We start from the raw sequence: 54559 nt of genomic DNA, 5'->3' as shown, positions 1-54559 counted from the left end.
GATCTTCAGCGGCCTGGGTGTGCTGGTCGAGCTGGTCGACAACCGTGGCCAGCTGCTGAGCTTCCTCGACTCGGAAATCTCCCAGGCGCTGAGCTACCACTTCAGCAACAACAACATCACCGTGCGCCACAACGAGGAATACGACCGCGTCGAAGGCCTGGACAACGGGGTGATCCTGCACCTGAAGTCGGGCAAGAAGATCAAGGCCGACGCTTTGCTGTGGTGCAACGGCCGTACCGGCAACACTGACAAGTTGGGCCTTGAGAACATCGGCATCAAGGTCAACAGCCGTGGCCAGATCGAGGTCGACGAGACCTACCGCACCAGCGTGCCGAACATCTACGGCGCCGGTGACGTGATCGGCTGGCCAAGCCTGGCCAGCGCCGCCCACGACCAGGGCCGCTCGGCCGCCGGCAGCATCGTCGACAACGGCAGCTGGCGCTTCGTCAACGACGTGCCGACCGGCATCTACACCATTCCCGAGATCAGCTCGATCGGCAAGAACGAGCAGGAACTGACCCAGGCCAAGGTGCCCTACGAAGTGGGCAAGGCCTTCTTCAAGAGCATGGCCCGCGCGCAGATCGCCGGCGAGCCGCAAGGCATGCTGAAGATCCTGTTCCACCGCGAGACCCTGGAAGTCCTCGGCGTGCACTGCTTCGGCTACCAGGCCTCGGAGATCGTCCACATCGGCCAGGCGGTGATGAACCAGCCGGGCGAGCAGAACAACCTGAAGTACTTCGTCAACACCACCTTCAACTACCCGACCATGGCCGAAGCCTACCGGGTAGCTGCCTATGATGGTCTGAACCGGCTTTTTTGAGCGGCTCCGACCGGTGGCCTGAGCCGGTCGGGGAGACCGATTTCAGCCCTACCCGAGGGTGGTCCTGGCCAAACCGGGAAAGTCTGTAATCAGGCTGTCCACGCCAAAGTCGGCGAGCCGGCGCATCAGCGCCGGTTCGTTGACCGTCCATACCGACACGTGCAAGCCCTGGCGCTGCGCCTTGATCAGGCGCTCGGGGGTGCACAGCGTCCAGTTCAACGCCAGCATCTCGCAGTCGTAGTTCTGCGCGACCTTCAGCGGGTCGAGCCAGGCGTACTCGGCAACCAGCCCGCGCTTGATGTCGGGCACCAGCTCCTGGGCCGCGCCCAGCACTTCCCGTGAACTCGAGGTGATGGTCACCTTGTCCAGCAGGCCATGCCGCTGGGCCAGTTCGCGGATCGCCAGCACGGTGCTGGCGGCGCGGGTGCGCGAGGCGCTCTTGACCTCCAGCTGCCAGTGCTCGAAGGCGCATTTCTCGAACAGCTCTTCAAGGCGCGGGATAGGGCAGGGCTGCACATGGCCCGGGCCGCCCTTGCGCGCGTCGTAGGTGACCAGCTCGGCTGCCGTGTGCTCGACCACCTTGCCGCGCCTGCCGGTGGTGCGCTTGAGGGTCGGGTCGTGGATCACCATCAGCTCGTTGTCGGCCGACAGGTGCAGGTCGAGTTCGCAGCGGTCCACGCCATGGGACAGGCACTGGCGGAAACTCTGCAGGGTGTTCTCGGGCGCTTCGCCCTTGGCGCCGCGGTGGCCATAGATCAAGGTCACGTTCGTTCCTTCAAATCAGAGAAAAGGGCTTCAGGAAGCGGGATCGTTCTGTTCCAGCGCCTGGCGTCGTTGCTGTTGCTGGCGCTGCAGGATGTAGCGGGCCAGTAGCTGGCGCTGGGCATCGGTCATGTCGATGAATTCGGTGCCGACCTCGAAGTCGCCGTCGGGGCGTGGGTCGCAGTGAGTGATCCGGCCACGCAGCAGCAGGCCATGGGCGCGGGGCATCAGCACCATCTTCACCTTGACCCGGGTCCCCGGGGCGATCTTCTGCGTCTGGGCGAACTCGATGCCGCCTTCGGAGATGATCACCGCTTGCGGCTGGCCGATTTCGCCAATCAGGGTCTGGGCGACCACGGCGCTGAGCAGGTCGAGGCGTTTGTTCTGGGCGCGCAGGAAGGCCGCCAGGGTACGGTCCTTCTCGCTCAACTGGCGCAGCAGGTGTTGCGACTCGAAGTCCGAAAGGTGCAGCTCGCTGAGCAGGTTGAACAGCTCTGAATCATCCTGCAACAGTTCTGTTTCAAGGGCTTCGGCCGCGCTGAGGGGGTTGATTTGAAGTGCGATCCGATCTTCGATGCGGTAGTATTCGCGGCGATCTTCTTCGTCTAATGTCGTCATGGCGAACCCAAGGTTACGGCGGTGGTCCGAGTGTAAAGCCGCCGTAGGCGCCTCGCCACAAGGACGTTCCCTTTCATCCGAACAAGCCCCGACATGTTCAGACCTCTATTCGTATTCATTGGTACGCGCTACACCCGTGCCAAGCGCCGCAATCACTTCGTCTCGTTCATTTCGCTCACCTCGATGATCGGCCTCGCCCTGGGCGTGGTGGTGATGATCGTGGTGCTCTCGGTGATGAACGGGTTCGACCACGAGATGCGTACCCGCGTGCTGGGGATGATCCCCCATGCAACACTGGAGACCGGCCAGCCGATCGACGACTGGCAGGCCCTCGCCTCTAAAGTAAAGCAGAATCCGCAGGTGCTGGCGGTTGCGCCGTTCACCCAGATGCAGGGCCTGCTGACCCATGAAGGCAAGGTGCAGAAGGTGCTGCTCAACGGCGTCGATCCGGCCCGCGAGCGCGAGGTGTCGATCATCGACAAGTTCGTCATCGACGGCAGCCTCGACAAGCTGGCCCCGGGCGAGTGGGGCATCATGATCGGCGACAAGGCCGCGCAGAAGCTGGGCGTGGGCATCGGCGACAAGCTGACTTTCGTCGCCCCCGAGGTCAGTGTCACCCCGGCGGGCATGTTCCCGCGCATGAAGCGCTTCACCGTGGTCGGTACCTTCCACGTCGGCGCCGGCGAGATCGACGGATACCTGGGCCTGACCAATATCGCCGACCTGTCGCGCCTGCACCGCTGGAAGGCCGACCAGGTCCAGGGCGTGCGCCTGAAGTTCGACGATCTGTTCCAGGCCCCGCGGGCCGCCTGGGCCATCGCCCAGCAGCTGGGCGAGCAGGAATTCTACCCGCGTGACTGGACCCGCACCCACGGCAACCTGTACCAGGCGATCCGCATGGAGAAATCCATGATCGGCCTGCTGTTGCTGCTGATCGTCGCGGTGGCGGCGTTCAACATCATTTCCACCCTGGTGATGGTGGTCAACGACAAGCGCGGCGACATCGCCATCCTGCGCACCCTGGGCGCCACGCCCGGGCAGATCATGGCCATCTTCATGGTCCAGGGCACGGTGATCGGCGTGGTCGGCACGCTGATCGGCGCGGTGCTGGGCATCCTCGGCGCGCTCAACGTGAGCGCGGCCATCGCCGGCATCGAGACCCTGATCGGGCACAAGTTCCTCAATGCCGACGTGTACTTCATCGATTACCTGCCGTCGCAGATCCAGGCCCAGGACGTGTACATGGTCTGTGGTGCGGCGCTGGTCCTGAGTTTCTTCGCCACCCTGTATCCGGCCTGGCGCGCCTCGCGTACCCAGCCGGCGGAGGCGCTACGTTATGAGTGAGTCGCGCATGAGTGATAAAGCCGTGTTGAGCTGCCGCAACCTGGGCAAGAGCTACGAGGAAGGCCCGGAGTCGGTCCAGGTCTTGTCGGGGTTGAACCTCGAGCTGCATCCGGGCGAGCGTGTTGCCATCGTCGGCAGCTCGGGCTCGGGCAAGAGTACCTTGCTCAACCTGCTCGGCGGCCTCGACACGCCGACCCAGGGCAGTGTGTGGCTGGCCGGCGAGGAGCTGTCGGCGCTGGGCGAGCGGGCCCGCGGCTTGCTGCGCAACCGCGCCCTGGGCTTCGTCTACCAGTTCCACCACCTGCTGGCGGAGTTCACCGCGCTGGAAAACGCCTGCATGCCGCTGCTGATCGGCAAGACGCCGATCGCCGAGGCCCGCGAGCGCGCCGAGGCGCTGCTCAAGCGCGTCGGCCTGGGCCACCGGTTGAATCACAAGCCGGCCGAGCTGTCCGGGGGGGAGCGCCAGCGCGTGGCGATCGCCCGCGCCCTGGTCAACCGTCCGGGCCTGGTGATGCTCGACGAGCCCACCGGCAACCTCGACCACCACACGGCCATGGGTATCCAGGAACTGATGCGAGAGCTGTCCACGCATTCGCAGACCGCCTTCCTGGTGGTGACCCACGACCTCAACCTGGCGCGCCAGATGGACCGCGTGCTGAGCCTGGAAGACGGGCGCCTGGTGGCGATCTGAATCGCCTGCGCGGGGCGCCCCGAGGCGTCCCGGTTCACACTTAGATTGGGTATCCCTGTTCATGTTCAGACCCTTGTCCTTGTTCATTGGTGCTCGCTACACCCGTGCCAAGCGTCGCAACCACTTCATCTCGTTCATCTCCATGACCTCGATGATCGGGCTGTCGCTTGGCGTGCTGGCGATGATCACGGTGCTGTCGGTGATGAACGGTTTCCAGCGCGAGATGAGTTCGCGCGTGCTCGGCCTGGTGCCCCATGCCGCGATCCTCGGCGCGCAGCCGCTGGACGACTGGCGCAAGGTCGCCAGCGCCGCCGAAGGCAACCCGGCGGTGATGGCCGCGGCGCCGATCACCGAGATGGAGGGCATGCTCTCGTACAAGGGTGCGATGCAGCCGATCCAGGTCGCCGGCATCGACCCGGCCGAGGAGGGCAAGGTCTCCATCGTCACCCAGCATATTGTCCAGGGCAGCCTGCAGGCGCTGGTGCCGGGTGAGTACGGCGTGGTGATCGGTGAATTGACCGCCCGGCGTTTTCGCCTGAACACCGGCGACAAGCTGACCCTGATCGTTCCGGAAATCAGCAAGGAGCCGGGCGGCATCACCCCGCGTATGCAGCGCCTGACCGTGGTCGGCATCTTCAAGGTCGGCGCCGAGCTGGATGGCTCCCAGGCCTATATCCATGTCGCCGACGCCGGCGAGATGCAGCGCTGGGCGCCGGGCCAGGTGCAGGGCGTGCGCCTGAAGCTGCACGACCTGTATGCCGCGCCGCAGGTGTCCAAGGCCATCGCTGCCGGCTTGGGCGATGGCTACCGCGCCGATGACTGGTCGCACACCCAGGGCAGCCTGTTCAGCGCCATGAAGATGGAGAAGACCATGATCGGCCTGCTGCTGATGATGATCATCGCCGTGGCCGCGTTCAATATCATCGCCACCCTGGTGATGGTGGTGAACGACAAGGGTGCGGACATCGCCATCCTGCGTACCATCGGCGCGACGCCGGCGCAGATCATGGGCACGTTCATGGTCCAGGGCAGCCTGATCGGTATCGTCGGCACCCTGATCGGCGGCGTGCTCGGGGTGATCCTGGCGCTGAATGTCAGCGCGGTGGTCGGCTGGGTGGAGCGGGTCAGCGGGCAGCACATCTTCACCTCCGACATCTACTTCATCAGCAGCCTGCCGTCGGAGCTGCAGTGGGGCGACGTGGCGATCATCTGCGTGGCCGGGCTGGTGATGAGCTTCCTGGCGACTATCTATCCTGCCTACCGCGCCTCGCAGATTGAGCCGGCGATGGCGTTGCGTTACGAGTAAGCGCTATCGCGGGGCCAGTCGCAGCGGTGGTTCGCCGCTCCCACGCATGCCTTCACATCGGAGTGTGGCGTGGGAGCGGGCTTGCCCCGCGATGAGGGTTACTCAGGCAACTCGATCACGAACCGCGTCCACCCATCTTCACACTCCGCCCGAATCTTCCCGCCGTGGGCCTGCACGATCGAGCGGGTGATGGCCAGCCCCAGCCCCGCATGCTCGCTGCTGCCTTCCTGGCGCGCCGGGTCCGCCCGATAGAAGCGGTCGAACAGCCGCTCGAGCAGTTGCGGAGCGATCTCCGGGCCACTGTTGGCCACCTCGATGCGCAACCCCTGCGCAAGGCTCACACGGATCTCGCCGCCCGCCGGGGTGAAGCGCAGGGCGTTGTCCAGCAGGTTCGACAAGGCCCGGCGCAGCATGTGCCGGTCGCCCTTGGCATGCGCCTGGCCTTCGCGCGACAGCTTCACCTCGGCCTCCTCGGCCAGTGGCGCGTAATACTCCAGCAGCGCATCGACCTCTGCCGCCAGCTCCAGCGCCTGACTATTGGGCATCAGCAGGCCGTGGTCGGCCTTGGCCAGGTAGAGCATGTCGTTGACCAACTGGGCCATCCACTGCAGTTCCTCGAGATTGCCATGCAGGGCCTCGCGGTACTCCTCGAGGCTGCGCGGGCGGGTGAGGGTGACCTGGGTATGGGTCAACAGGTTGGACAGCGGCGTGCGCAACTCGTGGGCGATATCGGCGCAGAACGCCGACAGGCGCTGGAAGGCGTCGTCCAGGCGCTGCAGCATGGCATTGACCGTGCTGGCCAGCTCGGCCAGCTCCTCGGGCATCTCGGCGGCCGGCAGGCGCGTGGTCAGCGAGCGGGCGTTGACGCTGGCGGCGACCTTGCCCATCTGGCGCAGCGGTTTCAGGCCGCGGCGCACGGCCCAGGCACCCAGCAGCGCGGTGGTCAGCGCGCTGAGGCCAACCGTGAGCCAGATCAGGCGCTGCATGCCTTGCAGGAAGTGCTGGTGATGGGTGATGTCGAGGAACAGGGTCAGTTGCGGTGAGGTGGGCCGGGTTTCGTCCAGCGGCAGGCTCAGCCCGCGGTAGTCGATGCCCTGGGTGTGCAGGGTGGCCAGGCCGGGCTGGTCCGGGGCGTCCGGCAGGTCGCTGCGGCTGGCGAACCAGATTGTGCCGTCGACCGCGCGCACGCGCAAGGCCAGGTCGGACTGATGGCTCAGCTCGTTGAGCAGCCCCGGCAGGCGCGTGGCCAGTTGCTCGGGGCTGGTGACACCATCGAGCAGGCTGCGCATCAGTGACAGGCGGCCGTTGAGCAGTTGCTGGTCGAGTTCGACGAAGTGCTGCTCGCTGGCGCGGCTGAACAGCAAACCGGCGCCCAGCGAAACGCTGGCGGTACAGGCGGCGAACAGCAGCGCCAGGCGGCTGCCGAGGGACAGGCGGCGCATCAGTCCTGGCGCTCCTCGAGCACGTAGCCCATGCCGCGCACGGTATGGATCAGCTTGGTGGTGTGAAGGTCGTCGATCTTCAGGCGCAGGCGGCGGATGGCCACCTCGATGACGTTGGTGTCGCTGTCGAAGTTCATGTCCCACACCTGCGAGGCAATCAGCGACTTGGGCAGCACCTCGCCCTGGCGGCGCAGCAGCAGTTCGAGCAGGGCGAATTCCTTGGCGGTCAGGTCGACGCGCTGGCCGGCCCGCTCGGCGCGCCGGCGGATCAGGTCCAGGCGCAGGTCGGCCAGGCTCAGGCAGGTGTCCTGGCTGGCGCTGGCGCCCCGGCGCAGCAGGCTGCGCACCCGGGCCAGCAGCTCGGAGAAGGCGAATGGCTTGACCAGATAGTCGTCGGCACCCAGTTCCAGGCCGTGGACACGGTCCTCGACGGCATCGCGGGCGGTGAGGAACAGTACCGGCGTGTCCAGCCCGGCCTGACGCACGGCCTGGAGGATCTGCCAGCCGTTACGCCCCGGTAGCATCACATCGAGGATCAGCAGGTCGTGGTCGCCGGTCAGGGCCAGGTGCTGGCCGGTGTTGCCGTCGTTGGCCAGTTCGGTGGCGAAGCCTGCTTCGCTCAGGCCCTGACTCAGGTACTGGCCGGTCTTGGCCTGGTCTTCGACGATCAGCAGTTTCATGTGTTTACCAATGTTCGGGTCAACGCGATGCCGAAATGATACGTGACGATCTCGCGGCCTGCCCAAGCTGACAAAGTTGTAATCTTCCCGTCAGCCAGCTGCCAGCCAGCCTTTTCGAGAATGGTCTCATTCTCCCAGAACGACCCGGAGTCACCCATGAAACACCTGTTCATCGCCGCCGCCCTCGCACTGGTCAGCCTGCCGAGCCTTGCCGACAGCGGCAAGCCCTTCGCCTTCGGCGAGCCGGCCGAGGCGGCCAAGGCCAATCGCACCGTCGAGGTGGTGCTCAAGGACATCGCCTTCGAACCCAAGAGCATCAAGGTCAAGGCCGGCGAGACCGTGCGCTTCGTGCTGGTCAACGAAGGCAAGCTGCCCCACGAGTTCAACCTGGGCGACAAGGCCATGCACGCCGAGCACCAGAAGGAAATGATCGCCATGCAGGGCAAGCTGTTCACCGCCGGCATGAACCACGAAGGCATGGACCATGGCCAGATGGATCACGGGCAGATGGGCGCTGGCCACGGCCATGCCGGCGGCAATACCGTGCTGGTGCAGCCCGGCCAGCGCGCCGAGTTGACCTGGACCTTCCGCAAGTCGGCGCCCATCGAGTTCGCCTGCAACGTACCGGGCCATTACCAGGCAGGCATGGTCGGGCCGCTGACCATCGAGTGACAACGGCTCCAAGGTGGGGTGCAAAACCGGTAGACTAGAGGCAATTTCGAACCTTCAGGTCAGTTTCCATGCATCCCGCCGCCGAACACTCCCCGCTGGGCAAGTCCAGCGAATACATCGCCACCTACACCCCCTCGCTGCTGTTCCCGATTCCCCGCCTGGCCAAATGGGCCGAGCTGGGCGTGAGCGGCGACGCACTGCCGTGGCAGGGCGTGGATTTCTGGAACTGCTTCGAGCTGTCCTGGCTGCTGCCCTCGGGCAAGCCGGTGGTGGCCATCGGTGAGTTCGCCATCCCGTGCGATTCGCCGAACATAATCGAGTCCAAGTCGTTCAAGCTGTACCTCAACTCGCTGAACCAGACGGTGTTCGAGTCGGTGGAGGCGTTGCAGGCGTGCCTGGTGCAGGACCTGTCCGCCGCAGCCGGCAAGCCTGTCGGGGTAAAGGTCAGCACCCTGACCGAGGTCGAGGGGCAAGGCGTGACCGCGCTGCCGGGCCAGTGCATCGATGCGCTGGATGTGAACATCAGCAACTACGAGCAGCCGCAACCGGAGCTGCTGCGTTGCGCGTCGGAGCGCATGGTGGAAGAGACCGTGCACAGCCACCTGCTCAAATCCAACTGCCCGGTCACCGGCCAACCGGACTGGGGGAGCGTGGTAGTGGAGTACAAGGGACAGGCGCTCGATCATGCCAGCCTGTTGACCTACCTGATCAGCTTCCGCCAGCATGCCGACTTCCACGAGCAGTGCGTGGAGCGGATCTACCTGGACCTGAAGAACCTGCTCAAGCCGGAGCACCTGACGGTGTATGCGCGGTATGTGCGCCGTGGCGGGCTGGATATCAACCCGTACCGCAGCACCGGGGCGATCAGCCCGCAGAATCTGCGGTTGGTGCGTCAGTAATGTAATGGGGCCGCTTTTGCGGCCCCATTCGGTTCAGATCCCCATGCTGTGCAGGTGATTGGCGATATTGCGCAGGATGGCGGTGAGGTCCGGGTGGTCTGCTTCGAAGCGTTCGACGGCGGTATTGACCCCGTCGACCAGGTTGTTGTCCTTGGTCGCTTCTTCGAGTTTGATCTGGGCTTCGATCTGCTGCATCAATTCATGCAGGTGGTCGCGCTCTTCCAGCGAGAGCGGTGGATTGCGGTCCAGTTGCTCGCGCAGGCTATCGAGTTGCTCTTGCAGTTCGCGGGCAGGCATTGTTCGTTCTCCATCAATGACTTGGCAAACCATGGACCTCGGCGAAGCGGCAAAGGTTCTGGCCTGCCTTCAAGCGTAATCCACCTGCCGCTGCTTTGCATGACCCGCATCAACGGGGATGTATCAGGGTTTCTCGCCCTTGTGCCGGCGCTGGGCAATGTCCGCCAGGCATGTGTCGAGGGATTCCAGGTGATCGATCACCGAGTGCACGCCCAGGCCGAACAGTGCCAGGGTGGCCTTGCCACGGGTGCGCTCCTGTTCCTGCCGGGTCATGGCCTGCCATTGGCTGGAACCGAGGTCGCAGGCCGCCAGGCCCACCGTCCACAGGCCGGCGTTGAGCCCGGCCTGCAGCAGCCGCGGCTCGCCGCTGACCAGCACGCAGCCTTCCAGGCGCTGGCTGTCGAGGCTCATCAGCGCCTGCCAGCAGGCATTGGGCGCCGGCCATTTGCAGCCGTTGACCAGATGGCCCGGCAACCAGTCGGGCAGTACGCTGCTCAGGCGCTTGCCCTGGGCTGCGGTGAGCTCATCGAGCCAGATGCATGGCACCGCCTGCGAGCGCAGGTGGTGAAGGGAGTCGAGGGCGCCGGGGGCCGGCAGGGGGCCGCCGTCGGTTGCCTGGACCAGGCAGCCGCGCAGGCCGAACAGCACGGCGGTGAAGGCGGGTGCGTCTTGCATGGCAACGTCCCTAAATACCCCGCAGGCTATCCGGCGATTGTTACCGGGGGATGACGGCTACAGTTGTTCACAAAATCTTGACAGAGATATGTAAAACTACCGCTCAGCCAGCAAGCCAGTATACTTGCGCCCTATCGAGCAGCGCGCCAAAGGCCGTTGCCGCCGTGAAATCCGATGGAGAAACATCTATGCGTAGGATCGGTGCCGGAGTGATCGAGCGAGTCACCCAGGCCTGTGTCTGCGCCAGCTTGCTGCTGGCGCCCGTGGCAGCCACCCAGGCGGCCACCGAGGAGGATCCGTGGGAGTCGGTCAACCGACCGATCTTCAAGTTCAACGATGTCCTCGACACCTATGCCCTCAAGCCGCTGGCCCAGGGTTACCAGTTCGTCACCCCGCAGTTCCTCGAAGATGGCATCCACAACGTCTTCCGCAACCTGGGCGACGTCACCAACCTTGCCAACAACGTGCTGCAGCTCAAGCCCCATGCTGCGGGCGTCGACACGGCGCGGCTGATCGTCAACACCACCTTTGGCCTGGGCGGTTTCTTCGACGTCGGCACCAAGATGGGCCTGCAGCGCAACGACGAGGACTTCGGTCAGACCCTCGGCTACTGGGGCGTGCCCAGCGGGCCTTACGTGGTCATTCCGTTCCTCGGCCCGAGCACCGTGCGTGACGGCCTGGCCAAGTACCCGGACACCTACACCGAACCCTACCGCTACATCGACCATGTACCGACCCGCAACTCGATCTTCGCGATGGACGTGATCGACACCCGCGCCAGCCTGCTGTCGGCGGAGAAGCTGATCCAGGGCGACAAGTACATCTTCCTGCGCAACGCCTATCTGCAGAACCGCGAGTTCAAGGTCAAGGACGGCCAGGTCGAAGACGACTTCTGATCGACTGTGCTTACGAAAAAGGCGACCTTCGGGTCGCCTTTTTCGTAACAGTTCAATGCATGGCCAGGATGCGCAGGCCGAACTTCTGCGCGCCGCCGGGTTGGTCGGCGATCCACACCACTTCGGTGCTGGCATGCAGGCCGGCGAGGGCGGCGTGGTCGGAGTCGATGCGCACCTCGAGCTGGTCGCCCACCTTGAACCGCTGCGGTGCCTGGACCTGCATGCCGCTGCTGGAGAGGTCGATGCACACGGCGCTGATCACCTGGCCGGCGTGCAGCAGGCTGACCTCGGTTTCAATGCGCATGCGTATGAAATCGCGTTTTTCGCTGTAATCCACGGGGGGCTGGGACATGCTTGCATCCTTTCGTCAGGTTGCGCCGATGTGCTTTCTTATAACGCCGGGTGATTTGCCCTGTAAAGTGCGCGGAAGTCTTCCTTGCCATGCTTGAAACGCCAGGCGGATGGGAGTACCGTCAGCGCCTTACAGGGCACCTCGCTATTTGCCGGACCAGTCTTCTTGTCCTACAACTCAAATAGAGAGTGGCTAGAGAGCATTCCAGTAGCCGTCTGTCGGTCCTCCACAGCCGCTACGCCAACCCAAATCTGGCGCCGTTCGCCCACATGCAGAAACCCAGTGCAACGCTGCTGATCATCGATGACGACGAGGTGGTCCGTGCCAGTCTCGCCGCCTATCTGGAAGACAGCGGCTTCAGCGTCCTCCAGGCCGGCAACGGCCAGCAGGGCCTCCAGGTCTTCGAAGCACACCAGCCCGACCTCGTGATCTGCGATCTGCGCATGCCGCAGATGGGCGGCCTCGAACTGATCCGCCGGATCAGCGAGCGCGCGCCGCAGTTGCCGGTGATCGTGGTGTCCGGTGCCGGCGTCATGAGCGACGCGGTCGAAGCCCTGCGCCTGGGCGCGGCGGACTACCTGATCAAGCCCCTGGAAGACCTGGCCGTGCTCGAGCACTCGGTGCGCCGCGCGCTTGACCGCTCGCGCCTGGTGCTGGAGAACCAGCGCTACCGGGAGAAGCTCGAAGCCGCCAACCGCGAGCTGGAGGCCAGCCTGCACCTGCTGCAGGAGGACCAGACCGCCGGTCGTCAGGTGCAGATGAACATGCTCCCGGAAAACCCCTGGGTGGCCGGCGAGTTCGCTTTCGAGCACCAGATCATCCCGTCGCTGTACCTGTCGGGCGATTTCGCCGACTATTTCCGCGTAGATGACCGGCGCATCGCCTTCTACCTGGCGGACGTCTCCGGCCACGGCGCCTCGTCGGCGTTCGTCACGGTGCTGCTCAAGTTCATGACCACGCGCCTGCTGTTCGAATTCAAGCGCGGCGGCAAGATGCGCGAGTTCAAGCCTTCGCAGGTGCTCAGCCACATCAACCGCGGGCTGATCAACTGCAAGCTGGGCAAGCATGTGACCATGGTCGGTGGCGTCATCGACGAGGACACCGGCCTGCTTACCTACAGCGTCGGCGGCCACTTGCCGCTGCCTGTGCTGTTCACCCCGGGCCAGGCCCGCTATCTGGAAGGCCGCGGCCTGCCGGTGGGATTGTTCGACGAGGCCAGCTACCAGGACCAGGTGCTGGAGCTGCCACCGCAGTTCAGCCTCACCCTGATGTCCGATGGCATTCTGGACCTTTTGCCCGGGGACACACTCAAAGATAAGGAAGCGGCCTTGCCGGAAATCGTCAAGGCGGCGGGTGGTAGCCTGGAGGGGCTGCGCCAACGATTCGAATTGGCTACGCTTGGGGAGATGCCGGATGATATCGCCCTATTGGTGTTGAGCAGGAACCTTGAATGAGTACTGGTAGAATCCAGTTCGCCGAGCAGAGTGGGACTTTCGTTCTGAAATTTGTCGGTGAAGTGCGCCTGACCCTGTGTTCGGCGCTGGATGCGACGATCGAGAAGATCTTCACCGCGCTGAACTTCTCGGCCATCGTCATCGACCTGACCGAAACCGAGAGCATCGACAGCACCACCCTCGGCCTGCTGGCCAAGCTGTCGATCCTGTCCCGGCAGAAGGTCGGCCTGCTGCCGACCGTGGTCACCACCAACCCGGACATTTCCCGCCTGCTGCAGTCCATGGGCTTCGACCAGGTGTTCAATATCGTCGACCGCCCGGTGCCGTGCCCGGAGTGCCTGACCGACCTGCCGTCCCAGGACCAGGACGAGAGCGTGGTGCGTTCCAAGGTGCTGGAGGCGCACAAGATCCTCATGGGCTTGAACGACTCCAACCGTGAAGCCTTCCATGACCTGGTGAGCGCGCTCGAGCGGTCCTGATTCAAGTGCTGCGCCGGCTTCTTCGCGGGTAAACCCGCTCCCACAGGCACCGTATGATCTGTGGGAGCGGGTTTACCCGCGAAGAAGCCGGCGCGGTATCAAGCGTCTATTCAATTCCGCCTGATGAATTCGGTTGCCGCCGTGCCGTCGGCATTGAGCTGCAACACCCGCTCCGGCCGCCCCTGGCCATCGAAGAACACCTGCCCCAACCCCGCGCTGTTCCACAACCGTTCCCCGGCCTTGCTGCGGCTGGGCGTACGCGGCACCACTTCCATTTCCCGGCGCTTGGTAAACCAGTTGAGCGGCGAGCGCGGCGAGTACAGCCAGCGGTTGAGCCGGTCGAGCATATCCAGCAGGCGCCGGGGAAACTCGTTCTTGATCCCGCTGCTGGTCACCTGCCACAGGTGCGGGCTGCGCTGGCGGTGGCGGATCAGCACTTCGTAGACGAACGAGTAGTGCACGTCGCCCGACAGCACCACGTAGTGCCCCGGTGTGCGCGAGTGGCGGAAGATGTTGAGGATCACCCGCGCCGCGCCGCGATGGGCCATCCAGTTTTCCGCATCCACCAGCAGCGGGTAGCCCAGGGCGCTGAACACCCGCTGCACGGTTTCGATCAGCTTGACCCCGAAGATCGGCGCCGGCGACACGATGATCGCCGAAGGATGGTCGAGCAGCGCCTGCTGCAATTCGCTCAGCGCCTCCCAATCGAGCAGGCCGGAGGGCTTGTCCAGGCTGCTTTCGCTGCGCCAGCGGCGGGTGCGGGTGTCCAGCACCAGCAGCGGTGGATCGCTGGGCAGCGCGTACTGCCAGCCCTGGAAGCGCAGCAGCTCGGCGATCAGCTCGTCCCGCGCCTCGTTCAGTTGCCGGCATTGCCCGACCAGCGCTGCGCAGCCGTCCGGATCGTTGCCCCAGCCCTGGCACAGCAGGTAGCCGAGCAGGGCGTTGCCGATGATGCGCCGCGAGAACGGGTGGCCGTAAGCGGTCTGTTCCCATTGCGCCGACAGGTTCCAGTCGTCGGTGATGTCGTGGTCGTCGAAGATCATCAGGCAGGGCAGGTGGGCCATCACCCGCGCCACCTGGCCGAGGCCGTCGCGGAAGGCCTCGATCAGCGGCAGTTCGCGACGGTAACGTTCTTGGCGCTGGTCGGTCAGGCCCTCTGGCATGTCCATCCGCACCAGCGTCCACGGCAGCGGCGACCAGACCAGCAGGTACATGGCCATGACCTCGGCGAAGGTCACCAGATGGTTGTCGGCGTTGCTGGACGAAAAGATCGGCTTGCGCTTGCCGCCGAAGAAGCGCTCGCGCAGGGTCTCGTTGCCTTCCTGGGCCGGCAGCAGGTCGGCGCGGTGGTAGTAGCAGGCCGGGTGGCGATAGAGCGCGGCGCCGCTGTCGACCAGGGCGCCATCGAGGGCCTCGTCGAACAGGCCCAGGCGCTCGATCAGCGCGTGGATGGCACGCAGCATGGGGCCGGCGACATCGTCGGCATACACCTGGTCGCCGCTCATCAGCAGCACGGCGGGGCGCTCTGCCGGTTGCGGGTTGGCGGCAAGCAGGCGGTCGGCGCAGAGCAGGCCATCGGCAGCCGGGTGGTGGGGCTTGCGGCAGGAGCCGTGGAGCAACTGGTCGAGGCGATCGCGCAGCACGAAGCTCGGGCGGCTGGCGCCGGGGTAGAGCAGGTGCGGGGCCCAGTCGGCGATGCCCTGGCCGTTGGCCAGGCGCAGGTCGTAGTCGAGCGCCACGTTGCTGGGCAGCGGGTGGTCGAAGTGGATGTCCAGCAGGTGAATGAAGGCGTGCGTACCGACCGCGATCACCTCGCAGCGCGTAGTGGCGCCGATGCCGGCCTGGTCGAGGAGGAATTCGGGGTGCAGCGGTTGCGAGCCGACCAGCCAGATGGCCAGACGTTGCGATTCCAGGCGGCGCAGGATGGGGCCGGCGAGGACGAGGGGGAGCGACGGGGTAGGTGTCATCTATCTTGAGCAAAACATGAGAGGTGGGTCTGGCTCAGGCCCTGTGGGAGCGGGTTTACCCGCGAAGAAGGCACTGCGGTGGCTGGCACCGGCTGCGCCGGTGTTCGCGGGTAAACCCGCTCCCACAGGGTGCGTGTTATGGTCTGGTACGAAAACGGGCGGGAAATGCTCTGCATTAACCGCCCGTCGATCAAGCCGAAGATGTATCAGGCTTTGTCAGCCAGCCATCAGCGCTTCCAGTTTTTCCTGGTCGCGGGCGAATTGGCGGATGCCTTCGGCCAGCTTCTCGGTGGTCATGGCGTCTTCGTTCATTGCCCAGCGGAACTGGCTCTCGTTCAACTGTTGCTTGGCCTCGCCGGCATTGCCCGGCTTGAGCAGGCGTGGCAGTTCGCCCTGGTCGTCCGACAGTTGCTGCAGCAGCTCGGGGCTGATGGTCAGGCGGTCGCAGCCGGCCAGCTGTTCGATCTGGCCGATGTTGCGGAAGCTCGCGCCCATGACCACGGTGTTGTAGCCGTTGGTCTTGTAGTAGTCGTAGATGCGGGTGACCGACTGCACGCCTGGATCCTCGGCGCCGACGTATTCCTTGCCGGTGCTCTTCTTGTACCAGTCGTAGATGCGCCCCACGAACGGCGAGATCAGGAACACCCCTGCATCGGCGCAGGCCTGGGCCTGGGCGAAGGAAAACAGCAGGGTGAGGTTGGTCTGGATGCCTTCCTTCTCCAGCTTCTCGGCGGCGCGGATGCCTTCCCAGGTGGAGGCCAGCTTGATCAGCACGCGGTCTTTCGGCACACCGGCTGCTTCGTACAGCTCGATCAGCTGACGGGCCTTTTTCAGCAGCGCCGGCTCGTCGAACGATAGCCGCGCGTCCACCTCGGTGGAGATGCGCCCCGGAATGACCTTGAGAATGCCCGAGCCCACCGACACGGCAAACTTGTCGCAGGCCAGGTCGACATTGCCCTTGGCATCGGCCTTGACCTGCTTGAGCAGGTCGGCGTAACCCGGGATGGCGGCGGCCTTGAGCAGCAGCGAAGGGTTGGTGGTGGCGTCGACCGGCTTGAGGCGGGTGATGGCGTCCAGGTCGCCGGTGTCGGCGACCACGGTGGTGAACTGCTTGAGTTGTTCCAGCTTGGAGGTCATGGGCGTGCTCTGTCCTGTGCAATGACTCGACATTACCCGAGCCCCGACAGCCACTCAAGGCCCGTCGCAGGCGTATCGGGAAACCCACGCAGGCAATCCGCTCCCGTGTAGGAGCGGGCTTGCCCCGCGAAGGGCTGCAAAGCAGCCCCGGCCAACGCCAGGGCCGCGGTAAAAGGCTAACCCTTCGAGTGCCAACCCCGCCCCAGGTTCCCTCAACGCCCCTGCAACAGCTCGGCAGCCTGGTCCAGCACCTTCAATGGCTCGCTGGTCTTGTGAATGTCCGCCGACAACAACTGCCGGAAGCGCCGCGCCCCAGGGAAGCCCTGGCCCAGCCCAAGGATATGCCGGGTGATGTGATGCATCGCGCCGCCGCTTTGCATGTGCGCGACGATGTACGGACGCAGTTTTTCCATCGCCTCGGCCCGGCTGACCACCGGCGCCGCGCTGCCAAACAGCTGCTGGTCGACCTCGGCCAGCAAGTACGGGTTGTGGTACGCCTCGCGCCCCAGCATCACGCCATCGAAGGTCTGCAGGTGGGTGCGGCACTCGTCGAGGGTCTTGATACCGCCGTTGAGCACCAGCTCCAGGTCGGGGAAGTCGGCCTTCAACTGCGCCGCCACGTCATAGCGCAGCGGTGGGATCTCGCGGTTCTCCTTGGGCGACAGGCCTTCGAGGATGGCGATGCGCGCATGCACGGTGAAGCTGCGGCACCCGGCGTCGCGCACCTGGCCGACGAAGTCGCACAGCTCGGCGTAGCTGTCGCGGCCGTTGATGCCGATGCGGTGCTTGACCGTGACCGGAATGTCGACCGCGTCCTGCATGGCCTTGACGCAATCGGCCACCAGCGCCGGATGGCCCATCAGGCAGGCGCCGATCATGTTGTTCTGCACCCGGTCGCTGGGGCAGCCGACGTTGAGGTTGACCTCGTCGTAGCCGGCGTCCTCGGCCAGGCGCGCACAGGCGGCCAGGTCTGCCGGCACGCTGCCGCCCAGTTGCAGGGCCAGTGGGTGCTCGGATTGGTCATGGCGCAGGAAACGCTGGGCGTCGTTGTGCAGTAGGGCGCCGGTGGTGACCATTTCGGTGTAGAGCAGGGCGTGCTGGGAGAGCAGGCGCAGGAAGAAGCGACAGTGGCGGTCGGTCCAATCCATCATCGGCGCCACGGAGAAACGGCGGGATGGCTCGGGGCGCAGGGATGTGGGTGTAGCGGCTTGAGAATGCATAAGTCTGGGACACGAACTCAGCGAAGCCAGGCGGCGGGGTGCGCTGGCTGGCGATGGAAAGAGTGAATGGCTGCCAGTTTACCAAGCATGGCGGGATTCGTCCGGTTTGATCGGCGATCAGCCTCTGCGGCTTTCCCACCTTCCGTGACACAAGGCCGCTCTTACAGGTGACGCGCTCCCTGTAGGAGCGGCCTTGTGCCGCGAAAGGGGCGCAAAGCGACCCCGGCAGGTCCAAGCCGAACGCCAATTCTCAACACCTTGAAAGGGCTGGCCTTCAGTGGCTCATCCCCAACTCCGCATCATCCATCAGCGCCTTGGCCAGCGCGCTCAGGTAATACGACGCCCAGAGCAGTTGGGGCTTCTCCTCCATGATCCCGGTGATGGTCAGGTCGCGCACGCAGCCCATCAGTTCCGAGGCCTGATCCCGCGCATGCTGGCAAGGGATCCCGGGTTCGATGCAGAACAGCGGGTCGGTCTGGCCTTCGCCCTGGTAGAACTTGGTCTTGCCCACGGTGGTGTGGGGCGTGGTGGTGTCTGTGGTCATCATTGAATCTCCCTGAAGTGTTCCGCCGCCTGGTCTGTCGCTATCGCGGGGCAAGCTCGCTCCCACGTCGGGACGCAATGGCGTGGGAGCGGGCTTGCCCTGCGATGACGTCAGCTCAGGCGCCACATGCCTTGTGGTCTAGTGCAATGGGCGCGGCTGCGCATTCGGCATTTGTACCTGGATCAATGCCGACTCCAGGAGTACGCGCAGTGCCTCCATCTTATGCATGGAGGCCAGCATCAGAATCGAGGCGTGTGACTTGGGCTGCAGCAGAACAGCCTGATGCGCCACACTCTGCGCGCACAGGGCGTACTCGGTGGCCTGGATGAGGGTGTCTTCGAGGGAGTGGTGGTTGTGGGGTGGGTCGGGGACGATCTTCAACATCACGATTTTTCTCAATGATGCGGTCACCTGCCTGCTGTCAAACAGAAGGGTGGCAGCTGTACGTGGGTTGACAGACCGGCGAAAATCGTAAAATTCCGGCGCACGCAAGCGTGCCCGCACATACAGCCGCCATAAACGGCAAGCCATACACGATTATTCGTCACAGCCTGTCAAAGCTGTATCGTTGATATGCAACGACAGGCCGAGACTAGAGCCCTGGCAGGGCGGTCGCAACGAAAAATGGTGGGCAGCAGTATGTTTGGGAAACGGACTACAAGAAAGCGGCTAAATCCGATGTTCGACGCAGGGATTGCACCAAACGCAGTTGGCGCCGCTGCTGCAGTGACTTGGTTGGTAATCCCACAGGCTAGCTGCAGCGGCGTGGTGTTGCGGGCGTAGCAGCTTGAGCGTGTACAAGTCTGGGACACGAACTCAGCGAAGCCAGGCGGCGGGGTGCGCATGGCTGGCTGACGCAACCACTGCTTTGCAAAGCCCTGTCTAAAACAAATCGGTCAGCGTTGATAGCCCGTGCGTTGCCCAAGGTCCTACATTGACGACCAGGCTCAACCACGGAGTTACCTATGTCAGTCAATGGTATTCAGCATTCCCAGCTCCTGCCCAGCCACATCAGCGAGCAGACCCTGTCAGAGACTGTGGTTGAGGGGCAAGTCCGATTGGTCAGTACCTCGCCAGAGGCCAATCGTCTGGCCAAACGAATTGAATACAGTTCGGGCAGGCATTTGCTCCAGCACCTGACGGTATCCAAAACTCAGCCGCTCAAGGACCTGCTCAACTGGTTACTCAGCTGTCTCGGTCGAGGGGGTGATGCCAAGGACCTGTCGGCAGATCTACGCCTGCAACACACCGAACCGACTGACCACGCGGTGCCTCCTGGTCGAGGTTTCGGCAATGGCTTCAAGAGCGTGCTCGACACAGTAAGCCTGCTCTCGACTTCGTCCAAGATTAATCAAGAACGCTTCGATGTAACGCTAAAGGCCGAGCAGATTGAAGCGTTGCAAGGCGCCATTATCGACGGGAGCGTGAACTTTAAAGACATTGAGCGGATGGTGAAGACCCGTGGAGACTTGCAACTGGTCCGCACCCTGGCGTTGAGTTTGACTCATGATGCCGTCTCGCATAAGCCTTCAATCAAGGCGGCACTGGCAAACTTGGCCACCGGCCGTCCAAACACAAGCGTATTTCTAGGGGGGCTGATAACTTTCCTGCAGGTTCAGGAAGCCCGGTGGCTCGAAAAGAACAGGAACAATTCTGAAATGCTATTAGATGCCCAAGCGCAGAATGATTTCATTAGCGAACAGCTCCAGGAACATGTCAACAATCTGGGCACTCAGGAGGCAAACAAGACGCTGGAGCAACTGGAAGGTTATTTCGGCCAGCGGGCACATGGGCTCATGGGGATTGCTAGTGAGCTATCGGGGTTGGCTGATGATAACGATCAGCTTCTGTCCCGTCTGGCCCGCGCAGAGGGTCTGACTGACAACCTGATCAGTCTGCTTCGCGCGAAGCTTGACCTGCCCGATATTCGTATACCGAGTTCACCCACTATCGATGGCCTGAACCAGTTGAACCCACTGGAGCTGGCCGCACTGTCGAGCATCGGTATCAAGTATCGGAACCATGATTGATCACTACCTGAAACGATGGGGGCTGACCCTCGACGGGGAGGCGTTCGTTTCGTTGAACGGCCATCTTCTCCCCGTTCGCCAGGGCGATACACCCGCCATGCTGAAAATCGCGCAGTCACCGCAGGAGCAGGCCGGCAACCAGCTCATGGCCTGGTGGGCCGGTGACGGTGCGGCGCCGGTGCTGGCTCACGATGGCGAGGCGTTGTTGATGACGCGGGCGCAAGGCTCGGCATCTTTGGCGCAGATGGTTGCCGATGGCCGGGATGACGAGGCTACGCGCATCCTCTGTGCGGTGGCAGCCCGACTTCATGCGCCACGCGCTAAGCCCATGCCTGCGCTGGTTCCGCTGGAACAATGGTTCGAAGCGCTGTGGGGCGCGGCAGCGACTCACGGCGGGGTGATGGAGCACAGCGCCAGGGCGGCGAGGGCGCTTTTGGCTGCGCCACAGGATGTGGTGGTACTGCACGGCGATATCCATCACGGCAATGTGCTGGATTTCGGGCCGGCTGGATGGCTCGCCATCGATCCCAAGGGTTTGTGCGGCGAGCGGGGCTTCGATTACGCCAATATTCTCTGCAACCCGGACGATGCAAGCGTGCTGGCGCCGGACGGCTTTGTGCACCGGATCGCGATCATCTCGGCTGCTGCCAGTATTGATAGGCCCAGGCTTTTGCAATGGGTGCTGGCATGGGCAGGGTTGTCAGCGACCTGGATGATCGAGGACGGCGTTCAGCCGGACAGCAGGCTTGAGATGGCGAGGCTGGCAGCTTCGGCACTCGATTGCGGCGTTCGGATTTCTGACTGAGCCGGTGCCTCACAAAACGAACGAGTTGCTATGCTGCTGGCGGTCCGGGCATACGGATTCGCCAGCGCCGGATGGTATGGCCAATACAAGGAGGTTCACATGCAAGTCACATTACCCTTGAGTGTCAGCGACTGGAAATACAAGACGGCCAGCGGTGGCGGGCTGACGGTGATGTTCGCCGCCGCCAGCGGCGGTCTGCTCACCCTGACCGATCCCGACAAGGCCGAACAGCAGTTTCGCTACGGCTCGCTCGGGGTCGGCGTGGGCGCAGGCGCGCGCCTGCCGCGAGTGGGCAAGATCAACTTGCTGGTACGCGGCAAGAGCGTCGGCGCGGTGGGCGCGAACGAAGACTTCCCGGCGATCGGCACGGTGCTGGTGGCAGACTCGGTCGCTGGCCGTGGCCTGGTCCGCGACGATTTCAAAGGGGGATGCGTGTTCCTCGAAGGCGGGCTGGGCCTGGTCGGTGGTGGCAGCGGGTCGGGCGTGTTGTTCGGCCTGGACCCCAAGTTGCTGATCCTGAGCACCGCCGCAGTGGGGGCGGGCGGTGCGCTCCTGCCACAGGACACCCTGCCGCGTCTTCTGCGCTCGGCCAAGGGTGTGATCTTCTCCGCTGGGTTCAACATCGGGGTGCAGGCTGGTGGCGGCTTGACGTTGACCCTGGGCGGGCTGTTCTGATCGAGGGCAACGTGAGCGAGCGACACGTTCCCCGCGCGTCCGATCGCGTCCCGTTGGCGCAGGTCCCATCAAGGAAGATAAAAACAATGAAAACAGTGCTCGGTTTCTTGCTCATCTGTTTGGGCCTACCCGCATTCGCGCAAGAAACACCTATCGGTTTCCGGACCTCGACCCTAACGGACAAACAACATGACCGCCCGCTGGAGCTGGCGGTCTGGTACCCGGCTGCAACGACTGCCGCACCACAATCGATCGGTGATACACCGGTGTTTGTCGGCGACCCCGCCGTGCGCGATGCGCCTCCGGCCGCAGGTGCGTACCCCTTGGTGGTGCTGTCCCACGGTTATCGCGGCAACTGGGGAAACCAGTCATGGCTGGCCAGCGCGTTGGTACAGCGAGGTTACATCGTGGCGGCGGTCAACCACCCAGGTACGACCACCCGCAATCGTGACCCGCAAGCGGCGGCACAGTTGTGGCAGCGTCCCATCGACCTGCAGCGGGCCATTGATGCGGTCATGGCTCAGCCGGCAAAGTTCGGCGCGGTGGCGGCGGGTAAGATTGCGGTGGCAGGGCATTCTCTGGGGGGTTGGACCGCTTTGGCAATCGCGGGTGCCCGGTTCGACGCCGAGCGTTTTGTCCAGGACTGCATCGCCCATCCGCAACTGGCCAGTTGTGGCGTCTACAAACAGATAAACCCCGACAGCAGCCCGGCGTCGAAAGCCCGATTGGCCGATGATCTGCGCGACAAGCGTGTCACGGCCATCGTGACCCTGGATCTGGGCCTGTCGCGTGGCATGACCAATGACAGCCTGGCGGCATTGCCAGTGCCGACCCTGGTGATCGCGGCAGGCGCGCCTTCTGAAGACCTTCCGGCACGATTGGAGTCCGCCGACCTGGCCAAGCGCTTGCCCCAGGCGACGAGTCGTTATGTCGAGATCGAGGACGCCAGCCACTTCAGCTTCTTGTCCATGTGCAAACCCGGCGCATTGGCGTTGCTCGAAGAGGAAGCCCACGGTGATGGCGTCATTTGCCGGGATGGCGATAACGCTCGGCCACGGGCGTTGATCCAGCAGCAGATTGCCCTGCAGATCACCGAGTTTCTGGCGCAGTCGTTTCATAACTGACGACGATCCATCATGGGCGGATCAATTGTTGCGCAGCTGAAGCAGGCAATCGATCCGTTCATGAAAGGCTATCTAGCAATGTGAGCGTACCTGCCACCATTCCCAATCCCGCCCTCACTCAGTACACTTGAGACAAATTCTTATTCGCACCTGGTAATCTTTTTGGGGGAGGGCGTGATGTCCACCGTTGTTCCCGCCGGCACTGTCCATTGCGGCCTGGAAACGCTCTACCGCGAGCACAGCACCTGGCTCCACGGCTGGCTGCGCCAACGCCTGAACAGCTCCGCCGATGCCGCCGACCTGGCCCAGGACACCTTCATCCGCGTGCTGCTGGCGCGCACCGCCGGCACCCTCAACCAGCCCCGTCACTACCTGGCCACCATCGCCCGTGGCCTGGTCATCGACCTCTATCGCCGCCGCAGCCTGGAAACCGCCTATCTCGAAGCCCTGGCGCTGCAGCCGGAGAACTACGCACCTTCCGCCGAAACCCACGCCGCGATCCTCGATACCTTGATGGCCATCGACCGCATGCTCGACGGCCTCGGCCCGCGCACGCGTGCGATCTTCCTCGCCGTGCAACTGGACGGATTGAGCTACGAAAAGGCCGCCGAACGCCTCGGTGTTTCGGTGAGCACCGTGCGCAAGCACCTGGCTCGCGGGTTGATGCACTGCCTGCTGGTCGAGGGGGCATGAAGGCCATTCTTGCCGAGGCCGTGGACTGGTACGTGCGCCTGCACGACAGCAACGTCGATGCCTCGACCCGCGCCGCGTGGCAAGCCTGGCGCGCCGCCGACCCTCGCCATGCCGCCGCCTGGGCGCGCCTGGAAGAGCTGCAGGGCCGCCTGGGCAACGCACCCGGCGGCGCCGCGCAGACCCTGGAAATTGCCCGGCGGGATCGGCGTCATGCAATGAAGGCACTGGCGCTGTTGCTCGGTGCCGGCGTGATTGGCTGGCAGGGCTACCGGATCTCGCCGTGGAGCGCCGACTACTCGACCCGGACCGGCGAGCGACGGCAAGTGACCCTGGCCGATGGCACGCGCCTGGACCTCAATACCAACAGCCGCGTCGATATCCGCTTCGACGCTGGCCGGAGGCTGATCCACCTGCGCCAGGGCGAGATCCTGGTGGAGACCGCCAAGGACCCGCGCCCGCTCAGTGTGCGCACCGCTGAAGGCGTGGTCCTTGCCCTTGGCACCCGATTCAGCGTGCGCCAGGACGCCGGGATGAGCCATGTGGCGGTGGCCGCCCATGCCGTGGAGGTGCGGCCAGGGCAAATCTCGCAAGTGGTGCGTATCGATGCCGGGCATGGGCTGAGCTTCGGCGCCGACAGCCTCGGGCCGCTGCGTCCCCTGGCTGCCGGCGCCCAAGCCTGGGCACAGGGCATGCTGGTCAGCGTCGATTGGTGCCTGGGCGATGTGGTGCGTGAGCTGGCGCGCTATCGGCCTGGTTATCTCGGGTGTGCGGGGGAGGTTGCCGGGTTGCGCCTGTCAGGGGCGTTCAACCTTGATGACACCGATGTTGCCCTGGCCAGTTTGGAGGATGCACTGCCGGTTCGTGCACGGCGCGTGACGCGCTATTGGGTGCGGCTGGAGCCGCTTGGGGTGGGGTAGGGCGATTTCAGGCCATTGCAACCTACCTTCCTGAAAACCTGTTCGTGGGAGCGGGCTTGCCCCGCGATGAGGGCGTCAAGGCTGCCATCGCATCGCGGGGCAAGCCCGCTCCCACGCCAGTAGTCCCCCCGCGTCTCGAATCTTGGGCGATGAAGCAGGTTGAAGGCTTGGGTGATTTTGTATCCTGTCTCAACATTCGAGAATTTTTCGCATTTGGGGTGGCAGATTTCTCGTGCTGCTTCGGCTCTTCAGGGCGCGCGCATCAAGCGTGCCCAAGCCAACCAGTACAGGAACCCCTTTTCATGTCCGCACGCCGTACCTCGCTAGCCTGCAGCATTCGCCAGGCGACCCTCGCATTGAGCCTTTGCGGTGCCGCATTGGCGACCTCGACCGCCTGGGCCGCCCCGCAGCGCTACGATATCCCGGCCGGCAGTCTGGCTGCTGCGATCAGTCAGTTCGCCGCCGCCAGCGGCGTGACCATCAGCTTCAGCAACGACGAAACCACCGGGCTGCACTCGTCGGGGCTGCAGGGCAGCTTCGAGCTGGACCAGGGGTTTGCCACATTGCTGCAGGGCTCCGGGTTGCGGGTGCAGCAGGTGGGCGAAAAGCGCTATGTGCTGAGCAAGGTGCAGAATGACGGCGCGGTCGAACTTGGCGCGACCAGCGTCGATGCCCTGGAGCTGGGCAGCACCACCGAGGGCACCGGCAGCTATACCACGGGCTCGGCCAACACCGCGACCGGCCTGCGCCTGTCGGCACGGGAGACGCCGCAGTCCGTCAGCGTGGTGACCCGTCAGCAGATAGAGGACCAGAACCTCACGGACGTGACCCAGGTCCTCGAGCAGACGCCGGGTGTGGTCGTCGACAGCATGGGGCCGGCCGGTAGCGACGCCAACCATATCTATGTGCGTGGCTTCCAGGTCGGCAGCATCCAGGTCGACGGCGTCAACCGCCCCGATACCTTCGGCTTTCGCGACGACCTGGCCGACATGGTGTCATACGACCGTGTGGAAGTGGTGCGAGGGGCCACCGGCCTGATGTCGGGCACCGGCGATCCCGGCGCCACCGTCAACCTGGTTCGCAAGAAGCCGACCGTCGAGACCCAGCGCAAGCTGACCCTCAAGGCCGGCTCGTGGGACAGCTACCGTACCGAGCTGGACCTGTCCGGCAAGCTGTCGGAAAGCGGCCATGTGCGTGGCCGTTTCGTGGCCTCGACCACCGACAGCCAGAGCAACGTCGACCGCCAGTCGCTGGAGCGGCAGGTGGCCTACGGCGTGGTGGAATGGGACGTCACCGACAGCACGATGCTGACCGTGGGCGCGGAATACCAGGAGATGGACAACGATGGCGCGGGCAACCACGGTTTCCCGATGTACAACGCCGATGGCAGCCATTTCAACCCGTCGCGTTCGTTCAACTCGGCTTCGGACTGGAGTTACCACAAGCGCCGCGCGAAAACCCTGTTCACCACCCTGGAGCATCAGCTGGACAACGGCTGGCAACTGAAGCTGAACGCCGAGCACAGCCGTCGCAGTTACGACGACACCTTCGCCACCGCCGCCAGCGGCACTGTCAAGCCCGATGGCAGCGGCATCAGCACCTGGACCGGTCGTTGGGCGGGCGAGCCGCGGCAGACGTCGTTCGACCTCTCGGCCACCGGCCCGTTCGAACTGCTGTCCCGCGAGCACCAGGCGTATCTTGGCGCCAGCCACTACCGGGCCTACTACCGTAACCCGGGCTACCAGCTGTGGACGATCCAGCCAATCGACAACATCCATACCTGGGACGGTTCGCTGGCGATCCCGGATGCCATCCACACCAAGTATTCACAAGACGCGCTGGACGAAACCCAGGATGGCCTGGTGGCGTCGGTGCGCTGGAGCCTGGCCGATGACTTGTCGCTGATTACCGGGGCGCGGGTGATCGACTGGAAGCGCGAAGAAACCGGGACGACCCTGTCGACCGGCGCGACCACGCGCACCTCGCGCAGCGAGACCGGGGTGGTTACGCCCTATGTTGGGCTGGTCTACGACTTTGCCGAGAACTGGTCGGCTTATGCCAGCTACACCGCCATCTTCAAACCGCAGAGCAAGCAGGATGCCAGTGGCGGCTACATCGAACCGCTGGAGGGCGTGAACTACGAGTTGGGTATCAAGAGCGAGTTCTGGGACAAGCGCCTGACCACCGCCTTCAGTGTCTTCGAAGTGCAGCAGGACAACCTGGCCGTGGCCGACGGCGACAAGCTGGCACCGGACGGCAACCAGGCCTACCGCGCCGAGTCCGGCACCAAGACCCGTGGTTTCGAGATGGAGGCGGCCGGGCAGATCCTGCCCGACTGGCAGGTTTCCGCCAGCTACACCTATGCCCAGGCCGAGGACTCCGAAGGCAAACGCCTGCTCACCGAAGTGCCGCGCGACACCTTCAAGCTCTTCACCAGCTATCAACTGCAGTCCCTGCCGCAGCTGAAAGTCGGCGGTGGCGTTCGCTGGCAGGGTATGGAGTACAAGAAGAACGCCGGGCCCCATGGCGAGACGTTCACCCAGGGCAGCTACAGCGTGGTCGACCTGATGGCGCAGTACGCGTTCACGCCGCAGACCAGCGTTTCATTGAACCTCAACAACGTGCTGGACGAGAAGTACTACTCGGCGATCGGCGCGCGTGGCTGGTATGGCACTCCGCGCAGTGCCACGGCTACTTTGGTCTACGCGTTCTAGCGTTGTTGCGTCTTGTGGTTCCCATGCGTGGGAACCATCCCTCCTGAAAGTACCTGCGATGGTAGCCACTACAGCAGCAGCCCGCACCATGCCGTGCCGGCCATCGAAGTCCATGTGCTCAAGCGCCGGGGCTGGTACATCAAGTTCTATTTCATCGAACCCCAGACGTGGTTCATCAGCGTTCATCAGTGAGTATTGCGACCATGAAGATCCTGTTCGAAGGCGATACCGGCCAGGCCCTGTGCGAGCACTGCCAGGCGCTGGTCGCAATGCATTACATCCGGCGCGACGTGCCCTTCAGCGATGGCCAGGGCATTGCGCGGGACATCCTGGTGGGCGTGTGCGATGGCTGCGACACGGTGGTGGCCATCCCGCCGCAGTCCACCCCGGCGATTCGCGAGGCGCGCAAGCAGCAGCTCAAGTCCATCGAGGCGCGGCTGCCGGCGGTCTATCTCGATGTGCTGGATGCTGCGATGCAGGCCGTGTGCAGCGAGGCGGGCGCACACCTGCGCAAGCTGTTCCTGGCCCATTACTTCCAGTGGCTGGTGCAGGCGCGCCAGGGCATGGGTTTGCAACCCGGCCATGAGGTCTTCGTGGCGGCCCTGGAGGCGCAGCGGCGTCAGCGTGGGTTGCAGGCGTCGGGTGCCACCCGGCGCTTGTCGATGAAGGTCAATCCGCATATGGCCGAGGATTTTCTGGCGTTGCTGCAGCAGACCCGGATGAGCCAGACCGAGCTGCTCAAGGCGGTGATTGCGCGGATCCAGATGGATGTGCTCGAGGTGCGCGATCCGCAGGTGATCGAGGTGTTGCAGCGTCTGGTGCGAGTGGCCGGGTAGTGGATCACATGTGAGACTTGCGAACGTCACAATCCAGGCGTAACGTACCTCACATGTGAGACAAGGACACCCCTCGATGGCAGGCAAGAAAAGCTCCACCGACTACATGCGCGACATGCGCGCCCGGCTCAAGGCCGCGGGCCTGGTCAAGCGTGAGTTGTGGATCCTGCCAGAGCATGCTGCCGCCTTGCGCGGTATCGAGAAGGCTTTACGTCAGCCCCTCGGGGGCAAACAGGTCAGAACGGAGGATTTCATGACCGAGCACAACCACTGGACGATCGAATCGCTGCACGGTGCCCTCCAGGGCCTGGAGGATGTGCGCGGCGGGGCGATCGGCCTGTCCCTGCAACAGGGCGCCGAACCCAGCCTGAAGCTGGTGATGCACGAGCTGGACGGCCTGCCTTTGTACATCGCCGTGGCCGGTGAGCAGATCCTGGTCGACACGCTGTTGGTCGAAGCCAGCCAGGTGAAGGACGCGGCGGCCTTCAACGATGCGGTGCTGCGCACCCGCGATGTGTTCCCGCTGTCGTCCATCGGCCTGCACACGCTGCCCTCGGGCGAGTCGGTGTACACCATGTTCGGCGCCCTGAGCGCGGCCTCGTCGCTGGACAACATCGTCCAGGAGATCCACACCCTGGCCGATAACGTCATCACCGCCGCCGAAGATTTCGAAGACTACTTCACCCACTGATTCCGGAGATTGCCCCATGAGCCTGTTGAAAAAGATCGTCACCGCCCTGCGTGGCGGCGCTTCGGAAGTCGGTGAGGCGATCGTCGACTCCCAGGCCCTGCGCATCCTCGACCAGGAGATCCGCGATGCGGACAACAACCTGATCGATGCGCGCAACCAGCTGGTCAAGATCATGGCCAAGCACAAGACCGCGCAGCAGCGCATCACCGAGTTCGACAAGACCATCGGCGACTGGGAGCAGAAAGCCATCGCTGCCCTGGACAAGGGCGAGGAAGGCCTGGCCCACGAGTGCGCGGCGCGCATCGCCGACCTGACCAACCAACGCGATTCCGAGCAGGCGCTGGCCGACCAGTTCGGCGCGTCGGTGGCGACCCTGACCGCCACCGTGAGCAAGACCGAGGCGCAGATCAAGGGCCTCAAGCAGCAGGTGGACCTGGTCAAGGCCCGCGAAAGCGTGCAACGTGCCCAGGTGAGCGCGGCGTCGGCCACCGGTGGCGCCAATGGCAGCCTGGAGACTGCGGTCGGTTCGCTGGACCGTATCAAGAAGCGTCAGACCGAGCGCGCGGCCGAGCTGGAAGCGGCGGCGGAGCTGGCGAGCAAGGCTGACGGTAGCGATCTGGAAGCGCGCCTGAAGTCGGCCGGAATCGGTGCCAGCAACAGCGGCGCCGATGATGTGCTGGCACGCTTGAAGGCCAAGGCGGCGAAGCCGGCGGAGTGATCCGCTGAGTGGGGCGGCCTCATCGCGGGGCAAGCCTGCTCCCACGAGTAAAATCTGCACCGGCTTTATGGGAGCGGGCTTGCCCCGCGATGAGGCCGGTCCGGCTGGCGTAAAACCTTGCCCCAGACCCGTTGGCGGGGCGCACGAAAAGCAGTATCGTGTCGCCCCCGCCAAAGGACTGCCGCGACCCAAGGGATCTTCAATGTCGCCTTCTCCCCACAGGCCCCGCCTGTTCGCTTCAGCACCTGCATTGGCTCCGGTTCCGTCACCCTCTCACCCAGGAGATGCCCCGTGGGTTGGTTGAAACGCTTCATGGGCTTCGAAGCCCCCAAACCTGCCGCCGGCAGCCCGGTCCAAGGCAACCTGCCGTTTGGCCTGGGCAGCGGGCGCATGCTCAAGCTCGACCCTTCGCTCAAGCTGCTGCTCGATGGCCATAGCGAGCTGGAAGTGCCCGGTCAGGAAGTGGTTTGGGCCGTCGGTGAAGTCGACCTCGGCCAGTCGGTGCGCCTGGCGCGCTTCTACATGGAAGACGAGGATTACTGGCTGCAGGTGGTGATGAACGGTGCGTCGGCCGACGATGTGCGCGATATCATCCTGTTCGGCTACTACAGCGTGGTGCCGGTCAGCAGCGACGCCGAACTCAAGCGCCTGGTCGGCCCTGAGTCGAACATCGGCCTGCCGTACTACGAGCATGAAGGCTACGAGTTCGTCCGCCAGTGGGGCAGCGAAGAAGGCCAGACCGAGCTGACGCCGATCAGCGAGTGGGTCACCAGCCCCGAAACCAGCTACCGCATCCAGCATCTGTCGATGCTGTATGCCCGCGAAACCGGCCTGACCGATCGCCGCGAATTCCTCCTGTTGTCGGTGGAGGAGGACGAGGACGGTAATGTCAGCCTGACCACTTCGGTGGGTGTCACCCTGCAATCAACGGACTTCAACGTCATCTGACAAGGATTCACCATGCTCGACGCTCTTCGCATGTCGCTCAACGCCCAGGCAGTGATCGGCTTCATCCTCTACATCAGCGTGGCGCTGGTGCTGTTCTGGGTATTCCAGTTCATCTACACGCACCTCACCCCGCACCGCGAGTTCGCCCTGATCCGCGACAATAACAGCGCCGCGGCCATTGCCCTGGGCGGCGCGCTGATCGGCTTCTCGCTGCCGGCCAGCAACATCATCGCCTACAGCGTCAGCCTGCTCGATTTCGTGGTCTGGGTGGTGATTGCCGCGGTAGTACAGCTGTTGGCCTTCGGCATCACCAGCCTGGTGCTCAAGGGCCTGGCCAGCCGCATCGCCAAGGGCGAAATGGCTGCCGCGATCTACGCCGCCGCCGTGGCGATCAGCGTGGGCTTCCTCAACTCGGCCTGCATGACCCCGTCGGTCTGAGCCGTTAGCGCGCAAGGAGCCCTACATGAGACGAAGTTCCGTCAAGCTGGTGCTGGCCAGCTCCCTGCCGCTGGCGCTTACCGCGTGCAGCGCGCCCGAGGAGACCTACACGGTCAGCAAGCGCAGCAATTACACCACCGTCCAGGCTTGCGTCGATGACAAGATGCCGGTGGATGTGTGTTCCGACGCCTACATGCAAGCGCTGGCCGACCACCGTCGTATCGCCCCGACCTACGGTGACAAGGCGGCCTGCGAGGCCGACTTCGTGCCGGACTATTGCCAGGTCACCAGTGACAATCGCTACATGCCGCGCCTCGGCGGCTTCGAACTGGCGGTGTCGGGCGAGGTGAGCCAGTCCCAGGTCGATGCGGCTCGCGCCCAGGTCGAGAACAGCGGCCAGGCCAGCAGCGGCGGCAGCAACTTCAACGGCCTGCTTACCGGCCTGCTGCTCGGCCAGGTGCTCAGTGGCGGCAACCGCCAGTACTACTCGCAGCCGGTCTATCAGTACCGTGACAGCAGCGGCGGATACCGCAGCACCACGCTCGGCCAGCAGATCGACCAGGGCAAGCGCTTCGAGCGTTCCGACCAGGCCCAGCAGAGCGGTGGCAGCTATTCCAGTTACTACTCCGGCAGTTCAAGCGGGCGCAGCTACAATTCCAGCAAATCGACCCGCTCCAGCGTGTCCTCGTCGATCTCCCGCGGCGGCTTCGGCAGCCAGGCCACTGCACGCAGCGGCTGGGGCGGCAAGAGCAGCGGCGGTTTCAGCTTCGGCGGTTGAGCATGCGCAAGATCAGCATCGACGAACGTCCGGACTGGCGCGCCACCGCCGAACGCGAAGGTTTCACCTTCCACACCATCGACGGCGAGCGTTACTGGGACGAGCGCGGCTACTACCAGTTCAGCGAGGCCCAGGTCAGCCGTGACCTGGAGGCGCCCACGCAGGAGCTGCACGCCATGTGCCTGGATGCGGTCGAGCGCATCGTCGACAGCGAGGCGTTGATGACCCGCCTGGCTATCCCGCCGGCGTTCTTCGACCTGGTACGCCGTTCGTGGAGGCAGGGGCATCCGCACCTCTATGGGCGCTTCGACTTCAGCTACGATGGCAACAGCCCGGCCAAGCTGATCGAGGCCAACTACGACACGCCGACCTCGCTGTACGAGGCGGCGGCGTTCCAGCTGATCTGGCTGGAGCAGCAGATCGAGCGTGGTGTGCTGCCGGCCCATGCCAGCCAGTTCAACACCCTGGCCGAGGATCTGGTGCGGGCCTTTGGCGCCTTCGAGCGCGAAAGCCCGTTCTACTTCTCGGCCATTGCCGGCTCCGTCGAGGATCGTGGCACCACGGACTTTCTGCGCAAGATGGCCGGGCACGTGGGTATCAGTACCCGGCACATCGACCTGGAGGATATCGGCCTGACTGGCGAGGGACGCTTCGTCGACCTCGATGGCCGGCCGATTCCGCGCCTGTTCAAGCTGCACGCCTGGGAGCATATCTTCCATGAGGATTTCGGCCAGGCCATCGCCGGCTGCGATACCCAGTTCGTGGAACCGGCGTGGAAGGCACTGATCTCCAACAAGGGCATCCTGCCGCTGTTGTGGGAGTGGCACGAAGGGCACCCGAACCTGCTGCCGGCGTTCCTCGACGAAGATCCGCGACGCCCGGTGCCCAAGGGCTGGGTGCGCAAGCCGTACTTTTCCCGCGAGGGGGCCAACGTGGATATCCGCACCGCCGACGACCAGCGGGTGTTCGAGGACGGGCCCTACGACGATGCGCCGTACATCCTGCAGGGCTTTGCGCCGTTGCCGAAGTTCGGCGACAGCTACACCCTGATCGGCTCCTGGGTGATCGGCGACCTGGCCTCGGGGATCGGCATTCGTGAAGACGACACGCTGATCACCAAGGACAGCTCGCGCTTCCTGCCCCATGTAGTGCTGGACTGACCGCCAGCGCTCTCCTGCAGGAGATCGTCCAGCCCTTCGGGCTGCGCTGTCGCACAGGGTGCTGTCCCCCTGTGGGAGCGGCCTTGTGTCGCGAAAGGGCTGCGTAGCAGCCCCAGGATTTCAGCAGTGATGCAAAGATCGCCGGGGCTGCTTCGCAGCCCTTTCGCGCCACAAGGCCGCTCCCACACAAGCAAGCCCGTGGCCTAATGCCAGTCAGTTAGCGCTTCATCCCACCTATTGGGCCTGCTTTGCAGCCCTTCGCGGGTAAACCCGCTCCCACAGGATCGCGCAAACGCTGAATCGAGCGCTGTACTTGTGGGAGCGGGTTTACCCGCGAAGGGTCGCAGAGCGACCCCAATTGGCTTAACTGACTGGCATTGGCCCGTAGCCCAGTGTGGCACCTCCAATGGTCGGTTTCAGGACGCGCCGGGTCGCCCGCGCACAACCCCCTCGCGCAATAACTGCCATGCTCTGAGGATGCCCGTGGACCGAGCGCAGCTAGACGCCCGGCCATAGACAAGGAGGGTGCCTGGCCTGCCGCCACCGTGACCTGGCCCGCGCACCGCAGCTGAACACCGCCGGACAGTCGCCCACGAACGGGCCGCCCCGGGATGCCGAGGTCCGCTGTATGCCTGATGACTCGAACCACCTGCCCCTGATCCAACGCGTCCTCGCCCGTGAGCAGGACACCCCCGGCGCCCTGTTGCCGATTCTCCACGCCATCCAGGCCGGCGCCGGCTACATTCCCGACAGCGCCGTCGCCGAGATCGCCCATGCCCTCAACCTCAGCCAGGCCGAGGTGCGCGGGGTGATCAGCTTCTACCACGATTTTCGTACCACGCCAGCGGCCCGCCATACCTTGCGCCTGTGCCGCGCCGAGTCCTGCCAGAGCCGAGGCGCCGAGGCGCTGGCCGCGCAGTTGCGCGAGCAGCTCGGGCTGGATGACAACGGTCGCACCGAGGATGGCGCGCTCGACCTGCGCCCGGTGTATTGCCTGGGCGCCTGCGCCTGCTCGCCGGCCCTGGAACTCGATGGCCGGCTCCACGCCCGCGTCACCCCCGAACGCCTGCAGGCGTTGGTGGCCGCTTGCCGCGAGGAGGTGAAGGCATGCTGAACCTGTGCATCCCCTGCGATTCGCTGGCCTGCGCCGTCGGTGCCGACCAGGTGGCCGAGGCGTTGGTCCGTGAGGCCGCGCAGCGGCGCCTGCCGCTGCATATCAAGCGCACCAGCTCCCGTGGCCTGTACTGGCTGGAGCCGCTGGTGGAGCTGGACACCGCCCAAGGCCGCCTGGGCTTCGGGCCGGTCACCCCCGAGGATGTGCCCGGCCTGCTTGACGACCTGGCGGGCGACCCCGGCAGCCATGCCCTGGCGCTGGGACCGGTGGAAGCGATTCCCTACCTGAAGTCCCAGCAACGCCTGCTGTTCGCCCGCGCCGGCATCACCCGGCCGCTGTCGCTTGACGACTATCACGCCAACGGCGGCTTCGAAGGCCTGCGCCAGGCCACGCTGCTGGATGGCGACGAGGTAGTCGCCGCGGTGCTCGACTCCGGGCTGCGGGGCAGGGGTGGCGCGGCGTTCCCGGCGGGCATCAAGTGGCGCACCGTGCGCCAGGCGCCGGCCGGGCAGAAGTACGTGGTGTGCAACGCCGACGAAGGCGACTCCGGCACCTTTGCCGACCGTATGCTGATGGAGGGCGATCCGTTCCTGCTGATCGAGGGCATGATCATCGCCGGCCTCGCCGTGGGGGCGAGCAAGGGCTACATCTATGTGCGCTCGGAATACCCGGATGCCGTGCGTGCGCTGAACGAGGCCATCCTGCTGGCTCGCGAGGCCGGGTACCTGGATGTCGCCGGCAACGGCGTGGCCTTCGACCTGCAGGTGCGGGTGGGGGCTGGCGCGTATATCTGCGGCGAGGAAACCGCGCTGCTCGAATCCCTCGAGGGCAAGCGTGGCATCGTCCGGGCCAAGCCGCCGCTGCCGGCGCTCGAGGGCCTGTTCGGCCAGCCGACGCTGGTGCACAACGTGCTCACCCTGGCCTCGGTGCCGATCATCCTGGCCAAGGGCGCGGCGTTCTACCGCGACTTCGGCATGGGCCGCTCGACGGGCACCTTGCCGTTCCAGCTGGCCGGCAATGTCCGCCATGGCGGCTTGGTGGAACGGGCCTTCGGCCTGACCCTGCGCGAGCTGGTGGAAGGCTACGGCGGCGGCACCGCCAGTGGCCGGCCGATCAAGGCGGCGCAGGTCGGCGGCCCGCTGGGCGCCTGGGTGCCGCCCGCGCAATTCGACACCCCGCTGGACTATGAGGCTTTCGCCGCCCTGGGGGCCATGCTCGGCCACGGTGGCGTGGTGCTGGCCGACGACACCCTGAACATGGCGGGCATGGCCCGCTTCGCCCTGCAGTTCTGCGCCGAGGAGTCCTGCGGCAAGTGCACGCCGTGCCGGCTCGGTTCGACCCGCGGCGTGGAGGTTGTCGATCGGCTGATCGCCAGTACCGACCCGGCCTACCGAGAAAGCCAGGCCGGCCTGCTGCGCGACCTGTGCGACACGATGCAATATGGCTCGCTGTGCGCCATGGGCGGGATGACCCCGTACCCCGTGGTCAGCGCCCTCAAGCACTTCCCCGCCGATTTCGGCCTGGAGGCCGCGCAATGATCAATTACTTCGACCCCCGCAGCGATATCGACCTGGGCACCCCGGAGCGGGTCAGCGAGGTGCAGGTCAGCCTGGTCATCGATGGCCGTTCGATCAGCGTGCCCGGCGGCACCTCGGTGATGCGCGCCGCTGCCTTGCTCGGCACCAGCATTCCCAAGCTGTGCGCCACCGACAGCCTCGAGGCTTTCGGCTCGTGCCGCATGTGCATGGTCGAGATCGACGGCATGCGCGGTTATCCGGCCTCGTGCACCACGCCGGTCAGCGAAGGCATGGTGGTGCGCACCCAGACACCGCGCCTGGCCGACCTGCGGCGCAACGTGATGGAACTGTACATCTCCGACCATCCGCTGGACTGCCTGACTTGCTCGGCCAACGGCAACTGCGAGCTGCAGACCGTCGCCGGCCAGGTCGGCCTGCGCGAGGTGCGCTACGGCTATGACGGCGCCAATCACCTGAGCGAACAGAAGGACGTGTCCAACCCGTACTTCGACTACGAGCCGAGCAAGTGCATTGTCTGCAACCGCTGCGTGCGGGCCTGCGAGGAGATCCAGGGCACCTTCGCCCTGACCATCACCGGGCGTGGCTTCGACTCGCGGGTGGCGGCGGCCGGGGGCGACGATTTCCTCAGCTCCGAATGCGTGTCCTGCGGCGCCTGCGTGCAGGCCTGCCCGACCGCCACCCTGAGCGAGAAGAGCCTGGTCCGGCTCGGCCAGCCCGAGCGGGCGGTGATCACCACCTGTGCCTACTGTGGCGTGGGTTGCTCGTTCCGCGCCGAGATGAAGGGCGACCAGCTGGTGCGCATGGTCCCGGACAAGAACGGCGGCGCCAACCATGGCCATGCCTGCGTCAAGGGGCGTTTCGCCTGGGGCTACGCGACCCACCCGGACCGCATCACCAAGCCGATGATTCGCAAGCGCCTGGAAGACCCGTGGCAGGAGGTCAGCTGGGACGAAGCGGTCACCTATGCCGCCAGCGAGTTCCGGCGGATCCAGCTCAAGTACGGGCGCGATTCCATCGGTGGCATCACCTCCAGCCGCTGTACCAACGAAGAGGCGTACCTGGTGCAGAAGCTGGTGCGCACGGCCTTCGGCAACAACAACGTCGACACCTGCGCGCGGGTCTGCCATTCGCCAACCGGCTACGGCCTCAAGCAGACCCTGGGCGAGTCCGCCGGTACCCAGAGCTTCGACTCGGTGATGCAGGCCGACGTGGTGCTGGTGATCGGCGCCAACCCCACCGACGCCCATCCGGTGTTCGGCTCGCAGCTCAAGCGCCGCCTGCGCCAGGGCGCCCGGTTGATCGTCATCGACCCGCGGCGCATCGACCTGGTCGATTCGCCCCATGCCCGCGCCGAGCTGCACCTGCAACTGCGTCCGGGCACCAACGTGGCCATGCTCAACGCCCTGGCCCATGTGATCGTCACAGAGGGCCTGCTGGCCCAGCGGTTCGTCGACGCCCGTTGCGAGCCCGAGGACTTCGCCCGCTGGCGCGATTTTGTCGCCCAGCCCGACAACGCCCCCGAAGTGCTCGGCCCGGTGTGCGGCGTGCCCGCCGAGCAGATCCGCGCCGCCGCGCGGCTATATGCCACCGGCGGCAACGCGGCGATCTACTACGGCCTGGGCGTGACCGAGCACAGCCAGGGCAGCACCGCGGTGATGGGCATCGCCAACCTGGCCATGGCCACCGGCAACATCGGCCGCGAAGGGGTGGGGGTCAACCCGCTGCGCGGGCAGAACAACGTGCAGGGCTCATGCGACATGGGCTCGTTCCCTCACGAGCTGCCCGGCTACCGGCATATCTCCAACGAAAGCGTGCGCGCCGAGTTCGAGCAGGCCTGGGGCGTGACCTTGCAGCCTGATCCGGGGCTGCGTATTCCCAACATGTTCGAGGCCGCGCTGGACGGCAGCTTCAAGGCGCTGTACTGCCAGGGCGAGGACATCGCCCAGAGCGATCCCAACACCCAGCACGTCACCGCCGCGCTGCTGGCGATGGAGTGCGTGGTGGTGCAGGACATCTTCCTCAACGAGACGGCCAAATTCGCCCATGTGTTCCTGCCGGGCAGCTCGTTCCTGGAGAAGGACGGCACCTTTACCAACGCCGAGCGACGTATCTCGCGGGTGCGCAAGGTGATGGAACCGCTGGCCGGCAAGGCCGACTGGGAGGCCACCGTGGCCCTGGCCGGTGCCTTGGGTTACCCCATGGGCTACCGGCATCCCGCCGAGATCATGGACGAGATCGCCCGCCTGACCCCGACCTTCCGCCGGGTCAGCTATGCCGAACTCGACCGCCACGGCAGCCTGCAATGGCCCTGCAACGACGCCGCGCCCGACGGCACGCCGACCATGCACATCGACCAGTTCGTGCGCGGCAAGGGGCGTTTCATGCTTACTGGCTACGTGCCCACCGACGAGAAGGTCAACAGCCGCTACCCGCTGCTGCTGACCACCGGGCGCATCCTCAGCCAGTACAACGTCGGCGCGCAGACCCGGCGCACCGACAACGTCGCCTGGCATGACGAGGACCGCCTGGAGATCCACCCCAGCGATGCCGAGAGTCGGGGTATCAGCGACGGTGACTGGGTGGGCATCGGCAGTCGCTCCGGGCAGAGCGTGCTGCGTGCCAGGGTCAGCGGCCGGGTGGCGCCGGGGGTGGTGTACACCACCTTCCACTTCCCCGAGTCCGGCGCCAACGTGATCACCACCGACAACTCCGACTGGGCCACCAACTGTCCGGAATACAAGGTCACTGCCGTGGAAGTGGCCAAGGTGTTCCAGCCGTCGGAGTGGCAGAAGCGCTACCAGCGCTTTAGCGACGAGCAACGCAGGTTGCTCAAGGAGCGGCGCCAGGCCGAAGCGACGGAGGTGCGTCGATGAGCAGCGACAACCTGGTGAAGATGGCCAACCAGATCGCACATTACTTCGACAGCGAGCCGGATCACGCCAAGGCGGTGCAGGGAGTCAGGCAGCATCTGCAGAGCTTCTGGACGCCGGCGATGCGCCGGCAGTTGGGTGAACGGCTGCAGTCTGAGGGAGGCGAGGGGCTGGATGCGTTGGTGCGCGAGGCACTTCAGCCGGTGGTTTGATTGCGCAATTCACGCCTGCCCCTGTAGGGCCCTGGAACGCTGGCTCAATCGCATCGCCAGAAATAGACTTGCTCCGGGTCCCCTTCGTCGAGGTGCTCGACAACGCCGCTCTCGACAAAGCCCCGGCGCTCCAGCAAGCGGCGCATCGGGCCATTGGAGCGGTTGGTCGAGGTGAACAGCTTCTGCCCCGCGTAGTCGGCCTGTATGCGGGCCAGCAGCGCGGCCCCCAGACCATTGCGTCGATGGCCCTCTTCGACCATCAGCATCTCGATGAACGCGCAACCGAAGAAGTGCTGGTGCATCACCGTATAGGCGGCCACCTTGCCCTGTACCTCGGCCACCAGGCAACGGTACTGCCCGAGCCAGTCGGCAATCTGTTCGGCACGCTGCGGGTCCTGGCGGACGACGCTGTCGATGGTGATCAGGGCGGGTAGATCCTGTAGTCCAGCACGGCGAATGTTCATGGCTCGGTTCTGCAGTGGCGGTGCCGCGATTATCCGCGCCCGGACAAGTCCTGCACAGATGTTGGCGCAGCGCATGATCTGGATGAAATGTCCGTCATGTTTGCAGGGGCAATGCAGGTCCGGTGCTACGCTCGCAAAAACATCCTCTACGGAAGCACACCATGGACATGAACTGGCACCAGGCCCTGCAAGAGAGCCTGAGCTGGCTGGCAATCGCCTCGTTGGTCACCCTTGTCTGCTTCACCATTACCGCCTTGCTGGCGGTGCGCCATACCCGTTGGGGGGCGCAGTTCTGGCAACTGGCCGGACCCTATTTCAGCTTGCGCCGCAGTTGGCGACCGTTGCTGGCCTTCGCCCTGCTGCTGGTCCTGACGCTGTTCGCGGTGCGCCTGAACGTGCTGTTCTCGTTCTGGTACAACGGCTTCTACAGCGCCTTGCAGGCACTGGACCAGACCGCGTTCTGGTACCTGCTCGGGGTGTTCGCGGTGCTGGCGACCATTCATGTATTGCGCTCGCTGTTCGCCTTCTACGTCACCCAGGCGTTCAACATCCGCTGGCGGGTGTGGCTCACCGAACGCCTGACCGCCGACTGGATGCACGGTGATGCCTACTACCGTGGGCAGTTCCTCGCCGAGCCGGTGGACAACCCCGACCAGCGTATCGAACTGGATGTGAACGCCTTCGTCACCGGCTCCGTGTCGCTGGCGCTGGGGGCGGTGAGCGCGCTGGTGTCGCTGGTGGCCTTTACCGGCATTCTCTGGGGGCTGTCGGCGCCGCTGGCGGTGGCCGGCATCGAAGTCCCCCGGGCGATGGTGTTCGCCGTGTATGTCTATGTGCTGATCGCCACATGGATTGCCTTTCGCCTTGGCCAGCCGCTGATCCGCCTCAACTTCCTCAACGAGAAACTCACCGCCAACTTCCGTTATGCCTTGATGCGCCTGTGCGAGAACGCTGAGAACATCGCCTTCTACCAGGGCGCGCAGGTGGAGCGAGGCACCTTGCTTGGCCGCTTCTTCGCGCTGATTGGCAACGCCTGGGCGTTGGTGTTCCGGAACCTCAAGTTCAGCGGCTTCAACCTGGGCGTCAGCCAGGTGGCGGTGGTGTTCCCGTTTATCCTCCAGGCACCGCGCTTCTTCAGCGGCGCGATCAAGCTCGGCGATGTGATGCAGACCGCCCAGGCGTTCGGCCAGGTGCAGGATTCGCTGTCGTTCTTCCGTGAGTCCTACGACACCTTCGCCCAGTACCGCGCCACCCTCGACCGTCTGACGGGCTTTCTCGATGCCAACCAGCAGGCCAGTGAGTTGCCGCGTGTAGTCAGCGTGGATCAGGACCATGCGCTGGGGATCCAGGGCTTGCAGGTGCGTCGCCCCGATGGCCACGCGCTGATCGCCGATCTCGACTTGAATTTGCACAGCGGCCAGGCGCTGCTGATCAAAGGGCCATCGGGCAGCGGCAAGACCACCTTGCTGCGTGCCCTGGCGGGCCTTTGGCCCTATGCCGAGGGTGAAGTCAGGCGGCCGCAGGGGACACAGGCACTGTTCCTCTCGCAGCGCCCGTACCTGCCACTGGGTGACCTGCGCACCGGCATTGCCTACCCGGCACAGGGCGTGCCCGGTGACGATGCGCGCATGCAGCAGGCCTTGCGCCAGGTCAATCTCGCCCATCTGGCCGAACGGTTGGACGAGCAGCGCGACTGGTCGCGGATCCTCTCGCTGGGCGAACAGCAGCGCCTGGCGTTCTCCCGGGTGCTGTTCAACCGGCCGCAGGTGGTGTTCCTCGACGAGTCCACCTCGGCGATGGACGAAGGGCTGGAGCATGCGCTGTATTCGCTGCTGCGCGCGGAGTTGCCGGCGACGCTGCTGGTCAGTGTCGGGCACCGCAGTACCTTGGCGGGGTTCCACTCCCACCGTCTGGAGGTGGACGGGCAGGGGGGATGGTCGTTGCTGGAGCAGCAGCCGGCAGCCATGACCCTGTAAATTCAGGCCGCCCGCATCCCTGTAGGAGCGGGCTTGCCCCGCGATGGCGTCAGCTCCGGCAATGAAGTTGTTCCTGCTGGCCTCATCGTATGAACCACAACCCTGCCATTGTGGTAGCGGCGAACACGCCCCCCACCATGAACGTCGCCTGATACCCCACCCAGTCCCACAACCCTCCAGCCAGTACACTGGCCACCAGCAACGCCACCCCCGTCACCAGATTGAACACGCCAAACGCGGTCCCGCGCAGATCCTCGGGGGCGCTATCGGCGATCAAGGCGCTGAACACGCCTTGGGTAAACCCCATGTGCAACCCCCACAGGATCACGCCCAGTGCCAGGCCGGACAGGCCCGGCAACCAGGCCAGCAGCAGATCGGCCAGTACCAGCAGGGCCAGCCCGAGCATCAACACACCCCGTCGCCCGACCTTGTCGGAGAGTGCCCCGGCAGGATAGGCCGACAGTGAATACGCCAGCGACATCAGCACCAGCACCGCTGGCGCCCACAAGGCGGCAAGGCCAAGCGCCTGGCCACGCAGCAGCAGAAACGCTTCGCTGAAGCGCGCCAGGGTGAACAGCGTGGCCAGGATGACCAGGCGCCAGTAACCGTTGCCCAGCCGGGCCAGTTCGCGAAGTGCCAGAGGCGCGGCCACGGTGCCGAGTGCAACTGGTTTTTCGGGCTCGCGGACGAAGGCTACCAGCACATAGAGCGCCATGAACGCCGGAATCACCGCCACCCAGAACACCGTCTGGAAGTGGCTGGCGGTCAGCCACATCAACAGGATCGCCAGCAATGGCCCGACAAAGGCCCCAACCGTATCCAGCGCCTGGCGCAGGCCGAATGCCGCGCCGCGCAGCTCGGCCAGGGTAACATCGGCGATCAGCGCATCCCTTGGCGCGCCGCGGATGCCCTTGCCGACACGGTCGACGAAACGTGCGGCGGTCAGCCATTCCAGCCCGGGGGCCAGCGGGAACACCGGCTTGGTCACAGCGGCCAGGCCGTAGCCGATCACCGTCAACAGCTTGCGCTTGCCCAGGCGGTCACTGAGGGCGCCGGAGAACACCTTGGTGATCGCCGCCGTCGCCTCGGCGATGCCTTCGATCAGGCCCACGGCCAGCACCGAGGTGCCGAGCACGGTGACCATGTACAGCGGGAGCAGGGCGTGGATCATCTCGGAGGAGATGTCCATCAGCAGCGAGACGAGGCCCAGGGCCCAGACGCTGCGGGGGATGGGGTGATGGTTGGGCATGGTGCTCTCGAGGATGGCGTCGAGTTCACTGTAGCCGAGCCATGCGCAAGTCCTGTAGGAGCGGCCTTGTGTCGCGAAAGGGCCGCAAAGCGGCCCCGGCAATCTCTGCATCAACGCTGAAATCCCGGGGCTGCTACGCAGCCCTTTCGCGACACAAGGCCGCTCCTACAGGGCCCGCGTGAAGCCAAAGGTCACGACTTGAAGCGACCCACCAGCCCATTCAACTCATCCGACAACTGCGCCAACCTGCCGGAGTCAGCTTGGGCGGAACTGGCCAACCCCTCCACCAGCCGTGCCTCGTCGTAGATCTGCTGGATATGCCGGTTGATCTCCTCGGCCACGCTGTGCTGCTCCTCGGCGGCGGCGGAGATCTGCAGGTTCTGGTCGCGGATCTCGTTCACCGAGAGCTGGATGCCCTCGAAGCTGTCCCGCGCGCTTTCGATCGACGACACGCTGGCCCGCGACAGGTCCAGGCAGCTTTCCATTTTCTGCGAGACCTCCTGGGTCTTGCCGCCGAGGGTGTTGAGCAACTGGTCGATCTCGCCGGTGGAGTCGGCGGTGCGCTTGGCCAGCGCGCGGACTTCATCGGCCACCACGGCAAAACCACGGCCCTGGTCGCCGGCCCGGGCCGCCTCGATGGCGGCGTTGAGCGCCAGCAGGTTGGTCTGCTCGGCGATGGCGCGGATGGTGCCGAGGATCTGGTTGATGCTGCGGCTGCCTTCTTCCAGCTCGACCATGGCCTGGGACGACTCGCTCAGGCGCCGGCCCAGGCGATTGACGTTGTCGGTGGTCGCCTCGATCTGCTGCTTGCCCTCGGCCACCCGGCGGTGGCCGTGCTCGGCGGCGTCGGCGGCGCTGCTGCACGAGCGCGCCACTTCGTTGGCGGTGGCGACCATCTCGTTGAACGCGGTGGACACCAGCTCCACCGCCTCGCGCTGGCGCCCGGCGGCCTCGTTCATGTTGCCGGCCATTTCGCTGTTGCTGCGCGAGGCTTCGTGCAGATTGGTCGAGGCCGCGCCGATGCGCTGGATCAGCTGGCGGATGGCGGCGAGGAACTTGTTGAACCAGCCGGCCAGCTCGGCGGTTTCGTCCTTGCCCTGCACCTGCAGGTCGCGGCGCAGGTCGCCTTCACCCTCGGCGATCGACTGCAGGCCGATACTGACCTGGCCGATCGGCTTGACGATCACCCGCGAGAACGCCGCGGCCACCAGGGCGAAGACCAGGGCCAGCACCACCACGATCAACGCGGTGACATAGGTCATGCGTGTGGCCGCGGCCATCACCTCGTCGTACTCGATCAGGCCGACGAAGCGCCAGCCAAGGCCTGGCGAGGTCCACACATTGGCCATGTAGCGCACGCCGTCGATCACCACGTCGGTGGAGCCTTGGGAAGTGGCGGCCAGTTGCGCGTAGGGCGCGCCGAGGTCCTTGAGCTGCTTGAAACCGTGGCTGGCGTTGCGCGGGTCGACCAGCACGGTGCCGTCCTCGATCAGCATCACGTAGCCGCTGTCGCCCAGCTTGATGCTCCTGACCAGCTCGGTGAGGTTCTTCAGCGACACGCTGACCACGAACACGCCCTTGGCCTTGCCGGCCTCGTCGAGCAGCGCCCGGGCGGTGCCGACCAGGGCCACGTCATCCTTGTCGTAGTAATAGGCGGCGGTGCGCACGGTCTTGTCCGGGCTGGCCATGGCGGCCTTGTACCAGGGGCGGGTGCGCGGGTCGTACTTGGCCAGTTGCGGGTCGTCCGGCCATTTGGCGTAGCTGCCGTCCTCGAGGCCGATGGACAGGATCGCCGCTGCCGGGTGGGTGGTGCCGTAGCGGGCGAAGGCATCGATCACCTTCTGCGCGGCCTCGGGCATTGGCTGGCGTGCGGCATCCGCGCCGGTGTAGTCCTTGAGCGAGGTGACCGAGGTGTATACAGGATCCTTGGCCATTTGATCGACGTTCTGCAGCGTGCCATCGAAGAACTGGCGCATGTTGCCGTCGATCTGGCGGATTTCCCGGGTGCTGCCGTCGAGGAACTGGTCGACCGCCTCGCTGCGGATGTTCAGCACCGAGATCCCGCCAACCAACGCCACCGGGATGAAGGCCACCAGTACGAAGGCCAGGATCAGTTTGTTTTTTATTTTCATGGTGACGCCCATCCGTGAGAGTGAAGGGTGTACATGGCCGCTTCGATGAAGTGGTGGCCACTTGCTACCTTTTCTGTTTCGGCGGGCGGAATATAAACCTTTAGTAGATGTTTCGTGTACAGGAAAATCAGAAATTGTCCTGACTTTCAGGGCAAATAACTGGGCAGATAGCGGGAGAAACGTGGGAGCGGGCTTGCCCCGCGATGAGGCCAGGACAGTTGTTTCAAGCGGATTACTAAGACTTTCCCTATTTCACGTAGGACGTTTCCCAAGCATGCTTTTACGGCCTTTCAGCTGTTGTTCTGGCCAGTCGCGCTCCTTAGTCTTGTCCTGTCGTTGCCAATTCAACGACCGGGTGTGCAAGCCCGAGGATGTGGTTCAAGCCGCTCAATGGCGGCTGTACGTGGGAGGCCTTCGGGCCTGCCGGGTTCCTACATCCACGGTCTTGCACACCTACGTACAGCTGCCTCCATCGTTCCGAGTGCAAGCGGATATCGGCAGCTCCCCTGGCTATGTAGGAGTGCTGAACCATGCTGAAAATCGTGCCCGATCCACCCCGCGTCTTGCTCCGGGAGGTTCGTCCATGACCCTCGATCACGGCCCATGCCCATTTCGGCACGTGCCACGACGCCCATCCACCGATGTTCTCGGTGCATGCCGGTATTGATGGCGAGGATGCGCTGGTGTGCGCGGTAGCGGCCTTGCAGGCGGCCTACGAAACCAACGCAATGGCCCTGGAAAAAGCCAGCGAACCACTGCGCAGCCTGCTGGTGGCGACGGAGAACTCCCTGGAGAAAGGGCTGGCCTTGGCTTCGGCTGTGCTGGATGGGATAGAGCGGGGCTGAGCAGGCGTTGCAGAGCTGCTAGTAGTGAAACCTGCAGGCCAGCACAGTCAGTGCACCAGTTTCGTAGTAGTAGACGAAGCGATGCTCCTTGTTGATCCGCCGCGACCAGTAACCGGTCAGGTCGCCTTTCAATGGCTCGGGTTTGCCCGTGCCCTTGAAAGGCGAGCGGCAGCATTCGTCGATCAGGGTCAGCACCCTCGCGAGGACTTTGGTGTCGGCCGACTGCCAATGCACGAAGTCCTCCCAGCCGATCGGGGTGAAGGACACCTTGATGGCTTTGCGGGCCTCAGCCTTGTTCTGCCGTTTCTGCTTCTGCGTCATGCAACGGAATGTCCTTGCTGAAGGTATTTCCAGCCTTGTGCTGAGCGATGGACTGACGCAGACGCGACGCGTTGTTTTCGGTGCCCAGCAGGTACATGGTTTCGGCCATGGCGTTGTAGTCGTCCAAAGAAAGCAGGACTACCGGCTCGCCACGTTGCCGGGTAATGACCGTCGGCTCATGGTCGCGACAGACATCATCCATCGCCTGTTTCAGGCTGGCGCGGGCCTGGCTGAAAGTGAGTACGTTCATTGGTTGTTCCTTTCTGAACACATCATGTACCACGGGTACGCAAGGCTTGATGCAGGACTTGGCCGAGGCTTGCGTAGGGCATTTTTGACCGACACCTGACGAGGGATGCTCGACCTGAGAGTTGCCAGGGAATGTACAGAACGTTGTACGTATGCGCCAAGCCCGCTTATCCGATGGCGCACGGTGGCATGCAGGCCTCAGTGATCGAGCATCTTGTGATAGGTCACGAAGTCCTGCTCGGCTACATACCCCAGCGATTCATACAGCGCCTGGGCGGCGAGGTTGGTCCGGGCGGTGTCCAGGCTCAACCGCTGCGCGCCCTCGGCCTGGAAAATATCGGTCAGTTGCTGCATCAGGTAACGGGCATGACCACCCCTGCGGGCGTGCGGAGCAACGAACAGGTCATACAGCCAGTAGAAGCGCTTCATCGCCAGCGAGCAGGTCGCCGGGTACAGCTGGGCAAAGGCGATGGCCTGGCCGTCGGCGTCCAGCAGCAAGTAGATGCGCGAGTTGCCGGTCTCGAGGTTGGTCTTGAGGAATGCGCGGGAAGCGGGGAGGTCATCCGCTTCCTGGTAGAACATCCGGTACTGGTTGAAGAGGTCCGCGGCGGCGTCCAGGTGGTGCAGATCACAGGCAATGACGTTCATGTCGGGGCTCGCTATCAGGCTGACCAGCGCCCTTGCTATGTGGGGCGATCCTGCAGGATTTCATGAAACACATCCGGCCGTACAGATGCGATATGCAGTAGCGTACGTGCAGCTCCCGAAGGCGTGCGCCGGCCTTGTTCCCACTCTTGCAACGTACGTACGGAGACGCCGTGCAGCTCGGCGAACTTCAGCTGGGACAAGCCGGTCTTGCTCCGGGCCTCTGCGACTTGCTGGCGTCCATTCAGGCCATTAGCATCCGTTTTCCTCACTCACGGCCCTGCGCAAACCATGGCCGGCTCCAGGATCAAGGACGAATGTTGCCGTTGCTTTCCCGTTTCCTGCTGCACGCACTGGCCTGTGTGGCGTTTCCCTTCCTCTTGAGGCTGGGCTTCGATCTTTACCGGCAACATGTTGGCCCGCCCATGGCGCGAGGCGTCAGCGTCGGCTTGGCGACGATGATGGTGTTCTACGCCTTCGTGCTCTTCAACCTGCTGATGGTGGCTATTCCAAGGGCGTCACTGCGCTACGGCTTGGCGGTGTTGCTGGTGCTGTTGGTGCTGGCGTTCTTCAATACCTTGCACCCGTTGCGGGCGCTGGGCTTCGCGTTGTTATGCGGTGGTTTGTGCGCAGCGGCGATCAGCATGACGCCTGCGGTGACATCGCTGTTGAACAAGTGCCGTAGGTAAGGCCCCAGCGCGGGGGGTCAGCAGACCAGTACGCGTCGCTCTTCGAGCCATCGTTCGAAGCAGGTGAAGGTGTCGACCGCTGCCTTTACCGTCCGCGCCTGGGCGGTTGGCTCCTGTTCGGCGCCAGCCAGTTGATCGAGGAAGCTGCGCCAGCGTGCGCCGGTCTGCGCGCCGTAGATGTCGAGAAACGCACCGCCGCTGTCGGCGTCGATGCCCAGGCGTTCAGCCATGGCCCGCTTGAGCACCTGGCCACCCAGGGTGGAGCCTTCCAGTACATACATCACGCCGAGTGCGCAGGCTTCATCGTCGATGCGAGGCAGGGCGTGGCACAGCGGCAGTGCTTCGACATCGATGGCCAGGGCGCCCAGGTCGCGGGACAACGCGGGCGTCTTGTTGCGTTCGGCGCCCTGGTACTCGGCCAGCAAGCTATCCAGCGGCGCGTGGAAGCCATGGTAGGCCCCGAGCAGGCGCGCATAGGCCGCCCGGTCGAAGCCTTCGCTGAAAAACGGCAGGCGCGCTTCCAGCCCTTGGTGGCAGGCGCGGGTACCTTCGCGCAAGGCAAGCAACAGCGGGCTGACGGTAGCGGACATGGCGCAGGCTCTGAACATGACGCAACCGATACTGCCAGATCCCATGGCGCCACCACCACTGTCGATTTTCCGCACCTGGCATTTGATCTGTGGAATCATTGCGCCGCCTCTGGAGTGGGGCGTTCTCGGCTATTACAGGAATGCAGGAAGATGCGCGCAACAACAAGGAACTGGCTGGCCCTGGGGCTGGCCTTGCTATCGGGCCTGGTCGGCGCGGCGGAGCCAGAGCCGGTACCGGTGTACCGGGAGATCAAGGACTGGGTGGTGGGCTGCGACAATACGCGTTTCTGCACCGCGGTGCTGGCCGATCATCCGGAGAAAATGCGGGTGGGCATGCTGGTGCAGCGCGAGGCGGGCGCCTGGGGCAACCTGCACCTGACCCTGGTGGGCAGCACTGACTGGTCGGGCGAGCCCCTGCTTGATGGCCAACTGTTGGTCGCTCCCTGGCGCATGACCCGCGGCGTCGAGACCACCCTGGAGCTGGAGGGCGCCGATGCCTACGCCGTGTTGCGGCAATTGCGCAACGGCCAGCGTCTGGTGGACGACACCCGGCCAGGGGAGCGCGTGAGTTCGCTGCAAGGCCTGAGCGCCGCCTTGCTGCTGATGGATGCGGTGCAGGGCCGGGTCGGTCACTACAGCGCGCTGATGCGACCCGGTGACAGCGTCGCCGACGCCCAGTTGCCCATCCCGGCCAAGCCCCAGGGGCCGGCCTTTGTGGCAGCCACGCCCCTTAGCGAGCAGGAACTGGCGGGCATCAACCCGGTAGTGATGGCCAAGGCGGCCGCCGAAGACCAGTTGAAGAACGAATACGATGTCGCTCCCAAGCTTGAGCTGCATGCCCTGGACGACCAGCACGCCCTGGCGTTGCTCAGCTACAACTGCAACGACTTCCATTGCCTCTACGCGTTGTACAAGGTATCGCGTAAGGCGCCTTACGCGCTTGGGCCGCTGGACTTCGAGGCGCCGTCCAGCCCGGTGCTGATCAGCCGGATGCGCGACGCCATCGAGTTCTACCCCAAAAAAGGCGAGCTCTACAGCTATGCCAAGGACGACTATCCCGGCAGTTGCGGGGTCGAGGAAAGCTGGCGCTACGACGGCATGCGCATGCGCCTGGTCAGGTTGGCGCGGATGGACCGTTGTGCCGAGCTAGGCCCGGACAGTTGGCCGGTACTATGGCGCAGCGAAGGCTGAAAACGTGAAAGGGACGTCAGGGGCAACACCATGCAATGGATGAAACATCACCGTGCGGCGTTGCTGCTGGCGCTCATGGCGCCGCTGGCCGCGCAGGCCGAAAGCGCCCAGGCAGCACTCGAGGCGGTGCCGCTGTACCGGCAGGTCAAGGACTGGGCGGTCGGCTGTGACAACACCCGCGCCTGTACCGCGTTGCTGGCCATCGACGACGAGCTGATGAGCGGCCTGCAGACCATCGTACGGCGCGAGGCGGGGCCGCAGGGCAAGCTTGAGCTGACGCTGCGTGTCGGGCCGGCGTTTGCCGACCAGGTGCTGCTTGATGGGCAGGAACTGTCGGCCCAATGGCGGCGGATCGAACGTGAGTATGATTTCGACCTGCAGCTCGAAGGTGATGCGGCACTGGCGCTGATTCGCCAGATACGCAACGGCAACCGCCTGAGTTCGTTGACCGAGGATGGTGAGCTGGTCGCGTCGTTGCAGGGGATCAGTGGCGCGTTGTTGGCCATCGATGCGGTTCAGGGGCGGGTAGGGCATGCCGATGCGCTGGTGCGGGTGGGTGACGCCCCGGCTGCCGAGGTGCCTGACGCTCCTGCCGCGACGGTGTTGCCACGGTTCGTCGCCGCGCCGGGCATGAACGACGAGCAGGCCCATGAGATCGGCAGGGCGGTGAAACGCCAGGCGAAGGTCGAAGGCGATGTAGAGGGCATGAGCATCAGTCATTACGAGGTTCACCCGCTGGACGATGCCAATGTCCTGGTCATCCTCAACGTGGGGTGCAGTGGCGAGTTCTGCGCCAATTACCTGTATCGGGTGTCTCGTGCCGCGCCCTACCAGATCAGTGAAATGGCCTTCGAGGCGCCAACACCGTTGCTGGCTCCGCGCCTGAGTGGCTACGCGGCGTTCGACGCGCGAAGCGGCCAACTGTATGTTGCGGACAAGAGCCAGCTCGAGCGAGGTTGCGGGCTGATCCAGCAGTGGCGCTACGATGGTGAGCGCATGCGCCTGGAGAGGGTAGCCCGGCTGGATCGCTGTGGGTACGTGAAGCCGGAGTTCTGGCCGGTGCTATGGCGCCAGGGTTGACACGTTCCCTGTAGGAGCGGCCTTGTGTCGCGAAAGGGGCGCGCAGCGGCCCCGCGATTTCAGCGTTGACGCATCAATCGCCGGGGCTGCTACGCAGCCCTTTCGCGACACAAGGCCGCTCCTACAGAAGGGGTGTGCATGGCCTGAGACGCGGCTCAGAACGCCAGCTTGTAGCCGATCAGCAGCAGCATGGTCGCCAGGCAAGGCCGCAGCACGCGGTCGGAGATGCGCCCGGTCAGGTGGCTGCCCAGGTAGATCCCCGGCAACGAGCCCAGCAGCAGATAGCCCAACAGCGACCAGTCCATGTTGCCCATGCCGGCATGACCCAGGCCGGCCACCAGGGTCAATGGCACGGCGTGGGCGATCTCGGTGCCGACCAGGCGGCGGGTGACCAGGAACGGGTACAGCAGGAACAGCGCCACGGTCCCCAGCGCGCCGGCGCCGATGGAGGTGAGGGTGACCATCACGCCCAGCACCACGCCGGTGACCACGGTGAGGATGTTCAGGGTGCGGTCGCTGAGGTGGTAGTGATCGCCGGCATGCTTGCTGGCGAAGGCCTGCAGGCGCGATTTGAACAGGATCGCCAGGGCGGTGAGGATCAGCACCACCGCCAGGCCTTGCTTGATGATGGCGTTCAGGGCCGAGGTATCAGCGTGCAGGGTGCTGAGGAACCACAGGGTCAGCGCGGCGGCCGGAACACTGCCCAGGCTCAGCCAGCCGGTGATCTTCCAGTCGATGTTCTTGTTGCGGCCATGCACCCAGACGCCGCTGGCCTTGGTGATGGCGGCGTAGAGCAGGTCGGTGCCCACGGCGGTGGCCGGGTTGATGCCGAACCAGAGCAGGATCGGGGTCATCAGCGAACCGCCGCCGACGCCGGTCATGCCGACGATGAAGCCCACAACCAGTCCAGCAATGGTGAAACCGAAAGAACCTACATCCATACGCTACTCGACGCCCAGCTTGCCCGTGATCGGATGGATGCCAGCATATAGATTTTTTTATAGCCAAATAGACTTGTTCGTTATTAGGTTATAACTGTTGCGGGAGTCCACTGGCCTTGTGTAGGAGCGGCCTTGTGCCGCGAAAGGGCCGCAAAGCGGCCCCGGCGATGGTTGCTTAACCGCTGAAATCCTGGGGCCGCTCCGCGCCCCTTTCGCGGCACAAGGCCGCTCCTACCGGGGGATGAGTAACCTCCAGGCGTTTCACCGATCAGTCATCACCACCATCACCTGTGCATCGCCGCCATCCTCGCTCTCCGACAGGTAGATATGCCCCACCTGGCTGTCGAAATACGCAGTCTCCCGCGGGCCGATGCTGACCGCCTCGCCGGTCTCGAACTCGATGCGCACGCGCCCGCTGATGACCATGGCGAACTCCTGGCCGGGGTGGCGGATAAAATCGTCGAACTGGCCGCGTTCACGGGCGATGATGCGGGCATAGGCCGGGGTCATGCGTCGCTCGGGGAAGGCGCCGGCGATCGGGTAGTAGTCGTAGGTGCCGGTGGAATAGCCTTCTACCGTCGTCAGTGAGTCAACCACCACGGTAGCCGGCTGCGGTGCGCCCGCCGGCCCGCTGGCGCGGAACAGCTGGGCGATGTCCAGGTTCAGGGCGCGGGCGGCGGCGGCCAGTTTTTCGTAGCTCACCGAGACCTGCGCCAGCTCCATCTTTGACAGGGTGGACAGCGGCACGCCGCTGAGCGCCGACAATTGCTTGAGCGTCATCTGCCGTGCCTTGCGCACCTGGCGCAGGCGCGCGCCGACTTCACTGCGGTCGAGCGGGGTGCGGGTGGTGGGGGCGTCGGGCATCGGGGCTCTCGGACTATGCTGTGGTCGGGCATCTTACCTTGGCGCCTTGCGTATTTCTAAATTCTCATATATTAGAATTCTCACAAATGATAATTAGCGCCGCAGGAGCGTGCATGGGACAGGTCCACGACATTCTGATCATCGGTGCCGGCATTGCTGGCGCCTCCCTGGGTTACCGACTGGCCGGCCAGCGCAAGGTACTGCTGCTCGAACGCGAGGCGCAGCCGGGCTACCACGCCACCGGGCGCTCGGCGGCGATGTTCATGGAGGCCTACGGCACCCCGCAGATCCAGGCCCTGACCCGCGCCAGCCGGGCGTTCTACGAGCAGCCGCCGGCGGGCTTCTGCGAGCATCCATTGCTCGAACCCCGTGGCTGCCTTTATGTCGCAAGCCATGAGCAGCGCGAACAGCTTGCAAGCACCTACGCCCAGAACCTGGCCAACGGTACCGCCGTCAGCCTGCTCGACAGCGCGGCGGCGCTCGAACTGGTGCCGAGCCTGCGCGGCGAGTTGCTGGCCGGCGCCGTGCACGAGACCGGGGCGATGGACCTCGATGTGCACGCCCTGCACCAGGGTTTTCTGCGCGGCTTGCGCCAGGCCGGTGGCGAGGTGCGCTGCAATTCCGAGCTGGTGCAGGCGTACTATCTGGATGACCTGTGGCATGTCGAACTGGCCGACGGCAGCCGCCTGCGCGCGCGACAGCTGGTCAATGCCGCTGGCGCCTGGGCCGATCAGGTGGCCGGGCAGTGCGGGGTCGGCAAGGTCGGCCTGCAGCCCTGCCGACGCAGCGCGTTCACTTTCCCCGGCCCGGCGCAGCATGACTTCGCCCGCTGGCCGGCGGTGATCGGCGTCGACGAGAGCTTCTACTTCAAGCCCGACGCCGGCCAGCTGCTGGGCTCGCCCGCCAACGCCGATCCGGTCGAGCCCCAGGACGCCGCTCCCGAAGAGCTGGACCTGGCCCTGGGGATCTACAACATCGAGGCGATAACCACCCTCGAGATCCGTCGCCCCAGCCACAGCTGGGCGGGTCTGCGTTCGTTCGTCGCCGATGGCGACCTGGTGATCGGCTTCGATCCGGTTTCACCCGCGTTCTTCTGGCTGGCCGCCCAGGGCGGCTATGGTATCCAGTCCGCCGCCGGGGCCTCGCGCCTGGCGGCCGACCTGTTGCTGGGCCTGCCGCTGTGCGCCAGCCTTGTCAGCCAGGGGGTCGAGCCAGCACGGCTGTCCCCGGCACGTTTCATCCAACCCTGAATGGAGCATCCCATGAGCAATGAAATCCAGCGTTTCCCCAGCAGCCTGCCGTTTCCCTTCTCCCGTGCGGTGAAGGCCGGGGGCTTTCTGTTCCTGTCTGGGCAGGTGCCGATGAGCCCGGGCGGCGAGGTGGTGCGTGGCGATATCCAGGCGCAGACCCGGGCGGCCTGCGAGCGTATCGCCGAGAGCCTGGCGGCGTGCGGCGCGCGCTTCGACCAGGTGGTGAAGTGCACCGTGTGGTTGTCGGACATGAGCCATTTCGCCGGCTTCAACGAGGTCTACAAGGAGTTCTTCGGTGCGGCGCTGCCGGTGCGTTCGACGGTAGCCTCGGCCCTGGCGCTGGGGGTGGATGTGGAGATCGAGGTGCAGGCCTACATCGGTCAGGACAACTGACACCGTGGGAGCAGACTTGTCCCGCGATACAGCCATCGCGGGGCAAGCCCGCTCCTACAACAACCCTACAACAACCCTACAACAACCCTGCAACGACCCGACACAACAATAAGAACCTGAGGTGCACATGCAAGAGCAGCTGAAGATCGCCGGCGCATTCGTCGGCGTGATCGTGGGGGCGGGCTTTGCGTCCGGGCGGGAACTGCTGTTGTTCTTCGTCGATTTCGGCGTCTGGGGCCTGGTCGGCGCGTTGGTCAGCGCCGCGTTGTTCACGTTCCTCGGCATGGCCCTGGCGGGGCTGGGCAACCGCCTGAAGGCCACCTCGCACAAGGAGGTGATCCAGGCCATCTGCGGTCGCCACCTGGGCGTGCTGGTCGACTGGCTGATCACCTTCTTCATGTTCGGCGTGACCGTGGTCATGCTCGCCGGTGGCGGCGCACTGCTTGAACAGCAGTTCGGTATTCCGGCGCTGGCCGGCAGTGTGCTGGTCACCGTGCTGGTGGTGGCCATCGTCTGCCTGGATGTGCAGAAGGTGATGGTGGCCATCGGCGCGATCACTCCGTTGCTGATCCTGGTAGCCTCGGCCATCGCGCTGTATGCGGTGTGTACCCGCAGCTTAAGTTTCGCGGCGCTCGACCAGGTGGCCAGCCAGCAGGAGGCGGGCACCCATCACTGGTTGCTCGGGGCGTTCCTGTATGTCTCCTACAACATCGTTGCCGGCGCGCCGATCCTGGCGATCCTCGGCGGGTCGGCGCGCAACGGGCGGGTTGCCGTGGTCGGCGGCCTGCTGGGCGGCGCGGCGCTGGGCGGGTTGATGCTGGTGATGAGCGCGGGGCTGCTGTCGCGCCTGGACAGCGTGGCCGCGCTGCCGATGCCGATGCTGTCGATTGCCAGCGAGGTGTCGCCGCTGCTGGGGCTGGTGATGTGCCTGATCATCTTCGGGATGATCGTCAACACGGCGGTGGGGACGCTGTTCTCGTTCCTGTCGCGGTTGCTGCCAGCGGGCACGGTGAAGTTCCGCTGGGGAGCGGCGACGGCCGGAGGGGTGGGGTTCGTCTGCAGCTTGGTGGGGTTCATCAGCCTGGTCGGGCAGGTGTATCCGCTGTTCGGCTACCTGGGGTTCGTGCTGATGGCGGCGGTGCTGGTGGGGTGGTTGCGGCGGGG

The 54559-nt window shown here is 64.7% G+C and carries 57 protein-coding genes and 1 pseudogene (1 of these 58 cut by a window edge); 36 read left to right on the top strand and 22 right to left on the bottom strand.

Annotation, left to right across the window (positions count from 1 at the left end):
* Positions 1 to 820 carry the 3' portion of a Si-specific NAD(P)(+) transhydrogenase gene (sthA, locus tag DMX06_RS16950; protein WP_023631920.1) on the top strand. It extends 575 nt beyond the left edge of the window, so the window shows 820 of its 1395 coding nt (coding positions 576-1395); its start codon lies beyond the left edge, outside the window; its stop codon occupies positions 818 to 820.
* Between the two features lie 48 nt (positions 821 to 868).
* Here sthA and DMX06_RS16945 read toward each other — a convergent pair whose 3' ends face one another.
* Together DMX06_RS16945 and DMX06_RS16940 are read right to left on the bottom strand one after the other, a co-directional pair.
* Positions 869 to 1585, bottom strand: coding sequence for a glycerophosphodiester phosphodiesterase (locus DMX06_RS16945; protein ID WP_110738519.1), 717 nt, complete (start codon positions 1583 to 1585; stop codon positions 869 to 871).
* 30 nt (positions 1586 to 1615) lie between these two features.
* Positions 1616 to 2200, bottom strand: coding sequence for a PilZ domain-containing protein (locus DMX06_RS16940; protein WP_110738518.1), 585 nt, complete (start codon positions 2198 to 2200; stop codon positions 1616 to 1618).
* 93 nt (positions 2201 to 2293) lie between these two features.
* Here DMX06_RS16940 and DMX06_RS16935 point away from each other — a divergent pair, with 93 nt between their 5' ends.
* The 3 genes from DMX06_RS16935 to DMX06_RS16925 all read left to right on the top strand — a co-directional run bounded on the left by DMX06_RS16935 (position 2294) and on the right by DMX06_RS16925 (position 5541).
* Positions 2294 to 3544 (top strand): lipoprotein-releasing ABC transporter permease subunit, encoded by a 1251-nt coding sequence (locus DMX06_RS16935; RefSeq protein ID WP_110738517.1) that lies wholly within the window; start codon positions 2294 to 2296, stop codon positions 3542 to 3544.
* A 7-nt stretch (positions 3545 to 3551) separates the two neighbouring features.
* Positions 3552 to 4235 carry a lipoprotein-releasing ABC transporter ATP-binding protein LolD gene (gene lolD, locus DMX06_RS16930; RefSeq protein WP_177330835.1) on the top strand — a complete coding sequence of 228 codons (684 nt, stop codon included), beginning with the start codon at positions 3552 to 3554 and terminating at the stop codon, positions 4233 to 4235.
* A 61-nt stretch (positions 4236 to 4296) separates the two neighbouring features.
* Entirely contained in the window at positions 4297 to 5541 is a 1245-nt protein-coding gene (locus DMX06_RS16925; RefSeq protein WP_110738516.1) for a lipoprotein-releasing ABC transporter permease subunit, read from the top strand.
* A 98-nt stretch (positions 5542 to 5639) separates the two neighbouring features.
* Here the strand turns inward: DMX06_RS16925 and DMX06_RS16920 are convergent, their stop codons facing one another.
* On the bottom strand, positions 5640 to 6983 hold the full coding sequence (locus tag DMX06_RS16920; RefSeq protein WP_181427849.1) for a heavy metal sensor histidine kinase: 1344 nt from the start codon (positions 6981 to 6983) through the stop codon (positions 5640 to 5642).
* The gene (locus DMX06_RS16915; protein WP_110738515.1) at positions 6983 to 7663 is read right to left on the bottom strand and encodes a heavy metal response regulator transcription factor; all 681 of its coding nucleotides are present in this window, start codon (positions 7661 to 7663) and stop codon (positions 6983 to 6985) included. Before DMX06_RS16915 ends, DMX06_RS16920 begins: the two co-directional genes overlap by 1 nt.
* A gap of 156 nt (positions 7664 to 7819) precedes the next feature.
* Here DMX06_RS16915 and DMX06_RS16910 point away from each other — a divergent pair, with 156 nt between their 5' ends.
* Complete coding sequence (locus DMX06_RS16910) at positions 7820 to 8335, top strand: cupredoxin domain-containing protein (RefSeq protein ID WP_110738514.1); 516 nt, start codon at positions 7820 to 7822, stop codon at positions 8333 to 8335.
* Positions 8336 to 8403: 68 nt separating this feature from the next.
* Positions 8404 to 9234: an NADPH-dependent 7-cyano-7-deazaguanine reductase QueF gene (gene queF / locus DMX06_RS16905; protein WP_110738513.1), complete on the top strand. Its 831-nt coding sequence runs from the start codon at positions 8404 to 8406 to the stop codon at positions 9232 to 9234.
* Positions 9235 to 9267: 33 nt separating this feature from the next.
* Here queF and DMX06_RS16900 read toward each other — a convergent pair whose 3' ends face one another.
* On the bottom strand, positions 9268 to 9531 hold the full coding sequence (locus DMX06_RS16900) for a DUF4404 family protein (RefSeq protein WP_050704856.1): 264 nt from the start codon (positions 9529 to 9531) through the stop codon (positions 9268 to 9270).
* A 123-nt stretch (positions 9532 to 9654) separates the two neighbouring features.
* Positions 9655 to 10206, bottom strand: a complete 552-nt coding sequence (locus DMX06_RS16895; protein WP_110738512.1) for a phosphonoacetaldehyde phosphonohydrolase-related protein — start codon at positions 10204 to 10206, stop codon at positions 9655 to 9657.
* A 188-nt stretch (positions 10207 to 10394) separates the two neighbouring features.
* Between DMX06_RS16895 and DMX06_RS16890 the strand changes: the two genes are divergently transcribed.
* Positions 10395 to 11102 carry an MlaA family lipoprotein gene (locus tag DMX06_RS16890; RefSeq protein WP_110738511.1) on the top strand — a complete coding sequence of 236 codons (708 nt, stop codon included), beginning with the start codon at positions 10395 to 10397 and terminating at the stop codon, positions 11100 to 11102.
* Positions 11103 to 11154: 52 nt separating this feature from the next.
* On the opposite strand, the gene DMX06_RS16885 is transcribed toward DMX06_RS16890, so the two are convergent.
* Positions 11155 to 11454: a PilZ domain-containing protein gene (locus DMX06_RS16885; protein WP_050704859.1), complete on the bottom strand. Its 300-nt coding sequence runs from the start codon at positions 11452 to 11454 to the stop codon at positions 11155 to 11157.
* A 269-nt stretch (positions 11455 to 11723) separates the two neighbouring features.
* Between DMX06_RS16885 and rssB the strand changes: the two genes are divergently transcribed.
* A complete protein-coding gene (gene rssB / locus DMX06_RS16880) occupies positions 11724 to 12908 on the top strand; it encodes a two-component system response regulator RssB (RefSeq protein WP_110738510.1) in 1185 nt (394 codons plus the stop codon).
* Positions 12905 to 13387 (top strand): anti-sigma factor antagonist RssC, encoded by a 483-nt coding sequence (rssC, locus tag DMX06_RS16875; RefSeq protein WP_023631332.1) that lies wholly within the window; start codon positions 12905 to 12907, stop codon positions 13385 to 13387. The genes rssB and rssC overlap by 4 nt, the downstream gene beginning before the upstream one ends.
* A 110-nt stretch (positions 13388 to 13497) precedes the next feature.
* Here the strand turns inward: rssC and DMX06_RS16870 are convergent, their stop codons facing one another.
* The 5 genes from DMX06_RS16870 to DMX06_RS16850 all read right to left on the bottom strand — a co-directional run bounded on the left by DMX06_RS16870 (position 13498) and on the right by DMX06_RS16850 (position 18639).
* Positions 13498 to 15354, bottom strand: a complete 1857-nt coding sequence (locus DMX06_RS16870; protein WP_110738509.1) for an alkaline phosphatase D family protein — start codon at positions 15352 to 15354, stop codon at positions 13498 to 13500.
* 216 nt (positions 15355 to 15570) lie between these two features.
* Complete coding sequence (gene tal / locus DMX06_RS16865; RefSeq protein ID WP_110738508.1) at positions 15571 to 16491, bottom strand: transaldolase; 921 nt, start codon at positions 16489 to 16491, stop codon at positions 15571 to 15573.
* A 212-nt stretch (positions 16492 to 16703) separates the two neighbouring features.
* On the bottom strand, positions 16704 to 17711 hold the full coding sequence (dusA, locus tag DMX06_RS16860) for a tRNA dihydrouridine(20/20a) synthase DusA (protein WP_110738507.1): 1008 nt from the start codon (positions 17709 to 17711) through the stop codon (positions 16704 to 16706).
* 274 nt (positions 17712 to 17985) lie between these two features.
* Entirely contained in the window at positions 17986 to 18255 is a 270-nt protein-coding gene (locus tag DMX06_RS16855) for a DUF3077 domain-containing protein (RefSeq protein WP_110738560.1), read from the bottom strand.
* A gap of 138 nt (positions 18256 to 18393) precedes the next feature.
* Entirely contained in the window at positions 18394 to 18639 is a 246-nt protein-coding gene (locus DMX06_RS16850) for a hypothetical protein (RefSeq protein WP_110738506.1), read from the bottom strand.
* A 581-nt stretch (positions 18640 to 19220) separates the two neighbouring features.
* Here DMX06_RS16850 and DMX06_RS16845 point away from each other — a divergent pair.
* From DMX06_RS16845 to DMX06_RS16760, 19 genes are all read left to right on the top strand, one after another.
* A complete protein-coding gene (locus tag DMX06_RS16845) occupies positions 19221 to 20285 on the top strand; it encodes a hypothetical protein (protein WP_110738505.1) in 1065 nt (354 codons plus the stop codon).
* Positions 20278 to 21090, top strand: coding sequence for an aminoglycoside phosphotransferase family protein (locus DMX06_RS16840; protein ID WP_110738504.1), 813 nt, complete (start codon positions 20278 to 20280; stop codon positions 21088 to 21090). The genes DMX06_RS16845 and DMX06_RS16840 overlap by 8 nt, the downstream gene beginning before the upstream one ends.
* 99 nt (positions 21091 to 21189) lie before the next feature.
* Entirely contained in the window at positions 21190 to 21765 is a 576-nt protein-coding gene (locus tag DMX06_RS16835; RefSeq protein WP_110738503.1) for a hypothetical protein, read from the top strand.
* An 86-nt stretch (positions 21766 to 21851) separates the two neighbouring features.
* Complete coding sequence (locus DMX06_RS16830; protein WP_110738502.1) at positions 21852 to 22889, top strand: alpha/beta hydrolase family protein; 1038 nt, start codon at positions 21852 to 21854, stop codon at positions 22887 to 22889.
* A 177-nt stretch (positions 22890 to 23066) separates the two neighbouring features.
* Positions 23067 to 23582 (top strand): sigma-70 family RNA polymerase sigma factor, encoded by a 516-nt coding sequence (locus DMX06_RS16825; protein WP_050704877.1) that lies wholly within the window; start codon positions 23067 to 23069, stop codon positions 23580 to 23582.
* Positions 23579 to 24499: a FecR domain-containing protein gene (locus DMX06_RS16820; RefSeq protein ID WP_110738501.1), complete on the top strand. Its 921-nt coding sequence runs from the start codon at positions 23579 to 23581 to the stop codon at positions 24497 to 24499. Before DMX06_RS16825 ends, DMX06_RS16820 begins: the two co-directional genes overlap by 4 nt.
* Positions 24500 to 24801: 302 nt before the next feature.
* The gene (locus DMX06_RS16815) at positions 24802 to 27213 is read left to right on the top strand and encodes a TonB-dependent siderophore receptor (RefSeq protein ID WP_110738500.1); all 2412 of its coding nucleotides are present in this window, start codon (positions 24802 to 24804) and stop codon (positions 27211 to 27213) included.
* 27 nt (positions 27214 to 27240) lie between these two features.
* Positions 27241 to 27405, top strand: a complete 165-nt coding sequence (locus DMX06_RS26345) for a hypothetical protein (RefSeq protein ID WP_181427854.1) — start codon at positions 27241 to 27243, stop codon at positions 27403 to 27405.
* Between the two features lie 11 nt (positions 27406 to 27416).
* A complete protein-coding gene (locus DMX06_RS16810) occupies positions 27417 to 28049 on the top strand; it encodes a hypothetical protein (protein WP_110738499.1) in 633 nt (210 codons plus the stop codon).
* A gap of 76 nt (positions 28050 to 28125) precedes the next feature.
* On the top strand, positions 28126 to 28740 hold the full coding sequence (locus DMX06_RS16805) for a YjfI family protein (RefSeq protein WP_110738498.1): 615 nt from the start codon (positions 28126 to 28128) through the stop codon (positions 28738 to 28740).
* Positions 28741 to 28756: 16 nt separating this feature from the next.
* Positions 28757 to 29458, top strand: a complete 702-nt coding sequence (locus DMX06_RS16800) for a PspA/IM30 family protein (RefSeq protein ID WP_110738497.1) — start codon at positions 28757 to 28759, stop codon at positions 29456 to 29458.
* A gap of 291 nt (positions 29459 to 29749) precedes the next feature.
* Positions 29750 to 30406: a DUF2491 family protein gene (locus tag DMX06_RS16795; RefSeq protein WP_181427848.1), complete on the top strand. Its 657-nt coding sequence runs from the start codon at positions 29750 to 29752 to the stop codon at positions 30404 to 30406.
* Between the two features lie 12 nt (positions 30407 to 30418).
* A complete protein-coding gene (locus DMX06_RS16790; protein ID WP_028692698.1) occupies positions 30419 to 30844 on the top strand; it encodes a DUF350 domain-containing protein in 426 nt (141 codons plus the stop codon).
* Positions 30845 to 30869: 25 nt separating this feature from the next.
* Positions 30870 to 31622, top strand: a complete 753-nt coding sequence (locus DMX06_RS16785; RefSeq protein WP_110738496.1) for a DUF1190 domain-containing protein — start codon at positions 30870 to 30872, stop codon at positions 31620 to 31622.
* Between the two features lie 2 nt (positions 31623 to 31624).
* Positions 31625 to 32782 carry a glutathionylspermidine synthase family protein gene (locus DMX06_RS16780; protein ID WP_110738495.1) on the top strand — a complete coding sequence of 386 codons (1158 nt, stop codon included), beginning with the start codon at positions 31625 to 31627 and terminating at the stop codon, positions 32780 to 32782.
* A gap of 628 nt (positions 32783 to 33410) precedes the next feature.
* Complete coding sequence (locus DMX06_RS16775) at positions 33411 to 33896, top strand: formate dehydrogenase subunit gamma (protein WP_110738494.1); 486 nt, start codon at positions 33411 to 33413, stop codon at positions 33894 to 33896.
* Positions 33890 to 35434, top strand: coding sequence for a formate dehydrogenase beta subunit (locus DMX06_RS16770; RefSeq protein WP_110738493.1), 1545 nt, complete (start codon positions 33890 to 33892; stop codon positions 35432 to 35434). The genes DMX06_RS16775 and DMX06_RS16770 overlap by 7 nt, the downstream gene beginning before the upstream one ends.
* Positions 35431 to 38307 (top strand): formate dehydrogenase subunit alpha, encoded by a 2877-nt coding sequence (fdhF, locus tag DMX06_RS16765; RefSeq protein WP_110738492.1) that lies wholly within the window; start codon positions 35431 to 35433, stop codon positions 38305 to 38307. The genes DMX06_RS16770 and fdhF overlap by 4 nt, the downstream gene beginning before the upstream one ends.
* Positions 38304 to 38516 (top strand): formate dehydrogenase subunit delta, encoded by a 213-nt coding sequence (locus DMX06_RS16760; RefSeq protein WP_110738491.1) that lies wholly within the window; start codon positions 38304 to 38306, stop codon positions 38514 to 38516. Before fdhF ends, DMX06_RS16760 begins: the two co-directional genes overlap by 4 nt.
* 44 nt (positions 38517 to 38560) lie before the next feature.
* On the opposite strand, the gene DMX06_RS16755 is transcribed toward DMX06_RS16760, so the two are convergent.
* Positions 38561 to 38980, bottom strand: a complete 420-nt coding sequence (locus tag DMX06_RS16755) for a GNAT family N-acetyltransferase (protein WP_110738490.1) — start codon at positions 38978 to 38980, stop codon at positions 38561 to 38563.
* A 161-nt stretch (positions 38981 to 39141) separates the two neighbouring features.
* On the opposite strand from DMX06_RS16755, the gene DMX06_RS16750 reads away from it, so the two are divergent.
* Complete coding sequence (locus tag DMX06_RS16750; RefSeq protein ID WP_110738489.1) at positions 39142 to 40956, top strand: ABC transporter ATP-binding protein/permease; 1815 nt, start codon at positions 39142 to 39144, stop codon at positions 40954 to 40956.
* Positions 40957 to 41038: 82 nt separating this feature from the next.
* Here the strand turns inward: DMX06_RS16750 and DMX06_RS16745 are convergent, their stop codons facing one another.
* On the bottom strand, positions 41039 to 42205 hold the full coding sequence (locus DMX06_RS16745) for an MFS transporter (protein ID WP_110738488.1): 1167 nt from the start codon (positions 42203 to 42205) through the stop codon (positions 41039 to 41041).
* 191 nt (positions 42206 to 42396) lie between these two features.
* Positions 42397 to 44337 carry a methyl-accepting chemotaxis protein gene (locus tag DMX06_RS16740; RefSeq protein ID WP_110738558.1) on the bottom strand — a complete coding sequence of 647 codons (1941 nt, stop codon included), beginning with the start codon at positions 44335 to 44337 and terminating at the stop codon, positions 42397 to 42399.
* 641 nt (positions 44338 to 44978) lie between these two features.
* Between DMX06_RS16740 and DMX06_RS16735 the strand changes: the two genes are divergently transcribed.
* A complete protein-coding gene (locus DMX06_RS16735; RefSeq protein WP_062359534.1) occupies positions 44979 to 45182 on the top strand; it encodes a hypothetical protein in 204 nt (67 codons plus the stop codon).
* A gap of 18 nt (positions 45183 to 45200) precedes the next feature.
* Here the strand turns inward: DMX06_RS16735 and DMX06_RS16730 are convergent, their stop codons facing one another.
* The 4 genes and pseudogenes from DMX06_RS16730 to DMX06_RS16715 form a co-directional block, all read right to left on the bottom strand.
* Entirely contained in the window at positions 45201 to 45503 is a 303-nt protein-coding gene (locus DMX06_RS16730) for a Txe/YoeB family addiction module toxin (protein ID WP_181427847.1), read from the bottom strand.
* Positions 45469 to 45753, bottom strand: a complete 285-nt coding sequence (locus tag DMX06_RS16725; protein WP_062574577.1) for a type II toxin-antitoxin system Phd/YefM family antitoxin — start codon at positions 45751 to 45753, stop codon at positions 45469 to 45471. The genes DMX06_RS16730 and DMX06_RS16725 overlap by 35 nt, the downstream gene beginning before the upstream one ends.
* A gap of 197 nt (positions 45754 to 45950) precedes the next feature.
* Positions 45951 to 46400 carry a GNAT family N-acetyltransferase gene (locus DMX06_RS16720; protein WP_110738486.1) on the bottom strand — a complete coding sequence of 150 codons (450 nt, stop codon included), beginning with the start codon at positions 46398 to 46400 and terminating at the stop codon, positions 45951 to 45953.
* Positions 46401 to 46435: 35 nt separating this feature from the next.
* Positions 46436 to 46630, bottom strand: a pseudogene (locus DMX06_RS16715) (helix-turn-helix domain-containing protein); the annotation flags it as partial.
* A gap of 84 nt (positions 46631 to 46714) precedes the next feature.
* On the opposite strand from DMX06_RS16715, the gene DMX06_RS16710 reads away from it, so the two are divergent.
* A complete protein-coding gene (locus DMX06_RS16710; protein WP_110738484.1) occupies positions 46715 to 47086 on the top strand; it encodes a hypothetical protein in 372 nt (123 codons plus the stop codon).
* Positions 47087 to 47103: 17 nt separating this feature from the next.
* Here the strand turns inward: DMX06_RS16710 and DMX06_RS16705 are convergent, their stop codons facing one another.
* On the bottom strand, positions 47104 to 47676 hold the full coding sequence (locus tag DMX06_RS16705) for a biliverdin-producing heme oxygenase (RefSeq protein WP_110738556.1): 573 nt from the start codon (positions 47674 to 47676) through the stop codon (positions 47104 to 47106).
* 150 nt (positions 47677 to 47826) lie between these two features.
* On the opposite strand from DMX06_RS16705, the gene DMX06_RS16700 reads away from it, so the two are divergent.
* Together DMX06_RS16700 and DMX06_RS16695 are read left to right on the top strand one after the other, a co-directional pair.
* Positions 47827 to 48867, top strand: coding sequence for a DUF1176 domain-containing protein (locus tag DMX06_RS16700; protein WP_110738483.1), 1041 nt, complete (start codon positions 47827 to 47829; stop codon positions 48865 to 48867).
* Positions 48868 to 48897: 30 nt separating this feature from the next.
* Positions 48898 to 49947 carry a DUF1176 domain-containing protein gene (locus tag DMX06_RS16695; RefSeq protein WP_110738482.1) on the top strand — a complete coding sequence of 350 codons (1050 nt, stop codon included), beginning with the start codon at positions 48898 to 48900 and terminating at the stop codon, positions 49945 to 49947.
* 155 nt (positions 49948 to 50102) lie between these two features.
* Here DMX06_RS16695 and DMX06_RS16685 read toward each other — a convergent pair whose 3' ends face one another.
* The gene (locus tag DMX06_RS16685) at positions 50103 to 50888 is read right to left on the bottom strand and encodes a sulfite exporter TauE/SafE family protein (RefSeq protein WP_110738480.1); all 786 of its coding nucleotides are present in this window, start codon (positions 50886 to 50888) and stop codon (positions 50103 to 50105) included.
* Between the two features lie 261 nt (positions 50889 to 51149).
* On the bottom strand, positions 51150 to 51752 hold the full coding sequence (locus DMX06_RS16680; protein ID WP_110738479.1) for a helix-turn-helix domain-containing protein: 603 nt from the start codon (positions 51750 to 51752) through the stop codon (positions 51150 to 51152).
* 113 nt (positions 51753 to 51865) lie between these two features.
* Here DMX06_RS16680 and DMX06_RS16675 point away from each other — a divergent pair, with 113 nt between their 5' ends.
* From DMX06_RS16675 to DMX06_RS16665, 3 genes are all read left to right on the top strand, one after another.
* Positions 51866 to 53002 carry an NAD(P)/FAD-dependent oxidoreductase gene (locus tag DMX06_RS16675; RefSeq protein WP_110738478.1) on the top strand — a complete coding sequence of 379 codons (1137 nt, stop codon included), beginning with the start codon at positions 51866 to 51868 and terminating at the stop codon, positions 53000 to 53002.
* A 12-nt stretch (positions 53003 to 53014) separates the two neighbouring features.
* Complete coding sequence (locus tag DMX06_RS16670) at positions 53015 to 53395, top strand: RidA family protein (RefSeq protein ID WP_110738477.1); 381 nt, start codon at positions 53015 to 53017, stop codon at positions 53393 to 53395.
* Positions 53396 to 53522: 127 nt separating this feature from the next.
* Positions 53523 to 54559: YkvI family membrane protein (locus DMX06_RS16665; RefSeq protein ID WP_110738476.1), on the top strand; the 1037-nt coding region annotated here is incomplete at its 3' end.

Source organism: Pseudomonas mosselii, from assembly GCF_003205295.1.
GTDB classification, from domain to species: domain Bacteria; phylum Pseudomonadota; class Gammaproteobacteria; order Pseudomonadales; family Pseudomonadaceae; genus Aquipseudomonas; species Aquipseudomonas mosselii_B.
This window is presented reverse-complemented; position numbering and strand designations above follow the sequence as displayed.

What these genes read in the sequence shown, in the direction of transcription:
- dusA (WP_110738507.1), bottom strand. Translation starts at nt 17,711, where the DNA reads ATGCATTCTCAAGCCGCTACACCCACATCCCTGCGCCCCGAGCCATCC.
- DMX06_RS16845 (WP_110738505.1), top strand. Translation starts at nt 19,221, where the DNA reads ATGTCAGTCAATGGTATTCAGCATTCCCAGCTCCTGCCCAGCCACATC.
- DMX06_RS16920 (WP_181427849.1), bottom strand. Translation starts at nt 6,983, where the DNA reads ATGCGCCGCCTGTCCCTCGGCAGCCGCCTGGCGCTGCTGTTCGCCGCC.
- DMX06_RS16735 (WP_062359534.1), top strand. Translation starts at nt 44,979, where the DNA reads ATGTTCTCGGTGCATGCCGGTATTGATGGCGAGGATGCGCTGGTGTGC.
- fdhF (WP_110738492.1), top strand. Translation starts at nt 35,431, where the DNA reads ATGATCAATTACTTCGACCCCCGCAGCGATATCGACCTGGGCACCCCG.
- DMX06_RS16940 (WP_110738518.1), bottom strand. Translation starts at nt 2,200, where the DNA reads ATGACGACATTAGACGAAGAAGATCGCCGCGAATACTACCGCATCGAA.
- queF (WP_110738513.1), top strand. Translation starts at nt 8,404, where the DNA reads ATGCATCCCGCCGCCGAACACTCCCCGCTGGGCAAGTCCAGCGAATAC.
- DMX06_RS16895 (WP_110738512.1), bottom strand. Translation starts at nt 10,206, where the DNA reads ATGCAAGACGCACCCGCCTTCACCGCCGTGCTGTTCGGCCTGCGCGGC.
- DMX06_RS16760 (WP_110738491.1), top strand. Translation starts at nt 38,304, where the DNA reads ATGAGCAGCGACAACCTGGTGAAGATGGCCAACCAGATCGCACATTAC.
- DMX06_RS16700 (WP_110738483.1), top strand. Translation starts at nt 47,827, where the DNA reads ATGCGCGCAACAACAAGGAACTGGCTGGCCCTGGGGCTGGCCTTGCTA.
- rssC (WP_023631332.1), top strand. Translation starts at nt 12,905, where the DNA reads ATGAGTACTGGTAGAATCCAGTTCGCCGAGCAGAGTGGGACTTTCGTT.
- DMX06_RS16820 (WP_110738501.1), top strand. Translation starts at nt 23,579, where the DNA reads ATGAAGGCCATTCTTGCCGAGGCCGTGGACTGGTACGTGCGCCTGCAC.
- DMX06_RS16695 (WP_110738482.1), top strand. Translation starts at nt 48,898, where the DNA reads ATGCAATGGATGAAACATCACCGTGCGGCGTTGCTGCTGGCGCTCATG.
- DMX06_RS16780 (WP_110738495.1), top strand. Translation starts at nt 31,625, where the DNA reads ATGCGCAAGATCAGCATCGACGAACGTCCGGACTGGCGCGCCACCGCC.
- DMX06_RS16805 (WP_110738498.1), top strand. Translation starts at nt 28,126, where the DNA reads ATGGCAGGCAAGAAAAGCTCCACCGACTACATGCGCGACATGCGCGCC.
- DMX06_RS16835 (WP_110738503.1), top strand. Translation starts at nt 21,190, where the DNA reads ATGCAAGTCACATTACCCTTGAGTGTCAGCGACTGGAAATACAAGACG.
- DMX06_RS16825 (WP_050704877.1), top strand. Translation starts at nt 23,067, where the DNA reads ATGTCCACCGTTGTTCCCGCCGGCACTGTCCATTGCGGCCTGGAAACG.
- DMX06_RS16910 (WP_110738514.1), top strand. Translation starts at nt 7,820, where the DNA reads ATGAAACACCTGTTCATCGCCGCCGCCCTCGCACTGGTCAGCCTGCCG.
- DMX06_RS16815 (WP_110738500.1), top strand. Translation starts at nt 24,802, where the DNA reads ATGTCCGCACGCCGTACCTCGCTAGCCTGCAGCATTCGCCAGGCGACC.
- tal (WP_110738508.1), bottom strand. Translation starts at nt 16,491, where the DNA reads ATGACCTCCAAGCTGGAACAACTCAAGCAGTTCACCACCGTGGTCGCC.
- DMX06_RS16725 (WP_062574577.1), bottom strand. Translation starts at nt 45,753, where the DNA reads ATGAACGTACTCACTTTCAGCCAGGCCCGCGCCAGCCTGAAACAGGCG.
- lolD (WP_177330835.1), top strand. Translation starts at nt 3,552, where the DNA reads ATGAGTGATAAAGCCGTGTTGAGCTGCCGCAACCTGGGCAAGAGCTAC.
- DMX06_RS16890 (WP_110738511.1), top strand. Translation starts at nt 10,395, where the DNA reads ATGCGTAGGATCGGTGCCGGAGTGATCGAGCGAGTCACCCAGGCCTGT.
- DMX06_RS16675 (WP_110738478.1), top strand. Translation starts at nt 51,866, where the DNA reads ATGGGACAGGTCCACGACATTCTGATCATCGGTGCCGGCATTGCTGGC.
- DMX06_RS16810 (WP_110738499.1), top strand. Translation starts at nt 27,417, where the DNA reads ATGAAGATCCTGTTCGAAGGCGATACCGGCCAGGCCCTGTGCGAGCAC.
- DMX06_RS16670 (WP_110738477.1), top strand. Translation starts at nt 53,015, where the DNA reads ATGAGCAATGAAATCCAGCGTTTCCCCAGCAGCCTGCCGTTTCCCTTC.
- DMX06_RS16900 (WP_050704856.1), bottom strand. Translation starts at nt 9,531, where the DNA reads ATGCCTGCCCGCGAACTGCAAGAGCAACTCGATAGCCTGCGCGAGCAA.
- DMX06_RS16775 (WP_110738494.1), top strand. Translation starts at nt 33,411, where the DNA reads ATGCCTGATGACTCGAACCACCTGCCCCTGATCCAACGCGTCCTCGCC.
- DMX06_RS16885 (WP_050704859.1), bottom strand. Translation starts at nt 11,454, where the DNA reads ATGTCCCAGCCCCCCGTGGATTACAGCGAAAAACGCGATTTCATACGC.
- DMX06_RS16770 (WP_110738493.1), top strand. Translation starts at nt 33,890, where the DNA reads ATGCTGAACCTGTGCATCCCCTGCGATTCGCTGGCCTGCGCCGTCGGT.
- DMX06_RS16800 (WP_110738497.1), top strand. Translation starts at nt 28,757, where the DNA reads ATGAGCCTGTTGAAAAAGATCGTCACCGCCCTGCGTGGCGGCGCTTCG.
- DMX06_RS16870 (WP_110738509.1), bottom strand. Translation starts at nt 15,354, where the DNA reads ATGACACCTACCCCGTCGCTCCCCCTCGTCCTCGCCGGCCCCATCCTG.
- DMX06_RS16790 (WP_028692698.1), top strand. Translation starts at nt 30,419, where the DNA reads ATGCTCGACGCTCTTCGCATGTCGCTCAACGCCCAGGCAGTGATCGGC.
- DMX06_RS16750 (WP_110738489.1), top strand. Translation starts at nt 39,142, where the DNA reads ATGGACATGAACTGGCACCAGGCCCTGCAAGAGAGCCTGAGCTGGCTG.
- DMX06_RS16755 (WP_110738490.1), bottom strand. Translation starts at nt 38,980, where the DNA reads ATGAACATTCGCCGTGCTGGACTACAGGATCTACCCGCCCTGATCACC.
- DMX06_RS16925 (WP_110738516.1), top strand. Translation starts at nt 4,297, where the DNA reads ATGTTCAGACCCTTGTCCTTGTTCATTGGTGCTCGCTACACCCGTGCC.
- DMX06_RS16745 (WP_110738488.1), bottom strand. Translation starts at nt 42,205, where the DNA reads ATGCCCAACCATCACCCCATCCCCCGCAGCGTCTGGGCCCTGGGCCTC.
- DMX06_RS16830 (WP_110738502.1), top strand. Translation starts at nt 21,852, where the DNA reads ATGAAAACAGTGCTCGGTTTCTTGCTCATCTGTTTGGGCCTACCCGCA.
- DMX06_RS16705 (WP_110738556.1), bottom strand. Translation starts at nt 47,676, where the DNA reads ATGTCCGCTACCGTCAGCCCGCTGTTGCTTGCCTTGCGCGAAGGTACC.
- DMX06_RS16850 (WP_110738506.1), bottom strand. Translation starts at nt 18,639, where the DNA reads ATGTTGAAGATCGTCCCCGACCCACCCCACAACCACCACTCCCTCGAA.
- DMX06_RS16730 (WP_181427847.1), bottom strand. Translation starts at nt 45,503, where the DNA reads ATGACGCAGAAGCAGAAACGGCAGAACAAGGCTGAGGCCCGCAAAGCC.
- DMX06_RS16855 (WP_110738560.1), bottom strand. Translation starts at nt 18,255, where the DNA reads ATGACCACAGACACCACCACGCCCCACACCACCGTGGGCAAGACCAAG.
- DMX06_RS16785 (WP_110738496.1), top strand. Translation starts at nt 30,870, where the DNA reads ATGAGACGAAGTTCCGTCAAGCTGGTGCTGGCCAGCTCCCTGCCGCTG.
- DMX06_RS16710 (WP_110738484.1), top strand. Translation starts at nt 46,715, where the DNA reads ATGTTGCCGTTGCTTTCCCGTTTCCTGCTGCACGCACTGGCCTGTGTG.
- DMX06_RS16935 (WP_110738517.1), top strand. Translation starts at nt 2,294, where the DNA reads ATGTTCAGACCTCTATTCGTATTCATTGGTACGCGCTACACCCGTGCC.
- DMX06_RS16915 (WP_110738515.1), bottom strand. Translation starts at nt 7,663, where the DNA reads ATGAAACTGCTGATCGTCGAAGACCAGGCCAAGACCGGCCAGTACCTG.
- rssB (WP_110738510.1), top strand. Translation starts at nt 11,724, where the DNA reads ATGCAGAAACCCAGTGCAACGCTGCTGATCATCGATGACGACGAGGTG.
- DMX06_RS16720 (WP_110738486.1), bottom strand. Translation starts at nt 46,400, where the DNA reads ATGAACGTCATTGCCTGTGATCTGCACCACCTGGACGCCGCCGCGGAC.
- DMX06_RS16740 (WP_110738558.1), bottom strand. Translation starts at nt 44,337, where the DNA reads ATGAAAATAAAAAACAAACTGATCCTGGCCTTCGTACTGGTGGCCTTC.
- DMX06_RS16840 (WP_110738504.1), top strand. Translation starts at nt 20,278, where the DNA reads ATGATTGATCACTACCTGAAACGATGGGGGCTGACCCTCGACGGGGAG.
- DMX06_RS16685 (WP_110738480.1), bottom strand. Translation starts at nt 50,888, where the DNA reads ATGGATGTAGGTTCTTTCGGTTTCACCATTGCTGGACTGGTTGTGGGC.
- DMX06_RS16680 (WP_110738479.1), bottom strand. Translation starts at nt 51,752, where the DNA reads ATGCCCGACGCCCCCACCACCCGCACCCCGCTCGACCGCAGTGAAGTC.